At 71.5% G+C, this 40,587-nt stretch carries 40 protein-coding genes and 2 pseudogenes (1 of these 42 running past the window's edge); 31 read left to right on the top strand and 11 right to left on the bottom strand.

Features of this window, described 5'->3' with window-relative positions; all coding sequences use genetic code 11:
• Positions 1–112 precede the first annotated feature (112 nt).
• The 7 genes and pseudogenes from ASG83_RS02690 (at position 113) to ASG83_RS02660 (ending at position 7,916) form a co-directional block, all read left to right on the top strand.
• A complete protein-coding gene (locus tag ASG83_RS02690; RefSeq protein ID WP_200932270.1) occupies positions 113–1,342 on the top strand; it encodes an ROK family transcriptional regulator in 1,230 nt (409 codons plus the stop codon).
• Between the two features lie 34 nt (positions 1,343–1,376).
• Positions 1,377–2,183 carry an ABC transporter permease gene (locus tag ASG83_RS02685; RefSeq protein WP_055856837.1) on the top strand — a complete coding sequence of 269 codons (807 nt, stop codon included), beginning with the start codon at positions 1,377–1,379 and terminating at the stop codon, positions 2,181–2,183.
• Positions 2,180–3,037, top strand: a complete 858-nt coding sequence (locus ASG83_RS02680; protein ID WP_055856835.1) for an ABC transporter ATP-binding protein — start codon at positions 2,180–2,182, stop codon at positions 3,035–3,037. The genes ASG83_RS02685 and ASG83_RS02680 overlap by 4 nt, the downstream gene beginning before the upstream one ends.
• A pseudogene (locus tag ASG83_RS13055) lies at positions 3,034–3,580 on the top strand (ABC transporter substrate-binding protein); the annotation flags it as partial. The gene ASG83_RS02680 and the pseudogene ASG83_RS13055, both read left to right, overlap by 4 nt.
• 437 nt (positions 3,581–4,017) lie before the next feature.
• Complete coding sequence (locus ASG83_RS02670; protein WP_055856832.1) at positions 4,018–5,523, top strand: sulfatase-like hydrolase/transferase; 1,506 nt, start codon at positions 4,018–4,020, stop codon at positions 5,521–5,523.
• On the top strand, positions 5,520–6,959 hold the full coding sequence (locus tag ASG83_RS02665; protein WP_235459998.1) for a sulfatase: 1,440 nt from the start codon (positions 5,520–5,522) through the stop codon (positions 6,957–6,959). The genes ASG83_RS02670 and ASG83_RS02665 overlap by 4 nt, the downstream gene beginning before the upstream one ends.
• A gap of 30 nt (positions 6,960–6,989) precedes the next feature.
• Positions 6,990–7,916 (top strand): formylglycine-generating enzyme family protein, encoded by a 927-nt coding sequence (locus ASG83_RS02660; protein ID WP_369813371.1) that lies wholly within the window; start codon positions 6,990–6,992, stop codon positions 7,914–7,916.
• Here the strand turns inward: ASG83_RS02660 and ASG83_RS02655 are convergent.
• Positions 7,865–8,314, bottom strand: a complete 450-nt coding sequence (locus ASG83_RS02655) for a hypothetical protein (protein WP_055856829.1) — start codon at positions 8,312–8,314, stop codon at positions 7,865–7,867. The two genes, ASG83_RS02660 and ASG83_RS02655, sit on opposite strands and share 52 nt — an antisense overlap.
• On the bottom strand, positions 8,311–8,829 hold the full coding sequence (locus ASG83_RS02650; RefSeq protein ID WP_055856826.1) for a hypothetical protein: 519 nt from the start codon (positions 8,827–8,829) through the stop codon (positions 8,311–8,313). The genes ASG83_RS02655 and ASG83_RS02650 overlap by 4 nt, the downstream gene beginning before the upstream one ends.
• A gap of 85 nt (positions 8,830–8,914) precedes the next feature.
• Here ASG83_RS02650 and ASG83_RS02645 point away from each other — a divergent pair, with 85 nt between their 5' ends.
• Entirely contained in the window at positions 8,915–9,139 is a 225-nt protein-coding gene (locus ASG83_RS02645; protein WP_055856822.1) for an SCO4848 family membrane protein, read from the top strand.
• A 56-nt stretch (positions 9,140–9,195) separates the two neighbouring features.
• Here ASG83_RS02645 and ASG83_RS02640 read toward each other — a convergent pair whose 3' ends face one another.
• Both ASG83_RS02640 and ASG83_RS02635 read right to left on the bottom strand, forming a co-directional pair.
• Positions 9,196–9,864 (bottom strand): peroxiredoxin-like family protein, encoded by a 669-nt coding sequence (locus ASG83_RS02640; protein WP_055856821.1) that lies wholly within the window; start codon positions 9,862–9,864, stop codon positions 9,196–9,198.
• Between the two features lie 205 nt (positions 9,865–10,069).
• Entirely contained in the window at positions 10,070–10,624 is a 555-nt protein-coding gene (locus tag ASG83_RS02635; protein ID WP_055856819.1) for a dihydrofolate reductase family protein, read from the bottom strand.
• Between the two features lie 51 nt (positions 10,625–10,675).
• On the opposite strand from ASG83_RS02635, the gene ASG83_RS02630 reads away from it, so the two are divergent.
• The 4 genes from ASG83_RS02630 to ASG83_RS02615 all read left to right on the top strand — a co-directional run bounded on the left by ASG83_RS02630 (position 10,676) and on the right by ASG83_RS02615 (position 16,061).
• Positions 10,676–13,048, top strand: coding sequence for an excinuclease ABC subunit UvrA (locus ASG83_RS02630; protein ID WP_055856817.1), 2,373 nt, complete (start codon positions 10,676–10,678; stop codon positions 13,046–13,048).
• A 156-nt stretch (positions 13,049–13,204) separates the two neighbouring features.
• Positions 13,205–14,377, top strand: coding sequence for a Re/Si-specific NAD(P)(+) transhydrogenase subunit alpha (locus ASG83_RS02625; RefSeq protein WP_055859107.1), 1,173 nt, complete (start codon positions 13,205–13,207; stop codon positions 14,375–14,377).
• A complete protein-coding gene (locus ASG83_RS02620) occupies positions 14,377–14,691 on the top strand; it encodes an NAD(P) transhydrogenase subunit alpha (RefSeq protein ID WP_055856814.1) in 315 nt (104 codons plus the stop codon). Before ASG83_RS02625 ends, ASG83_RS02620 begins: the two co-directional genes overlap by 1 nt.
• Positions 14,688–16,061: an NAD(P)(+) transhydrogenase (Re/Si-specific) subunit beta gene (locus ASG83_RS02615; RefSeq protein WP_055856811.1), complete on the top strand. Its 1,374-nt coding sequence runs from the start codon at positions 14,688–14,690 to the stop codon at positions 16,059–16,061. The genes ASG83_RS02620 and ASG83_RS02615 overlap by 4 nt, the downstream gene beginning before the upstream one ends.
• An 85-nt stretch (positions 16,062–16,146) precedes the next feature.
• Here the strand turns inward: ASG83_RS02615 and ASG83_RS02610 are convergent, their stop codons facing one another.
• Positions 16,147–16,887 (bottom strand): LuxR C-terminal-related transcriptional regulator, encoded by a 741-nt coding sequence (locus ASG83_RS02610; RefSeq protein WP_055856808.1) that lies wholly within the window; start codon positions 16,885–16,887, stop codon positions 16,147–16,149.
• 250 nt (positions 16,888–17,137) lie between these two features.
• Here ASG83_RS02610 and ASG83_RS02605 point away from each other — a divergent pair, with 250 nt between their 5' ends.
• Both ASG83_RS02605 and sufU read left to right on the top strand, forming a co-directional pair.
• Positions 17,138–18,460, top strand: coding sequence for a SufS family cysteine desulfurase (locus tag ASG83_RS02605; RefSeq protein ID WP_055856805.1), 1,323 nt, complete (start codon positions 17,138–17,140; stop codon positions 18,458–18,460).
• Positions 18,457–18,927, top strand: a complete 471-nt coding sequence (sufU, locus tag ASG83_RS02600; protein WP_055856802.1) for a Fe-S cluster assembly sulfur transfer protein SufU — start codon at positions 18,457–18,459, stop codon at positions 18,925–18,927. The genes ASG83_RS02605 and sufU overlap by 4 nt, the downstream gene beginning before the upstream one ends.
• Before the next feature lie 7 nt (positions 18,928–18,934).
• Here sufU and ASG83_RS02595 read toward each other — a convergent pair whose 3' ends face one another.
• The gene (locus ASG83_RS02595; RefSeq protein ID WP_055856799.1) at positions 18,935–19,378 is read right to left on the bottom strand and encodes a nitroreductase family deazaflavin-dependent oxidoreductase; all 444 of its coding nucleotides are present in this window, start codon (positions 19,376–19,378) and stop codon (positions 18,935–18,937) included.
• Between the two features lie 135 nt (positions 19,379–19,513).
• On the opposite strand from ASG83_RS02595, the gene ASG83_RS02590 reads away from it, so the two are divergent.
• Together ASG83_RS02590 and ASG83_RS02585 are read left to right on the top strand one after the other, a co-directional pair.
• Entirely contained in the window at positions 19,514–19,852 is a 339-nt protein-coding gene (locus tag ASG83_RS02590; protein ID WP_055856797.1) for a hypothetical protein, read from the top strand.
• Between the two features lie 62 nt (positions 19,853–19,914).
• Positions 19,915–20,742: an alpha/beta fold hydrolase gene (locus ASG83_RS02585; protein ID WP_055856794.1), complete on the top strand. Its 828-nt coding sequence runs from the start codon at positions 19,915–19,917 to the stop codon at positions 20,740–20,742.
• Here the strand turns inward: ASG83_RS02585 and ASG83_RS13050 are convergent.
• Both ASG83_RS13050 and ASG83_RS13045 read right to left on the bottom strand, forming a co-directional pair.
• Positions 20,739–21,221 carry a PTS sugar transporter subunit IIA gene (locus tag ASG83_RS13050; RefSeq protein WP_235460078.1) on the bottom strand — a complete coding sequence of 161 codons (483 nt, stop codon included), beginning with the start codon at positions 21,219–21,221 and terminating at the stop codon, positions 20,739–20,741. The genes ASG83_RS02585 and ASG83_RS13050 overlap by 4 nt on opposite strands.
• Positions 21,222–21,442: 221 nt before the next feature.
• Positions 21,443–22,571: PRD domain-containing protein (locus ASG83_RS13045; RefSeq protein ID WP_235460075.1), on the bottom strand; the 1,129-nt coding region annotated here is incomplete at its 3' end.
• Positions 22,572–22,753: 182 nt separating this feature from the next.
• Between ASG83_RS13045 and ASG83_RS02575 the strand changes: the two genes are divergently transcribed.
• From ASG83_RS02575 to ASG83_RS02545, 7 genes are all read left to right on the top strand, one after another.
• Entirely contained in the window at positions 22,754–23,104 is a 351-nt protein-coding gene (locus ASG83_RS02575) for a hypothetical protein (RefSeq protein ID WP_055856789.1), read from the top strand.
• On the top strand, positions 23,097–23,360 hold the full coding sequence (locus tag ASG83_RS02570; protein WP_055856786.1) for an HPr family phosphocarrier protein: 264 nt from the start codon (positions 23,097–23,099) through the stop codon (positions 23,358–23,360). Before ASG83_RS02575 ends, ASG83_RS02570 begins: the two co-directional genes overlap by 8 nt.
• 26 nt (positions 23,361–23,386) lie before the next feature.
• Positions 23,387–25,051, top strand: a complete 1,665-nt coding sequence (ptsP, locus tag ASG83_RS02565; RefSeq protein WP_156711008.1) for a phosphoenolpyruvate--protein phosphotransferase — start codon at positions 23,387–23,389, stop codon at positions 25,049–25,051.
• A gap of 90 nt (positions 25,052–25,141) precedes the next feature.
• Positions 25,142–26,614, top strand: a complete 1,473-nt coding sequence (locus ASG83_RS02560; RefSeq protein WP_055856780.1) for a PTS mannitol transporter subunit IICB — start codon at positions 25,142–25,144, stop codon at positions 26,612–26,614.
• Positions 26,615–26,718: 104 nt separating this feature from the next.
• On the top strand, positions 26,719–27,168 hold the full coding sequence (locus tag ASG83_RS02555) for a PTS sugar transporter subunit IIA (RefSeq protein ID WP_055856777.1): 450 nt from the start codon (positions 26,719–26,721) through the stop codon (positions 27,166–27,168).
• A gap of 7 nt (positions 27,169–27,175) precedes the next feature.
• Positions 27,176–28,339 (top strand): mannitol-1-phosphate 5-dehydrogenase, encoded by a 1,164-nt coding sequence (locus ASG83_RS02550; protein ID WP_055856774.1) that lies wholly within the window; start codon positions 27,176–27,178, stop codon positions 28,337–28,339.
• Between the two features lie 252 nt (positions 28,340–28,591).
• Positions 28,592–29,980, top strand: a complete 1,389-nt coding sequence (locus tag ASG83_RS02545) for an HNH endonuclease signature motif containing protein (RefSeq protein WP_055856771.1) — start codon at positions 28,592–28,594, stop codon at positions 29,978–29,980.
• Here ASG83_RS02545 and ASG83_RS02540 read toward each other — a convergent pair.
• On the bottom strand, positions 29,944–31,083 hold the full coding sequence (locus tag ASG83_RS02540; RefSeq protein ID WP_162253778.1) for a DUF4349 domain-containing protein: 1,140 nt from the start codon (positions 31,081–31,083) through the stop codon (positions 29,944–29,946). The two genes, ASG83_RS02545 and ASG83_RS02540, sit on opposite strands and share 37 nt — an antisense overlap.
• A gap of 325 nt (positions 31,084–31,408) precedes the next feature.
• Here ASG83_RS02540 and ASG83_RS02535 point away from each other — a divergent pair, with 325 nt between their 5' ends.
• From ASG83_RS02535 to ASG83_RS02525, 3 genes are read left to right on the top strand one after another with little or no spacing between them, the layout of a single operon-like run.
• Complete coding sequence (locus ASG83_RS02535) at positions 31,409–32,395, top strand: aldo/keto reductase (RefSeq protein WP_055856766.1); 987 nt, start codon at positions 31,409–31,411, stop codon at positions 32,393–32,395.
• The gene (locus tag ASG83_RS02530; RefSeq protein WP_055856763.1) at positions 32,392–33,747 is read left to right on the top strand and encodes an MFS transporter; all 1,356 of its coding nucleotides are present in this window, start codon (positions 32,392–32,394) and stop codon (positions 33,745–33,747) included. Before ASG83_RS02535 ends, ASG83_RS02530 begins: the two co-directional genes overlap by 4 nt.
• A gap of 32 nt (positions 33,748–33,779) precedes the next feature.
• Complete coding sequence (locus ASG83_RS02525; RefSeq protein ID WP_055856760.1) at positions 33,780–34,583, top strand: siderophore-interacting protein; 804 nt, start codon at positions 33,780–33,782, stop codon at positions 34,581–34,583.
• 35 nt (positions 34,584–34,618) lie between these two features.
• On the opposite strand, the gene ASG83_RS02520 is transcribed toward ASG83_RS02525, so the two are convergent.
• Complete coding sequence (locus ASG83_RS02520) at positions 34,619–35,476, bottom strand: aldo/keto reductase (RefSeq protein WP_055856757.1); 858 nt, start codon at positions 35,474–35,476, stop codon at positions 34,619–34,621.
• A 107-nt stretch (positions 35,477–35,583) separates the two neighbouring features.
• Here ASG83_RS02520 and ASG83_RS02515 point away from each other — a divergent pair, with 107 nt between their 5' ends.
• Positions 35,584–36,168, top strand: a complete 585-nt coding sequence (locus ASG83_RS02515; protein ID WP_055856754.1) for an NADPH-dependent FMN reductase — start codon at positions 35,584–35,586, stop codon at positions 36,166–36,168.
• Positions 36,169–36,194: 26 nt separating this feature from the next.
• On the opposite strand, the gene ASG83_RS02510 is transcribed toward ASG83_RS02515, so the two are convergent.
• On the bottom strand, positions 36,195–37,403 hold the full coding sequence (locus tag ASG83_RS02510) for an MFS transporter (RefSeq protein ID WP_055856750.1): 1,209 nt from the start codon (positions 37,401–37,403) through the stop codon (positions 36,195–36,197).
• A 338-nt stretch (positions 37,404–37,741) separates the two neighbouring features.
• On the opposite strand from ASG83_RS02510, the pseudogene ASG83_RS13040 reads away from it, so the two are divergent.
• The 4 genes and pseudogenes from ASG83_RS13040 to ASG83_RS02495 all read left to right on the top strand — a co-directional run.
• Positions 37,742–38,639, top strand: a pseudogene (locus tag ASG83_RS13040) (ribonucleotide reductase N-terminal alpha domain-containing protein); the annotation flags it as partial.
• A 1-nt stretch (position 38,640) separates the two neighbouring features.
• Positions 38,641–40,153 (top strand): ribonucleoside-diphosphate reductase subunit alpha (locus tag ASG83_RS13035; RefSeq protein WP_235459996.1); only part of this gene is annotated, 1,513 nt, incomplete at its 5' end.
• Positions 40,153–40,245, top strand: coding sequence for a hypothetical protein (locus ASG83_RS02500; protein ID WP_055856743.1), 93 nt, complete (start codon positions 40,153–40,155; stop codon positions 40,243–40,245). The genes ASG83_RS13035 and ASG83_RS02500, both read left to right, overlap by 1 nt.
• 75 nt (positions 40,246–40,320) lie before the next feature.
• A protein-coding gene (locus ASG83_RS02495; protein WP_055856740.1) for a ribonucleotide-diphosphate reductase subunit beta crosses the window boundary here: on the top strand, positions 40,321–40,587 show its start. It continues 717 nt past the right edge of the window; the window shows 267 of its 984 coding nt (coding positions 1–267); the start codon lies at positions 40,321–40,323; the stop codon falls past the right edge of the window.

Raw genomic sequence — 40,587 nt, 5'->3', positions numbered from 1 at the left:
GCGCCCGCCGAGGGCGTCGAGACCGCGAGGATATGTCCGCGGTGCGAGGGAATGAGAACTTCTTTCTGTCGGAACATTGACGGAAAAAAATCGCCTCCGTAGCGTCGCTCTCGTGTTCGAGCCCATCGGAGTGCACGCCCTCGTCCGGCGATCCCACGTCGACCGCGTCATGCGGGCGCTCCAGCGCGACGGCGCCCTCAGTCGCGGCGAGATCGCGGCTCGCACGGGCATCTCACGGACGACCGTCTCCGATATCGTGGGCGGCCTCCTCGCGAGCCGTTCGATCGTGGTCGTCGCGACCGACGCGAGCGGGCGCACGGGAAGCGGTCGTCCCGCGGAGCTTCTCGCCCTCGACCCAGCGGCTGGGCAGTTCCTCGGCATCGACTTCGGGCACCGCCGCGTGCACGTGTCGATCGCCGACGCCTCGCACGACGTCATCGCCTCCGGCTCCGTCGCCTACGCGGAGGATGCGCGCTGGCCCGAGCGCCTGGCCGCCCTCTACGCGCTCGTCGAGGACCTGCAGACCTCGACTGGCATCCACCTCGAGTCCCTCCAGGGCATCGGCGTCGGCGTTCCCGGCCCATTCGTGACTGCCGAGTGGGCGCCCGGCGAGGGCTGGGGACGACTCTCGGAGAGCCGGTCGATCGAGGCGGAGCTGAGCGAGCGATTCGGCGCACGGGTGCTGCTGGACAACAACACCCAGTTCGCCGCGCTCACCGAGGCGCAGCACGCCACGGGCGACGAGCCGGGCGACGTCGTCTACATCCGGCTCGGCGACGGCGTCGGCGGCGGACTCGTCGTCGGTGGCCGACTCGTGTCCGGCTCGATCGGTCTGGCCGCCGAGTTCGGGCACATCCGCGCCACCGAGGGCGGGCGGCTGTGCCGATGCGGGAAGACCGGGTGCCTCGAGACGATCGCGTCCATGCCCGCCGTGCTCGCGGGTTGCGCGGCGCGCGGGCTGGAGCTCGGTTCGATCGAGGAATTCCGTGCCGCGGTCGCGGTCGCGCACCCCATCGTCGACGAGGTCGTGCGCGAAGCGGGCGTCGCGGTCGGCCGCGTGCTCGCCGCGGCCACGCTCATGCTCAACCCCGCGATCGTCGTGGTCGGTGGAGACGTGCCGCACCACGCGCCCGCGATCATGCGGGCGATCGGCGACACGATGACGTACGAGCTGTCGTCCACCGCCCCCGCTGCTCCGCAACTGCGCCAGGCGGCCTACTCGGGCGACGAGGGATCTCGCGGTGCGATCGCCGCGCTCTTCCACGCCTCGCCGCTTCTCATCGACTACCCCGAGCGGGAGACCGCCCCGCGCGCCGCGGACAGCAGAAGGAGCTTCGCATGATCCCCGCGACCACCCCCGACCGAGGAGGAACGATATGGCCGTCCTGACCGCTCCTGCCGCGACGCTCACGGCACCGCCGCGCCCCCGCCGGAGATCCACGCGCAGGTTCCTGCTGGTGCTCAACGCGATATCGGTCGCCGCGGGCATCGCCATTTGGTGGGTGCTCGCCCTCAACGGCTTCCAGTTCCCGACGCCGGACGAGGTCGTCATGAAGGCGATCGCGCTGTGGAACGCGGGGATCCTCCAGGAGGACATCCTCGCAAGCCTCGGCCGCGTCCTCAGCGGGTTCCTCCTCGGCTCCGCGCTCGCGATCCCGGTCGGCTTCCTCATGGGCTGGTACACGGTCGCGCGCGGGCTTTTCGAGCCGTGGATCCAGTTCTTCCGCACCATCCCGCCGCTCGCTCTGCTGCCGCTCGTGCTCGTCCTGCTCGGCATCGGAGAGGTCCCGAAGGTGTTCGTGATCTTCCTCGCGGCGTTCCTCGCGTGCGTCATCTCGACCTATCAGGGCGTGGTCACGGTCGACAAGACGCTCATCAACGCGGCCCGCGTCCTCGGCGCGAAGGACGGCACGATCTTCGTCCGCGTCGTGGTCCCCGCCTCGACCCCGTTCATCCTCGTCGGCATGCGGGTGGGGCTCGGATCCTCCTGGGCGACCCTCGTGGCCGCCGAGCTTCTCGCAGCTCAGGCGGGCCTGGGCTATCGGATGCAGAACGCGCAGCTCTACTACGACCTCGCGACAATCTTCGTCGGCATCGTCCTCATCGGGATCCTCGGCCTCGTGATGGACCGCCTCCTCCTGCTCGCCGAGACCAAGCTCACCGGATGGCAGGAGCGTCGATGACCGCCACGATCCCCACCCCCGCGCCGCGCGTCGACGGCAGCGCCGCGAAGATCTCCGTCCGCGAGGTCTCCAAGGTGTTCCCCCTCAAGGACGAGCAGTTCGTCGCCCTCGATCGCGTCTCGCTCGAGATCGAGGACAACGAGTTCGTCACCGTCGTCGGCCCGTCGGGCTGCGGCAAAAGCACGCTCATGAACATCCTCGCGGGCCTCGAGACCCCTTCGGGCGGCTCCGCGCTGGTCGACGGCGCCGAGGTCCAGGGTCCCGGCCCCGAGCGCGGCGTGATCTTCCAGCAGTACGCGCTCTTCCCCTGGCTGACCGTCCGTCAGAACGTCGAGTTCGGTCTCTCGGTCGGCAAGGTGGCCGCCCGCGAGCGCCGCGAGCGCGCCGACCACTTCATCCGCATGGTCGGTCTCGAGCAGTTCGCGGATGCGCTGCCGAAGATGCTCTCCGGCGGCATGAAGCAGCGCTGCGCCATTGCCCGCGCCTACGCCGTGAATCCGTCGATCCTTCTCATGGACGAGCCGTTCGGGGCGCTGGATGCTCTCACGCGCGTCACTCTCCAGGAGCAGCTGCTCGACACCTGGAGCAAGGAGAAGCGCACCGTCATGTTCATCACGCACGACGTCGACGAGGCCGTCTTCCTCGCCAACCGCGTCGTCGTCATGGCAGCCGGGCCCGGTCGGATCTACGACATCGTCGAGGTCGACCTGCCCTACCCCCGAACCGAGGACGTGCGTCTGAGCCCCGAGTTCGCGCAGCTGCGAAATCGGGTCTGGACCTCCGTCTATCACCAGACCGCCGGCACCCACGCCGCGACCGCGTCGTCGTCGACGACCACCCCCACCGAGAAATGAGGATCACAATGGTGTTGTCATCACGGATCTGGAGCGCTGCGGCCCTCGGGCTCGCCACCGCTCTCGTCGCTACGGGCTGCGCGAGCAGCCCGGCCGCCGAGCCCGCCGCTCCCCAGGCGGGAGAGAGCGCAGAGGCACTCGAGCCCATCGACGTCAACTTCGGCTACATCCCCGACTTCAACGGCACGAGTCTGCTGGCGATCGCCGAGGACCAGGGCATCTGGGAGAAGTACGCGCTCAACGTCGAGACGCTCAGCTTCACGAACGGCCCCCTCCAGATCCAGGCGCTCGGCACGGGCGACCTCGACTTCGGCTACATCGGCCCCGGCGCCATGTGGCTCCCCGCCTCGGGGCAGGCCAAGGTGGTCGCGATCAACACTCTCGGCAAGGCCGATCGCGTCGTGGCCCAGCCCGGCATCGACTCCATCGAGGACCTCCGCGGACAGACGGTCGCGGTTCCCGAGGGCACCTCGGGAGACATGATCCTCACCCTCGCGCTCGCCGAGGCGGGCATGACGAAGGACGACATCGAGCTCGTTCCGANCCCCGGCCTCGCCACCGTCAAGGAGAACGTGCCCGACCTCGTCGAGCTCGCCCAGAACACCGACTTCGTCGACCAGATCGCCTTCCCGACCGCCTTCGTCGCCGGCAACGACGTCGTGGCGAACGAGGGCGAGAAGGTGCAGCGCGTGCTCGCCGCGCTGCGGGAGGCGATCGACTACCGCGCCTCGAACCCGGAGGATGCGATCGCGCTGACTGCCGCCTTCCTGGCCATCAGCGAGGAGCAGGTTGCGGCAGACGCGGGCAACGTGCAGATCATGTCGCTCGCCGAGCTCGACGAGCTGACCGAGGACGGCACCGTCAACACGTGGCTGTCGGGAATGGTCGACTACTTCGTCGGAGCCGGCAAGCTCACCGAGCCCGCCGACCCGGCCGATTTCTACACCGGCGACCTCTTCCTGGGAGCGGGCGAGTAGACGATGGCGGGGAACATCCTCTTCCTGATGACCGATCAGCACCGGGTCGACACTCTCGGCGCATACGGGGCGACGGCAGGGCGCACGCCCGCGCTCGACGCTCTCGCGGCCGGGGGAACCCGGTTCGATCGGTGGTACACGCCGACCGCGATCTGCACGCCCGCGAGGGTGAGTCTGCTCACCGGTCAGGCGCCGTTCCGCCACCGGGTGCTCGCCAATCACGAGCGCAACGTCGGCTATCTGGAGGATGTTCCCCGCTCCGCCTTCACCTTCTCGCAGGCGCTGACCGAGGCCGGCTACAACTGCGGCCTCATCGGCAAGTGGCACGCGGGGCATCTGCGCCCCGCCGCCGATTTCGGGTTCGACGGGCCCGACCTGCCGGGCTGGCACAACCCGATCGACCACGAGGAGTACGTGGCGTACCTCGCCGCGAACGACCTCCCGCCGTACGCCATCAGCGATCGCATCCGGGGCGTCCTGCCCAACGGAGGGCCGGGCAATCTTCTCGCCGCTCGCCTTCATCAGCCGGTCGAGGCCACGTTCGAGTACTTCCTGGCCGAGCGCACCATCGGACTGCTCGAGCAGTACGCCGACGAGTACCGCAGCGGTGCGCGCCCGTTCTTCCTGGCACTGAACTTCTACGGTCCGCACCTGCCCTACATCCTGCCGAACGAGTACTTCGACCTGGTGGACCCGTCCGAGGTGGAGCTGCCGGCCTCGATCGCCGAGACCTTCGAAGGCAAGCCTCCGGTGCAGGCCAACTACAGCGCCCACTGGACCTTCGACACGATGCCGCTCGAGATCTCGCGCAAGCTCATCGCGATCTACCACGGCTATGTCGCGCTCATCGACGACCAGATCGCCCGGGTCATGACCGCGCTCGATCGTCTCGGTCTGACCGACTCGACCACCGTTTTCTTCACCAGCGACCACGGCGAGTTCACGGGGTCGCATCGTCTGCACGACAAGGGTCCGGCGATGTACGAGGACATCTACCGCACCGCCGGCATCATCAGGATGCCCGGGGGCGCGCCCGGGCAGGTGCGGGATGAATTCGTCAGCCTCGTCGACTGCACGGCCACGATCCTGGAGATCGCCGGGCTCGACGCGGGGTTCGCCACCGATTCGCGCAGCCTCGTGCCTCTCGTCGCGGGCGAGGAGGTCGAGTGGGACGAGGACATCGTGTGCGAGTTCCACGGCCACCACTTCCCCTACCCGCAGCGGATGCTGCGCACCGACCGCTACAAGCTCGTGGTCAACCCCGACTCGGTCAACGAGCTCTACGACCTCGAGGCCGACCCCGATGAGATGACCAACCGATACCTCGACCCCGCCCTCGTCGAGGTGCGCGCCCGGCTGATGCGGCGGCTGTACCGCTGCCTCGTCGAGCGCGGCGACAACTTCTTCCACTGGATGACCTCGATGTACGAGGTCGGCGAGGTCGACCACGACCCGACCATGAGCGGGCTCGACGAGTCCACTTACGCCCCGGCGGCGCCGGCATCGTGAGCACCCGCCCCAACATGGTGCTGGTCATGTCGGACGACCACGCCGCCCACGCGATCGGCGCCTACGGCTCGGTCGTGAACACCACCCCGCGCATCGACGAGATCGCCGAGCTCGGGTGGCGGTTCGAGAACTGCTTCGCCGCGAACGCGCTGTGCTCGCCCAGCCGGGCGAGCATCCTCACCGGCACCCACAGCCACGTGAACGGCGTGACGACGCTCGCGACCCCGATCGACTCCGGTCAGCCGACTTTCATCACGCAGCTGCGCGAAGCCGGCTACCGCACGGCGATCATCGGCAAGTGGCACATGGGCGACGGGGAGGGCCACGATCCGCAGGGGTTCGACCACTGGGAGGTGCTCATCGATCAGGGCGAGTACCACGACCCGCGCCTGCTGTCGCCGAGCGGCCTGCGCACGGTACCCGGGTACGCGACCGACATCATCACGGAGCTCGCGATCGACTGGGTCGAGTCGCTCGAGGGAGATGCGCCGTGGTGCGTGCTGGTCTATCACAAGGCTCCGCACCGACCGTGGGAGCCCGACGAAAAGCACCGCGGCCGCTTCGCCGATCTGCCGGTGCCCGCCACGTTCGACGACGACTACCGCTCCCGATCGGCGAGCGTCCGTCGGGCGGCGATGCGCATCGCCGAGCAGCTGACGATCGAGGACGTCAAGCGGACCCCGCCGGAGGGCCTCGACTACGAGGAGCGCGCGATCTGGCTGTACCAGCGGTACATGGAGGACTACCTCGCGTGCGTCGCCTCCGTCGACGACAGCGTCGGTCGGCTGATCGACTGGCTGCGCGGGCGCGGCGAGTTCGACGACACTCTCCTGATGTACACGAGCGACCAGGGCTTCTTCCTCGGCGAGCACGGCTGGTTCGACAAGCGCCTGATGTTCGAGGAGTCGCTGCGGATGCCTCTCGTGCTCAGCTGGCCCGCGGCCATCCCGGCGGGTCGCGTGCACGACGGCATCGTCACGAACGTCGACTTCGCCCAGACCCTCCTCGACGCGGCCCGCGTGGCCCACCACCCGCGCATGCAGGGCCGCAGCTTCTGGGGCGACCTCACCGGCGTCGACCCCGAACCACCGGCCGAGGGCATGTACTACCGCTACTGGGAGCACGACGACCCGCACCATCGAGCGCCCGCCCACTACGGCTATCGCACTGACCGCTACAAGCTCATCTACTACTACAACGACGGTCTCGGGCTGCCAGGCGCAGGCCCCCGCGTCTACGACCCCGAATGGGAGCTCTACGACCTCGAACGCGACCCGGACGAGCTGCGGAACGTCGCCCACGAGCCCGAGTACGCAGACGTGCGCGACGAGCTCGACGCGGCGATGTGGCGGCTTCAGGCCTCGCTCGGCGACGTGCCGCACTCGTCGCAGCCGATGCCCCGGCTGATCGCCGAGCATCCCGCCGCCTCCCTGTAGTTTCGGAGAGCATCGAAAGGAGACGCGGCCGTGGCCACTGACCTCGGAATCGACCTCGACCTCGTCGCTCTCGATGGCGGCGTCGTCGCGATGGGCTCGACGGACTTCTACCCGGAGGAGGGCCCCGTGGTGAGGCGGCAGGTCGGCCCCTTCGCTCTCGCCCGCACTCCCGTCACCACCGCTCATTTCGCCGCGTTCGTGGCCGCGACCGGCTACGTCACCACCGCCGAGCGGCCCCTCGACCCCGCCGACTTCCCGGGCGCCGTCGATCTCGACACGACGCCCGGCTCGCTCGTGTTCACGCCGACCGACGGCCCCGTCGATCTGCGCGACTGGCGCCAGTGGTGGCGCTGGGTGCCGGGAGCGAGCTGGCGCGCGCCCCGGGGGCCGGAGGCGCCGGCGGCGGCGCTCGACGGGCATCCCGTCGTTCAGGTCTCGTTCGAGGACGCGCTCGCATTCTGCGATTGGGCCGGCGTGCGCCTGCCCACCGAGGAGGAGTGGGAGTTCGCCGCGCGCGGCGGCCTCGACGGCGCGACCTACGCGTGGGGCGAGGAGCCGCAGCACGTCGGCGCGCTCAAGGCCAACACGTGGCAGGGCGACTTCCCGTGGCGCAACACCGGCGCGAACGGCTGGGTCGGCACGTCGCCGGTCGGCAGCTTCCCGCCCAACGGATTCGGCCTGCTCGACATGACCGGCAACGTCTGGGAGTGGACGTCGACCCGCTGGACGGACCGTCACGAGGCGGTGCCGCCCGCGTCGTCATCGAGCTGCGGATGCTCGCCCGCGGCCGCGCCGGGCACCGACGATCGCGTCGCCAAGGGCGGCTCCCACCTGTGCGCCCCCGAGTACTGCCTGCGCTACCGACCGGCGGCGCGGACCCGGCAGACCACCGACTCGGCGACCACTCACATGGGGTTCCGGGTGGCCCGCAGCCAGCGCGTGAGCGCTGCGACGTAGGCGCCGACCGCGACGAGCGCGATCGCGAGCCCCGCGGTGTCGCCGCCCGGCAGGTAGTGCACCGAGATGTGCCCGAGGAAGACGTCCATCCAGAGCGCGTGCGGGGCCCCGGCGCGGAAGATGAGGTCGGGAGCCATCGCGAACAGGTGCAGGGCGAGGACGAGCAGGAGCGGGTACCGCCCGGGCGAGCCGCGCACGAGCAGGACGGCGAGCAGGACGAGGGCCGCGGTCGCGACGGCGACGAGGAAGTGCGCCGCCCAGTGGAACCGCGCGTCGTGCGCGCCGTACGTCTGGAACAGCGCGATCTCGGCGAGCACGAGCACGGCGAGCTGGATCGAGAGCGAGAGGGGATGCCACGAGCGCGCGGTCGTCGTCGACCCCGGGTCGCGCGCGCTCACGAGACCGCTCCCGTGATGACGTCGACCTCGAAGGCGTTGAGCAGGTACTTCGGGTCGAGCGTCGCGTAGCGCACCTGGCGATCGGGGTCGACGACGGCGTATCCGACGGGCGGTCCGCCGTCGACGGGCACGGGCATCCCGACCGCCGCCGCGAGGGCGCTCGCCCCGTCGACGCTGGCGGGCACGAGCACGAGATCGACGCCGTCGTCCGAAACGTCCTGCCGCCACTCCTCCCACTCCGCTCCGGTGGGCGCGTCGCGCTCGAACAGCAGGACGACCGTGCGCTCGCCGAACGGCACCCCGGCGACCTCGCGCGCGAGGACGGGGCCATCGCGGAGGATGCCGTCGCGCTGGTACGCGGGTCGCGGGTCGTCGAGCGGACCGGGCGGCCGGACGAGCCCGATGACGACACCGATGAGCACGATGGCGAGCACCGCCGTCGCGGCGGCGGGGACCCACCAGCGCACGACGCGGCTGAGGTGCGCGCGGTCAGGAAGATCTGCGTCCCGGGTCACGTCCCCACGGTAGCCCGATCGTCCCGAACGAGGCCTGTCGTCGGATCGACGCGGGACGAGGGTCGCGCAGGCTAGCCTCGAGGCGATGGATGCCCCCTCGATCGCCGCCGTGGTCGTGCTGCTGCTCGGCGCTCTGTTCAACGCCGTGGCCTGGCCCCGGTTCTACCCGCGGATCGCCTCCGATCCGCGATCGAGGAACGCCGCGGGGCGCCGCACGGCGTTCTTCCGCGTGCACGTCGTGCTCATCGCGCTCGCGCTCGTGATCGCCGTGCTCTCCGTCATCGCGGCCGTCCTGCTGCTCGCCGGCTGAAGCGACGGTCGCGCCCAGGACCCGATCGTCTCGGAGTCCCGGGCGTCGAGCTCTCGTCAGAGCGCGTCGACGGCGGCGAGGATGTCCGGAGTCTCGGTGCGCTGCGTGTAGTCGGCCTTGATGTCGACGAACGCGATGCGCCGATCGGCGTCCACCACGATCACGGAGGGGTACGGGATAGCCGGCGAGTCGTCGGCGTTGCTGTCCTTCACGGCGAACCCCAGGGCGGTGTGCGCGCGCTGAGCCTCTTCGCTCGGCGCCGTGACGATGCCGAGGGCGCCTGCGAGGGCGTTGCCGGGGTCGGAGACGACCGCGAACCCGAGCTCTCCGTTCTCGACGGCCGATCCGGTGCCCTCCGGCCTCTGGGGACTGATCGCGATGAGTCGCGCGCCGCGCTCCTCGAGCGCCGGGGCGAGCGTCTGCTGGTAGTGCCTGAGCGTGATGTTGCAGAAGGGGCACCAGGCCCCGCGGTAGAAGACGAGAACCGCGACTCCGTCGCCGAGCAGGTCGTCGAGGTCGTGAGCAGTGCCATCGGCGTCGAGCACCGAGACTCGAGGCAGCGGGGCGCCGACGACAGCGGCCTCCGCCGGTGCCCCCGCGGCACGGAGGTCGGCCTGCTCGCCCTCGAAGACCGCGGAGAGTTCCGGTCCGATGGCGCCGCTGAAGCCCGGCAGGAACGCGGCGATCTCGTCGGCGATGGTGGAGGTCGTGGTGTCGGTGGTCATGCTCGCTCCTGTCGATAGCGGTTGCGCCCCGGGCGTCGATCGGAGAGGCGGGTGGACGAGACGCTACGTGCGCTTCGGAGCGGGATCCAGGCGGGGCGTTACGCGCCGTCATCCGGCGTCACAGATCGTCATGCTGCAGGCGCTCGCGTCGCGAGGGCGGGCCTCATCATCGAGCGGCTTCGCGCCGCGCCGCTCTCGCAGCCGGTCAGGCGCGCTCGTACGTCACCTGCACCATGCCGTTCTCGAAGCGGCGTTCGCGCACGAGCCGCAGGTCGAGGCGGACGTCATCGGGGAGGGCGCGGATGCCGCCGCCGACGACCGCGGGGCAGATGAGCAGCTGCACGACGTCGACGAGACCGAGCCTGAAGGCCAGGGCCGCGAGAGTCGGACCCTCGATCGTCACGTCCCCGGCCGCGGAGTCGAGCGCGCGGGCGATCGACTCCGCGGTGAGCTCGCGCTCGAGCCGGGTCCGGGTGGTGACGACGCCGTCGAGGGTGCGCGAGAAGACGACCTTCTCCGCGCGCTGCCAGATTTCGGCGAACCGGACCATCTCGGGGGTGTCCGCCCATGCCGGCTCGGTCTCCCAGCCCGACATCGTCTCGTACATGCGGCGTCCGTAGAGGAAGGTGCTGACCGAGCCCATGTCGTCGTTGATCGCGGTGACGACCTCCTCGCTCGGGAAGGCCCACTCGAACCCTCCGTCGGCATCGGAGTTGTAGCCGTCGAGCGAGCAGGCGACCGAGTACACGAGGCGCGACATGGGCACACGGTACCCCTGCCCCGTGCCGGCGTGCAGGACTACGCTCGCGCCATGACCGCAGCGCAGCATCCCGCCGACAGTCACGATCTGATCCGGGTGCAGGGCGCGCGCGAGAACAATCTGCGCGACGTGAGCGTCGACCTCCCGAAGCGGCGCCTCACGGTGTTCACGGGCGTCTCGGGCTCCGGCAAGTCGAGTCTCGTCTTCGCGACGATCGCGGCCGAGTCGCAGCGGATGATCAACGAGACCTACAGCGCGTTCGTGCAGAACTTCATGCCGAGCCTCGCCCGCCCCGATGTCGACGTGCTCGAGGGGCTCACGACCGCGATCATCGTCGACCAGGAGCGCATGGGCGCGAACTCCCGCTCGACGGTCGGCACCGCGACCGACGCGAACGCGATGCTGCGCGTGCTCTTCAGCCGCCTGGGCGAGCCGTACATCGGCCCGCCCAATGCCTTCTCGTTCAATGTGCCGACGACGCGCGTGAGCGGCGAGCGCGAGAGCTCGACGGGCGAGCGCACGGTCATCGAGAACGAGGTGTACCTGGGCGGCATGTGCCCGCGCTGCGAGGGCATGGGCAGCGTGACCGACATCGACATCAGCCAGCTCGTCGACGACAGCCGCTCGATCGCCGACGGCGCGATCACCGTGCCGGGCTACACCGCCGACGGGTGGATGGTGCGCATCTTCACCGAGTCCGGCTTCGTCGACGGCGGCATCCCGGTGCGCGACTTCAGCCCCGAGATGCTCGCCGACTTCCTCTACAGGGAGCCGACGAAGGTCCGGGTCTCCAACATCAACATGACCTACGAGGGCCTCGTGCCGCGCATCCAGAAATCGATGCTCAGCAAGGACGTCGACGCGATGCAACCGCACATCCGCGCCTTCGTCGAGCGCGCGGTCACCTTCACGACGTGCCCCGAGTGCGACGGCACCCGCCTGAGCGAGGCCGCGCGATCGTCGCGCATCGCGGGCGTCAGCATCGCTGAGGCGTGCGCGATGCAGATCAGCGACCTCGCCGCGTGGGTCGCCGCGATCGACGATCCCGGCGTGGCGCCGCTCGTGACGACCCTCCGCCGCACGCTCGACTCGTTCACCGAGATCGGGCTCGGCTACCTGAGCCTCGACCGGCCTGCCGGCACCCTGTCGGGCGGCGAGGCGCAGCGCACGAAGATGATCCGGCACCTCGGCTCGTCGCTCACCGACGTCACCTACGTCTTCGACGAGCCGACCGTCGGGCTGCACCCGCACGACATCCAGCGCATGAACGGGCTCCTGCAGCGGTTGCGCGACAAGGGCAACACCGTGCTCGTCGTCGAGCACAAGCCCGAGGCGATCGCGATCGCCGACCACGTCGTCGACCTCGGCCCGGGCGCCGGCACCGCGGGCGGCGAGATCGTGTTCGAGGGCACGGTCGACGAGCTGCGGAGGAGCGGCACGCTCACCGGCCGGCACCTCGACGACCGCGCGGCCCTCAAGGCCGGCGTGCGCACGCCGACGGGGGCGATCGCCGTGCGCGGAGCATCCGATCACAATCTGCAGTCGGTCGACGTCGACGTGCCGCTCGGCGTGCTCGTCGTCGTCACGGGCGTCGCGGGCTCGGGCAAGAGCTCGCTCATCCACGGCTCGGTCGTGCGCGACGGCGGTGGCCCGCGGGAGGGCGTCGTCGCGGTCGACCAGGGCGCGATCCGCGGCTCGCGGCGCAGCAACCCGGCGACCTACACGGGCATGCTCGAGCCGATCCGCAAGGCCTTCGCGAAGGCGAACGGCGTGAAGCCCGCGCTCTTCAGCGCGAACTCCGAGGGCGCGTGCCCGACCTGCAAGGGAGCGGGCGTGATCGACACCGATCTCGGGATGCTCGCCACGGTGTCGTCCCCGTGCGAGGACTGCGGCGGCCGGCGCTTCCAGTCGTCCGTGCTCGAGTACCGCCTGAACGGCGCCACCATCACCGACGTCCTGGCGATGCCCGTCAGCGAGGCCGTCGACTTCTTCGTGACGGGGGAGTCGCGCGTGCCCGCGGCGCTCGCCGTCCTGCAGCGACTCGTCGACGTCGGACTCGGCTACCTCACGATCGGCCAGCCGCTCTCGACGCTCTCGGGCGGCGAGCGGCAGCGGCTCAAGCTCGCGATGGCCATGGCCGACACCGGCCGCGTGCTCGTGCTCGACGAGCCCACGAGCGGCCTGCATCTCGCCGACGTCGAGCAGCTGCTCGGCATGCTCGACCGGCTCGTCGACGCGGGCACGTCGGTCATCGTGATCGAGCACCACCAGGCGGTCATGGCGCATGCCGACTGGATCATCGATCTCGGCCCCGGCGCGGGTCACGACGGCGGTCGGGTCGTGTTCGAGGGCACGCCGGCGGACCTCGTCGCCTCCCGCGCGACGCTCACGGGCGAGCACCTCGCCGAGTACGTCGCCCGCTGACGACGCGCACCGGAGACCGCGCGGCGTTCTCATTTCCGAAAGATCCGCCGTTCCTTCACGCTGTTCAGCCAGAATGAACGCCCAGAAGTGCGCTCGGCGTGGATACAGTTCGTCAACACCACCGTGCTTTACGAGCACATCGACCGAGGGAGCTGCATGGACATCGCCGTCCGCCGCGAACCGATCGAGGGGGAGCGCCGCGTCGCGGCCACACCCGCCTCGACGGCGCAGTATCTGAAGAACGGGCTCACCGTCACGATCGAGCGAGGGGCCGGCGAGGCCTCAGGCTACGCCGACGCCGACTACGAGGCCGCGGGCGCGACGCTCGTCGACGCGGTCGACCTGGGCCGCGTCGAGGTCCTCGCCCACGTGCGCCCGCTCGACGCCGCGACGATCGGAGCGCTGCCGAGCGGCGCGGTCACGGTCGGATTCGGATCGCCCGCCTCCGAGCTCGAGGGTGTCGCCGCGCTCGCCGCGCAGGGCGTCACCGCCTTCTCGCTCGAGCTCATCCCGCGCATCTCGCGCGCCCAGTCGATGGACGCCCTCACCTCTCAGTCGCTCATCGCGGGCTACCGCTGCGTGCTCGAGGCCGGCATGCGCTTCCCGCGCTTCTTCCCGCTCTACATGACCGCCGCCGGCACGATCCCGCCCGCGCGCGTGCTCGTGCTCGGTGCCGGCGTCGCGGGCCTGCAGGCCATCGCGACCGCGAAGCGCCTCGGCGCCAAGGTCTCGGCGTACGACGTGCGCTCGGCCTCCGCCGATGAGGTCCGCTCGATGGGCGGCACGTTCATCCACCTCGACCTCGACGCCGCGGCCGACGCCGCGGGCGGCTACGCCAAGGAGCTCGCCGCCGACCGCGCCGACCGCCAGCGCGAGCTGCTCGCCCCGCACGTCGCCGACGCCGACGTCATCATCACGACCGCGGCCATCCCCGGCCGGCCGGCGCCGCGCCTCATCACGGCGTCGATGCTGCAGGGCATGAAGCCCGGCTCGGTCATCGTCGACCTCGCCGCCGAGACCGGCGGCAACGTCGAGGGCGCCGTCGCGGGCGAGGATGTCCGCGTCGAGGTCCCCGGCGGGTTCGTCACGATCGTGGGCATGAAGGACGCCCCCTCGACCATGGCCTTCGACGCGAGCCGCCTGCTCGCCCAGAACATCGCCAACCTCATCGGCCTCATGACCGTCGAGGGCGCCATCGCGCCCGACTTCGACGACGAGGTCGTCGCGGGCGCCTGCCTCGCCCACGCGGGCGAGGTCCGCCACGAGCCCACGGCCGCCGCGATCGCGGCCGCCGCCACCTCCTCGACCGGAACGACGGGAGCGCACTGATGGACCCCATCACCCTGCTGACCTTCTTCGTGCTCTCGGTCTTCGTCGGCTTCGAAGTCGTCTCGAAGGTCTCGAGCACCCTGCACACGCCCCTCATGTCGGGCGCCAACGCCATTCACGGCATCATCCTCGTCGGGGCGATCATCGTCGCCGGCCAGGCCGAGAACGTCGGCCTGCTGATCGTCGCGCTCATCGCCGTCCTGCTCGCGACGGTCAACCTCGTCGGCGGCTTCGTCGTCACCGACCGCATGCTCGAGATGTTCGGCGGGCGCAAGCAGCCTGCCAAGGCGACCACCGAGGAGGGCGCGCGATGAGCATCCTCTCGATCGAAGCCACGGCGCTGCTCTACCTGATCGCCGCGGTCTGCTTCATCCTCGCCCTCAAGGGCCTCAGCTCGCCGAAGTCGGCGCGCCGCGGCAACCTCATCGGCGCCGCCGGTGCGGTCATCGCGCTCGTCACGGTGTTCCTGTCGACCGAGCTGGACAACGTCGCGCTCATCATCGCGACGATCCTCGTCGGCTCGGCGATCGCCGCCCCGATCTCGCGCCGCGTCGCCATGACGCAGATGCCGCAGCTCGTCGCGCTGTTCAACGGCGTCGGCGGCGGTGCGGCGGCGCTCGTCGCGCTGCTCGAGCTCACGCACGTCGAGGGCATCGGCGCGGTCATCGCGGTCGCCTTCACCGTGCTCGTCGGCGCGGTGTCGTTCTCAGGCTCGGTCATCACGTTCGCGAAGCTCCAGGAGCTCATGCCGACGCGGCCGATCGTCTTCCCCGGCGGCCCGGTCGTCATGGCGATCGTCGCGATCGCCTCGCTCGCCGCGGCCGTCTGGCTCGTCGTGACGAGCGACCCGACGGCGGCGTACGTGCTGCTCGCGCTCGGCCTCGCGCTCGGTGTGCTGTTCGTGCTGCCGGTCGGCGGCGCCGACGTGCCGATCGTCATCTCGCTGCTCAACGCCTTCACGGGCCTGACGGTCGCAGCGTCGGGCCTCGTGCTCGGCAACACGCTCCTGCTCGTCGCCGGCACGCTCGTCGGCGCCTCGGGCACGATCCTGACCCGTGCCATGGCCTCGGCGATGGGGCGCAGCGTCGCGGGCATCCTGTTCGGGGCCTTCAAAGGCGGTTCGACGGCGGGCTCCACGGTCGCCTCCGACCGCCCGGTGCGCTCCTCCAGCGCGGAGGACGTCGCGATCCTGCTGGGCTACGCGCAGCGCGTCATCGTCGTGCCCGGCTACGGCCTCGCGGTCGCCCAGGCGCAGCACACGATGGCCGAGCTCGCGACGACGCTCGAGGCGAAGGGCATCGAGGTCGTCTTCGGCATCCACCCCGTCGCGGGCCGCATGCCCGGGCACATGAACGTGCTGCTCGCCGAGGCGAACGTGCCGTACGAGGTGCTGCAGGAGATGGACGAGGTCAACCCGCAGTTCAAGACGGCCGACGTCGCCCTCGTGGTCGGCGCCAACGACGTCGTGAATCCCGCGGCGAAGTCCAGCCCCGGGTCGCCGATCTACGGGATGCCCATCCTCGACGTCGCCTCGGCCCGCCAGGTCGTCTTCCTCAAGCGCTCCATGCGCCCCGGATTCGCCGGCATCGAGAACGACCTCCTGTTCGAGCCGCAGACGACCCTGCTGTTCGGCGACGCGAAGGAATCGCTCACGAAGGTGCTCGGAGCGGTGAAGGCGCTGTAGCGCCGCATCGCACGTTCACCCGCAGACGGACGACGCGCGGGGCTTCCGGTGGTAGGAGCCCCGCGCGTCGTCGCATCCGAGCGAGTCAGAGCGACGGCTGCTCGCGCGGGGCGAGGATGCCCGCGCGCTCGGCGGCCGCCACGGCCTCGCGCCGCGACTCGACCCCGAGCGCGTCGAAGATGCGCATGATGTCATGACCGATCGTCGACGTGCCGAAGTTCATCGCGCGGGCGATCTGGCCGTTCGTGCGGCCCTGCTGCATGTGCCCGAGGATCTCGCGCTGCCGGGCGCTCAGTGGAGCGCTCCGGCGTTGGCGGTCGCGCGGCGCGACGGGGGCGGGGTCATCGCTCGAAATCGTCGCCGACACCAGATCGGCCACGGCGCTCCAGAACACGCGGTTCTCCTCATGGCGGGGCGCGGCATCCATGAGGATCGCCATGCCGCCGATCGTGGCCCCACGGAACAGCAGCGGAGTGAGGAGCATGTGCCTGCCCCGAAGCTCGAGAGGACCGATCGCGGGGTATCTGTCGACCAGGTCATCGAGAGTCCCCTCGATGGCGACGCCGCGACGCACCGCATCGGGTAGCGGGTAATCGTCGTCCAGCAGATAGCGGGGGCCGTCGCGCAGCGCGCCAGCAGGAAACCCGTACATCGTGCGCATGTCCAGATAGCCCTGACCGTCGACGATCCCGACCCCTGCAGCCCGAGCCTCGAAGGGTCGCAGCACTTGGAGGACGAGCGAGCACGCGAACGACGCGCGGTCGGGTCGGTTCGCGCAGATGCGCGCCAGCTCGGCGAGGCAGTCGAGGAGGTCGCTCTCCCTCATCGGGTCGGGAGGTGCAAGGTCGCGGGGAGGGGGGCGGGGCCGACGCAGGCGGCTCTCGTCATGGATCGTCTCTCAAGGTGTTCGGGGCGGTGCTGTCCGCCGGTGCATCCTTGTCATCCGAGCATATGGAATGTTCCGTCGGTAGGGATTGACGAAATCGCTCGGATAGGGCATGCAGCGAACACGCTACCGACCTCGGCGGAGTCGCCCCGCGCAGCGGCTCCCCGGCGGCACGGCCTACCCTGGAGGGGTGCTCGCCGCCCCGCTGACCTCCGCCGAGATCGAGGGGATCCGCGCGCGGTTCCCGATCCTCCGTCGCGAGGTCAACGGGCATCCCCTCGTCTACCTCGACTCGGCGGCCACCGCGCAGAAGCCCGACTCGGTGATCGACGCCGAGAGCGACTTCCTGCGCACCTCGAACGCGGCCGTCAATCGCGGAGCGCACTCCCTCGCCGGCGAGGCCACCGAGGCGTACGAGGATGCCCGGGGCGCGATCGCGCGCTTCCTCGGCGTCGACGACGACGAGATCGTGTTCACGAGCCACGCCACCGAGGCGCTCAACCTCGTCGCGTACTCGCTCGGCACGGCGAGCATCGGCGCGTCGAGCCCGGGCCGCGGCGCCGGATCTCACCCCGGTGCGGCACCCTTCGCCCTGCGCGAGGGCGACGAGATCGTCGTCACCGAGCTCGAGCACCACGCGAACCTCATCCCGTGGCAGGAGCTCGCGGCGCGCACCGGCGCGACGCTGCGGTACATCCCCGCGCTCGACCACGGCGGGCTCGACCCCGAGGCCGCCGCGCGCATCATCGGCGAGCGCACGCGCGTGCTCGCCGTCACCCACGTCTCGAACGTCACGGGAGGCGTCACCCCGCTCGACCGGCTGGTGCCGCTCGCCCGCGCGGTCGGCGCGCTCGTCGTGCTCGACGCGTGCCAGTCGGCGCCGCACCTGCCCTTGCGCCCGCGCGAGCTCGACGTCGACATCGCCGTCTTCAGCGGCCACAAGCTCTACGGGCCGACCGGCATCGGCGTGCTCTACGGCCGCGCCGAGCTGCTGGACGCGCTGCCCCCGTTCCTCTACGGCGGGTCGATGATCACGACCGTCACGATGGAGCGCGCCGAGTACCTGCCCGCGCCCCACCGCTTCGAGCCGGGGACGCCCCGGCTCTCGCAGGCCGTCGGGCTCGCCGCGGCGATCCGCTTCGTCGAGGAGGTCGGGATGGAGCGCATCGCGGCGACCGAGCACGTGCTCGCCGCGCGTCTGCTCGACGGCCTCGCCCGCGTGCCCGGCGTGCGCATCCTCGGCGCCGACAACCCCGCGCCGCGCGTCGCCCTCGCCTCGATCGTCGTCGACGGCGTGCACGCGCACGATGCGGGCCAGGTGCTCGACGACCGCGGCATCGCGGCCCGCGTCGGCCACCACTGCGCGCAGCCGCTGCACCGGCGCTTCGGCGTGAGCGCGAGCCTGCGGCTGAGCGCGGGCATCCACACGACGGAGGACGAGCTCGATCGCGCGATCGACGCAGTGGCGGGCATCCGCCCGTTCTTCGGTCTCGGCGAGGGGGCGGGAGCATGAGCGGTCTCGAGCAGCTGTACCAGCAGATCATCATGGATCACGCGAAGCACCCGCACGGCACCGACCTCGCCGCGGGCGAGAAGACGAGCCACCAGCGGAACCCCGTCTGCGGCGACGAGGTGACGCTCGCCCTACGGTGGGATGCCGCGGGCGATCGCATCGCGGACGTCGCGTGGGAGGGGAGCGGGTGCTCGATCTCGCAGGCGAGCGCCTCGCTCCTGGCGACCCTCGCGGAGGAGAGCGCCGCCGAGGGCGCGGCGTGGACGCCGGAGGAGCTCACGGCGCTCATCGCGGAGTTCCGCGAGGCGCTCCGCTCGCGCGGGGCGATCGCCCTCGACGAGGAGCGCTTCGGCGACGCGGCGGCGCTCAGCGGCGTCTCGAAGTACGTCGCGCGCGTGAAGTGCGCGATGCTCGCGTGGGTCGCGGCGGAGGACCTGCTCGTGCGGCGCGCGGGCGAGGGCCGCTAGGCGCGGCTCAGCCCTCGACGGCCTCGAGCACCCAGATCGGGATGCGCCGCTCCGTCTTCTTCTGGTACTCGGCGTAGTCGGGCCAGACGGCGCAGGCGCGCTCCCACCACAGCGCCCGCTCGGGGCCCTCGGCGAGCTCGCGGGCCCGGTAGTCGCGCTTCTCGGCCATGTCCTGCAGCTCGCACAGCGGGTGCGCGACGAGGTTGCCGTGCCAGGCGGGATGCTCGGGGGCTCCGCCCTTCGACGCGACGACGAGGTAGTCGCCCTTGTGCTCGACGCGCATGAGCGCGGTCTTGCGCAGCTTGCCGGTCGACGCGCCGAGCGTGGTCAGGACGATGATGGGCCGGCCGCGGAGGTCGTTGCCCTCCAGGCCGTTCGTGCGCTCGTAGAGCTCCGCCTGCTCGCGGGCCCACTCGGACGTGCTGGGTGCGTACTCTCCGGTCAGCGGCATGACTCGAGGCTAACGCCGACGGACGCCTCTTGGCGTGTCGCGTGCGCGAGGCGTACTGTCGGCACTCGAACGTATGTTCGAGTGATCCCATCAGTCGCGCGGGCCGGAGCGCACGAGCCGATGAAGGAGGCAGCCGTGCCGGCTCCTGCTCCCACCCCGTCACCCGCCGTGCTCCCCGCCGAGCGCGCCGCCGCTCTCGAGCCCGCCGTCGTCTGGAGCGACGCCGATGGCCGCCCGATCCGCCTGATCTGGCAGGGCTCCCGGTGGCGCGTCACCGATCGCCCCACGGTCATCACCGAGCCGGTCGCGTGGTGGCGCCGCCTCGATCCGGATGCCCTCGCTCTCGATCGGGCGCCGCGCGAGTGCACCGGCTGGCGCCTGCAGGCCACGGCCGACGACGGGCGCAGCTGCATCCTCGACCTCCGCGACGGCGGAGACCCCTCGCGCTGGCTCGTCGTGAAGGTCTACGAGTGAGACGGCGCCCGTAGCGGCCCGACCGTCGGGCCCCGGCCATCCCGGTCCGACATAATCGGGCCATGGCACCCCGGCCGTGGCGCGGCGCTCCGCTTCTCGCGGTCACGAACGACTCCGGGAGCGGCCCGGTCGTCGTCATGATCCACGGCATCGCGTCCTCCTCGGTCACCTTCCATCACCTCGTGCCGCTCCTGGAGCCGCACTTCCGCGTCATCACCCTCGACATCCTCGGCTTCGGCGCCTCGCCCGCGCCGGAGGGAGCGACGTACACGCTCGAGGAGCACGAGCGCTCGCTGCACGCGACGCTCCGATCGCTCGGGCTCCGGCGCGACGTCATCCTCGTCGGGCACTCGCTCGGCGGGCTCATCGCCGCGCGCTACGCCGCGACGCACCGCAGGGTGCTCTCGCGCCTCGTGCTCGTGGGGTCGCCGATCTACCTGCCTCCGGCGCTCATCGGCGACCCGGTCGATCGGGCGAGCATGGGCGCCTACTTCTCCGTCTACGAGTTCCTGCGCTCCAACCCGCGCTTCACGACGCGCACGGCGGCGGCGCTCGCCGCGATCGCGCCCATCAAGAACGTCCTCGAGCTCACCGAGACGAACTGGACGCCGTTCATGCTCTCGCTGCAGAACGCGATCGAGTCGCAGACGACCCTCGCCGATCTCGCGCGCGTGAGCGTCCCGATCGACCTCGTCTACGGCGCGCTCGATCCGTTCCTCGCGCCGAGCGGCATCGGGATCGTCGAGCAGCTGCGCCACGTGACCGCCCACCGCGTCTCGGGCGTCGCGCACATCCTCCGCCCCCGACTCGCGCAGGCGGTCGCGCGCGTGCTCGACTCGTCGCGGCCGGTGAGCCCGGCGGCGACTCGGACGCCCGTCGATCCGGGCTAGCGGCGTTCGATGAGCTGCGCGAGCTCGCCGATGAAGCTCGCGAAGTCGCCGCCCGCGCGCACGAGCTCGCCGACCTCGCGGCGCGAGGCGAACACGTCGACGAACTGATCGAACAGGGGCTGGAAGCGCGCCCTGCCCTCGGGGCTGAACGCGATGAGAGCCACGACCGAGACCCGGGCATCCCCCCACGCGACGGGGGTGGGGCACAGCGCGAGGGCGATCGCGGTGCGCGCGGCCGAGAGCCCCATGGCGTGGGGCATCGCGAGGGTCTCGCTGAACGCGGTCGACGACATCCGCTCGCGCTCGAGGGCGCCCTCGACGTAGCGATCGTCGACGATGCCCGCGGCGACGAGCGATGCCCCGAGCCCGCGGATGATCGACTCGGGGTCGTCGCCCGGGGGCTCGGCGAAGAAGAGCTCGGCGTCGAAGTACTCGAGCAGCTCGTCGGTGATGCGCTGGCGGCGGCGCTGCCGGCGCACGCGCCAGATCGCCTGGCGGATCGCGTCGATGTCGTCGTCGGTGAGGAAGGGCTGCACGACGACGACGCCCTCGCGCAGCGCGGGGGAGGGGATGGTCGAGATCACGAGGTCGCTCGTGAGCTCGCGCGGGTCGACGTCGGTGCGCGTGACGACGAACTCGATCGACAGGTCGGCGCCCAGCTCGCGCTCGATGCGGCTGCGCAGGATCGCGTGCAGGTCGNGCGAGCCGAGGTGCAGGGCGATGTACGAGATCTCGTCGTCGTCGACGGTGATACCGCGCTCGCGCTGCACGATCGAGGCGATGAAGACGGCGATGTCGAAGATGAGCGGGTACGAGCTCTTGATCGAGCGCGCGAGCGGATTCCGCGAGCGGGCGTCCTCGCGAGCGCGCGTCACGAGGTTCCCGAGGTGCAGCGCGAGGCGGGCGATGAAGGCGTCGTCGCGGAAGTCGACGAGGTACTCCTCGGCCACGAGGTCGACGATGCGGCGCACGGTGCCGAGGTCGGCCTCGTCGACGTGCGGCGCGCCCTCCGACCCGGCGCCGGGCGCGATGACGCGCGTCGTGAGCAGTCGTGCGAGGTACTCGACGTCGGCCTCGGTGACCGCGACGTCGAAGTGGTCGGGGATGAGCCGGTGCAGGGTCGCGTTGATGGGGGCGGCGCGGGTCGCGGCCGTCGGGGCCGTCGCGGTCGGCGGCAGGTGACGCTCGCGCCGCGCGCGCTCGACCGCGATCGCGACGTGCAGGATGACGGCGTCGATGCCGTACTCGTTGATGAAGAAGCCGTCCGCGTCGAGCGCCTGGATCAGCTCGGTCTTGAACGCCCCGAGCCCGCCCACGCCGAACTCGCTCTCGATCGCGTCGAGCTCGAGCACGCCCTGCGCGCTCTCGCTCTGCAGGAGGCGGCTGAGCAGGCGGCGGCTCGCGGCCTCCGACCCGGCGAGCGCGATCGTGCTGCCGCGTCGGGTGAGGGATGCCCCGCTCTCCTCCGCGAGCGCCCTCACCTTGCGCAGGTCGGCCTCGAGGGTCGAGTCGCTCACGTAGAGGCTCTCGGCGAGCTCGTAGGCGTCGAGTCCCTCGTCGGCGTCCGTCAGGCGGCGGACGAGGTGGTGCACGCGCGCCTGCGGGGTCTCGGCGGCGCTGCCCCGACCGCGGCCCGCGGCGAGGAACTCGGCGTAGGCCTCGCGGTTCAGTCGATAGCCGGCGGTCGACGCGGTCACGATGACGAGCGGGTGCGCGGCGGTCTTCGCGGCGGCGACGTAGCTGCGCACCGACCGCGTCGTCACGCCGAGCCGCTCGGCGAGCTCGGTGGCGGTCACCCAGTCGTCGGCGTGCAGCAGGAGCTCGAGCATCCGCTCGTACTTGTCGGCCATGTCCGGCTCACTGTAGACCAGCCCGTCGCGCGGGCCGACGGTCGCAGCGGCGCGGATGCCCGGCGCGCCTTCCGCAGGGGTGGGAAGGAAGTCTGCTGGAGCCGCGGGCGGCCCGCGGGCGAGCATGAGTACGTTCCGCACACGATCGCGAGGAGGCGCTCATGACCCGCACGGTCGCCGTCGTCTGCGGTTCGGGCGTCTCGAGCACCTTCCTCGCCCGCGGGCTCCGCGGCGCGATCGCCGAGCGCTCGCTCGACTGGCGCGTCGAGCCGCTCTCGGTCGACGAGCTCGCCGACCGCGCGGACGACCTCGATCTCGTGATCGTCGGGCAGCACCTCGCCGCCGGCGTCGACGCGGTCACCTCGGCGCTCGACGGTCGCGCACCGTCCGTCGTTCTCGACGCCGCGGGCACCGGGCCCGACGCCGTCGCGTCGGCCCTCGCGCACCTGACCGCCGCCCCCTCCGCAGCCTCGTCCACCACCGCCCCCTCCGAAGGAGAGCACCATGGCTGACCGCACCCTCGTCGTCGCATCCGCCCACGGGCTCCACGCCCGCCCCGCCGCGCTGTTCGTGAGGTCGGTCACCGAGTCGGGCTGCGCGGTGCAGCTGCGGAAGGGCGAGCGCAGCGTCAACGCCGCGAGCATCCTCGGCGTCGTCTCGCTCGGCATCGAGCACGGCGATGAGGTGACTCTGACCGTCACGGGCGACGACGACGAGCGCGTGCTCGCCGAGCTCACCTCCTTCCTCGAGCAGGACCACGACGCGTGAGCGGCACCTCGACCCGCCCGGCCCTCATGCGCGGCATCGGAATCGGTCGCGGCACCGCCGTCGGCCCCGTGCTGCGCATGCCCGACCCCGTGCCCGACCCGAGCGACCGGCCGAGCACCCTCGCGCCGGCGGAGGAGCAGGCGCGCGCGGCCCAGGCGCTCGCGGCGACGGCTTCCCACCTGCGCGAGCGCGGTCAGGCCGCGGGCGGCACCGCCGCCGAGGTGCTCGACGCCCTCGCCATGATGGCGGAGGACCCCGCGCTCGCCGCCGACGTGCAGCACCGCACGGAGGACGGCGCGACCGCGGAGTTCGCGATCCACGCCGCGATGACGACCTTCCGCGAGCTCCTCGCGGGGATGGGCGGCTATCTCGGCGAGCGGGCCGGCGACCTCGATGACGTCGCGCGCCGCGCGATCGCCCGCCTGCAGGGGCTGCCGGCACCGGGCATCCCCGAATCGGCGACTCCGTTCGTGCTCGTCGCGCGCGACCTCGCCCCCGCCGACACGGCGACCCTCGACCTCGACCGCGTGCTCGCGCTCATCACGACCGACGGCGGCCCGACCTCGCACACGGCGATCCTCGCCCGCGAGAAGGGCATCACGGCGATCGTCGGCGCCTCCGACGCGGCCGGGCTCGTCGACGGCGACCTCGTGCTCGTCGACGCCGAGAACGGCACGGTGGAGCTCGACCCCGCGCAGGAGCGCATCGACCTCGCCCGCCAGCGCACCGCCACGCTGCAGGCGATCCGCGCCGCGAGCAGCGGCCCCGGGCGCCTCGCCGACGGCCGGGCCGTGCCGCTGCTCGCCAACATCGGCTCGCCCGAGTCGGCGCGCGAGGCGGCCGCCCGCGGCGCCGAGGGCGTCGGGCTCTTCCGCACCGAGGTGCTCTTCCTGGGCGCCGAGACGGCGCCGAGCGTCGACGAGCAGGCGGCGACCTACCGGGATGTCTTCGCGCAGTTCCCGGGGCAGAAGGTCGTCGTGCGCGTGCTCGACGCCGGCGCCGACAAGCCGCTCGCCTTCCTCACCGACCAGGGGGAGGAGAACCCCGCGCTCGGCCGCCGCGGGCTGCGCGCGCTCGCCGCGCACGAGGAGGTGCTGCGCGATCAGCTCACGGCTCTCGCGACGGCCGCCGCCTCGAGCGAGGCGCATGTCCAGGTCATGGCGCCGATGGTGTCGACCGCGGCCGAGGCGAAGTACTTCCGCGACCTGGCCCATGAGCTCGGCATCGCCGTCGCGGGCGTCATGGTCGAGGTGCCGTCGTGCGCGATCATGGCCGACCACGTCGCGGCGAACGCCGACTTCCTGTCGATCGGCACGAACGACCTGACGCAGTACGTCTTCGCCGCCGACCGCCTGCTCGGCACGGTGTCGGCTTTCCAGGACCCGTGGCACCCGGCGGTCCTCCGGCTCATCGAGCAGGTCGGCCGCGCGGGCGCCGAGCACGACGTGCCCGTCGGCATCTGCGGCGAGGCCGCCGCCGACCCGCGGCTCGCCCTCGTGCTCGTCGGACTCGGTGCGACGAGCCTGTCGATGTCGTCGACGTCGATCGCCGACGTGCGGGCCGAGCTCGCGCTGCGCACGTTCGACGAGGCGACCGAGCTCGCCGCCCTCGCTCTCGGCGCCGACAGCGCCGAGTCGGCCCGCGCCGCGGTCGCCGACCGCATCGCGTCCTGGCCCCCGCCCGCCATCTGACCCGCACCCCGGCACCCACCGCACCACCCGGCAATCGCACACCTGCACTCCGAAAACACCCCGAACCCCAGAAAACAAGGAGCGACACCCATGACGACGACGTCAGCCCCTCCCGCCAGCTCCGCACGCGTGCGCGTGCAGCGCTTCGGCACCTTCCTGAGCGGCATGATCATGCCCAACATCGCGGCCTTCATCGCGTGGGGCTTCATCACGGCCTTCTTCATCCCGACCGGCTGGACTCCCAACGCCGACCTCGAGAAGCTCGTCGGCCCGATGATCGTCTACCTGCTCCCGCTGCTCATCGCGAACACCGGCGGCCGCATGGTCTACGGCACGCGCGGCGGCGTCGTGGCCTCGATCGCGACGATGGGCGTCATCGTCGGCACGAGCGTGCCGATGTTCCTCGGCGCGATGATCGTCGGCCCGCTCGCGGCGTGGCTCATGAAGAAGGTCGACGCGCTGTGGGCCGGCAAGATCCGCGCCGGCTTCGAGATGCTCGTCGACAACTTCTCCGCCGGAATCCTCGGCTTCGGCCTCGCGATCCTCGCGTTCTTCGGCCTCTCGCCCGTGTTCACGGTCGTGAGCGACGCCCTCGGCGCCGGCGCGAAGTTCCTCACCGAGACGGGCCTGCTGCCGCTCGCGAGCCTCGTGATCGAGCCGGGCAAGGTGCTCTTCCTCAACAACGCCATCAACCAGGGCGTGCTGACCCCGCTCGGCATCGAGCAGGCCGCTGAGCAGGGCAAGTCGATCCTGTTCCTCCTGGAGGCCAACCCCGGCCCGGGCCTCGGCCTGCTGCTCGCGTTCGCCGTCTTCGGCGTGGGCATCGCGCGCGCCACCGCGCCCGGCGCGATCATCATCCAGTTCCTCGGCGGCATCCACGAGATCTACTTCCCGTACGTGCTCATGAAGCCGATCCTCATCGTCGCCATGATCGGCGGCGGCATGACCGGCATCGCGACGAACCTGATCTTCCAGTCGGGTCTGCGCGCTCCCGCCTCGCCCGGCTCGATCTTCGCGGTGCTCCTGCAGACGGCGAACGACAGCTACCTCGGGGTCATCCTCTCGGTCGTGCTCTCCGCGACGGTCTCCTTCCTCATCGCCGGCGTCATCCTCCGCGCGAGCCGCAAGAAGGACATGGCCTCGCTCGAGGCGGGTGCCGACGGGTTCACCGGCGCCGTCTCGCAGAACGCGGCCAACAAGGGCGGCGACTCGAAGGTCGCGGGCCTCCTGGGCCAGGAGGCGGCGACGGCGACGGCCACGCGCATCCAGAACATCGTGTTCGCGTGCGACGCCGGAATGGGGTCGAGCGCGATGGGTGCGACCGTCCTGCGCAAGAAGCTCAAGGACGCGGGCATCGAGGGGGTCACGGTCACCAACCAGGCGATCACCAACCTCACCGACGAGGCCGACCTCGTGATCACGCACCAGGACCTCACGGCCAGGGCCCACGAGCAGGCTCCGCACGCGCAGCACGTCTCGGTCGAGAACTTCATGGCGAGCCCGCAGTACGACGTCGTGGTCGGACTCCTGACGTCGCAGCAGTCGCCGCGGCAGCAGGGCTAGTCTCTGCCGCAACCCGGGGGCGGTCGTCCAGGCGGCCGCCCCCGGGCCCCCGCACTCCGGCGCCCGTCCCCGCGCGCCGACTCCCAGGAAGGACTGGCGACCCCATGACCGCCACCGTGCTCACCACCGACCGCATCGTCCTCGACGGCACCGCGCGCACGCGCGACGAGGCCATCGCCGAGGGCGCCCGCCTGCTCGAGGCCGCCGGGGCCGTCACGAGCGAGTACCACGCCGCGATGCTCGCGCGCGAGGAGCTCACCTCCACCTTCATGGGCAACCACCTCGCCATCCCGCACGGCACGAACGACGCGAAGGACGCGATCAAGGCGTCGGCGATGACGATCGTCCGCTACGCCGAGCCCATCGACTGGGACGGCGACCCCGTGCGCGTCGTCGCTGCGATCGCCGGCAAGAACGGCGAGCACATGAGCGTGCTCTCGGCCCTCGCCCTCGTCTTCAGCGACGAGGAGGCCGTCGAGCGGCTGCTCGTCGCGCCCGACGCCGAGACCGTCCTCGCGATGCTCGGCGACGTCAACGACGCCGTCGCGGAGTGACGGCGCGATGACCGCCGTCCACTTCGGCGCCGGCAACATCGGCCGCGGGTTCATCGGCCTGCTCCTCCACGACGCCGGCCACGAGCTCGTCTTCGTCGACGTCAACGCACCGCTCATCGCCGCGATCGCGGCCGCCGATTCGTACCGGGTGATCGAGATCGGAGGCGAGGAGCGCATCCGCACCGTCACCGGCTTCACCGGCATCGACTCGTCCGCCGACCCGGACGGCGCGGCGGCGGCCGTCGCCTCGGCCGACGTCGTGACGACGGCCGTGGGCCCGAGCATCCTGCGCTTCATCGCGCCCGTCATCGCCGCCGGGCTGCGCGCCCGCCCCGCAGGCCGCGCCCCTCTGCCGATCATGGCGTGCGAGAACGCGCTCGGAGCCACCGACCTGCTGCGCGCCCACCTCGCCGAGCTGCTCGTCGACGACCCGTCCGTGCTCGACCGCGCGGTCTTCGCGAACACGGCCGTCGATCGCATCGTCCCGATCCAGGAGCCCGAGGCGGGTCGTGAGCTGGATGTCCGCGTCGAGCCGTTCTGCGAGTGGGCGATCGAGGCGGGCCCGTTCGCCGACTCGCCCCCCGTCATCCCGGGCGCCCACCTCGTCGACGACCTCGCCCCCTACATCGAGCGGAAGCTCTTCACCGTCAACACCGGGCACGCGGCGACCGCGTACCTGGGGCGGCTCGCCGGCGCCACCACGGTCGACGAGGCCATCGGGATGCCGGCGGTGCGCTCCGGTGTCGAGGCGGCGCTGCGCGAGACGTCGCGGCTGCTCGTCGCGCGACACGGCTTCCCGGTCGAGGTGCAGGACGCGTACCGCGAGACCGCCCTGTCGCGCTTCGCGAACCCGGCACTGCACGACGGCGTCGAGCGCGTCGGGCGGCAACCGCTGCGCAAGCTCTCGCGGCACGAGCGGCTGATCGAGCCGGCCGCGGCGCTCGCCGAGCAGGGGGTCGAGCCGGTCGGACTGCTCGCGGTGATCGCGGCCGCGCTGCGGTTCCGCGTCCCCGACGACCCCGAGAGCGTCGAGCTGCAGGAGCGGCTGGGGTCGGAGAGCCCGTCGGCCGAGCTCGTGGAGTCGGTCACGGGGGTCGAGCCGGGGCATCCGCTGTTCGCGGCGCTGGAGGCGGCTGTTGCGGGGGCGCGGGTGGACGGCGTCGGGGCGTAGGTCGCGCTGTCGGGGGCGTCCTGGCCGCCTTCGTCCTGGCCGCCTTCGTCCTGCCGCCCTCGCCCTGCCGCCCTCGTCCTGGCCGTCCTCGCTGCCGTCGCCGCCCTCGCGTCGCACGTGCTCCTTAGTCGCACAGCGGCCCCCGGTTCGCCGCTCGTCCACATTTGCCCAGGTCAGGGGGCGTTCCCCATCGATTCGGCGATGAAGCTCGGCGACGTTCGAATGTCGGCGGTGGGGTGTTGAGTGGGATGCATGACGAGCCCGATCGAACCGCCCGCACCGGGGGAGAGTCCTTGCAACTCCGACCTGCGTCGCGCGTTCGACGAACTCATCGCCGCTGCAGAATTCGACGAGCTCACGGCGGAGATCAGCGTTACTCTCGCATCGTCGCGAACGGATGCCCTGCTCGAGGCGCTCGTCGAGTGCGAGGTGCGCGCGTCCCGCATCGCCGCGCGCCGGCTCGAGCTCGTGCACGAGCTGCGGGTCGAGCAGGAGCGCGTCGAGAAGGAGCGGGCTGAACGGGAGCACGGGGCCCCGGTGTCGACCGGCGCGAACTGGGATCCCGGCGTCATCGCTCGACGGAGCGCGTCGGCGGAGCTCGCGTGCGCACTGCGCATCACCTCCCGCACGGCGGACTCGCTTCTTGCTCGGGCGGCGACGCTCATCACGACGCTGCCGGTCACGATGGAGGCGCTGCGGGACGGGCGGGTCGCGTTCGCGCATGCCGCCGTCATCGCGGATGCCGCTGACGCTCTTCCTGTTGATTCGCGCGCCGAGTTCGAGTTGGCGATCCTGCCGAGCGCGGAAGCGCAGAACCCTTCCCGGCTGACGTCACGTGCGCGCATCCTCCGCGAGCGGATGCACCCCGAGTCCATCGCCGCGCGCAAGGCGGAGGCGATGGCGGCGCGAGATGTCTTCGTGGACCCTGTAGCCGACGGCATGGCGTGGCTGAGCGCGCTCCTGCCCGCCGAGAAGGCCTACGGCGCTTATCGGCGGCTCACGCGAATCGCCGAGTCGCTCGAGGACGAGCACGACCTCGGCGTCGGCGCGCCGGCCCGTTCCGGCATCGAGCGCCGGACGCTCGGCAACCGTCGCGCCGACGTGCTCGCCGACCTGCTCATCGCCGGAGAGATCGACGCGGGCGGTCTCGGCGTCGGCGTGCGGGCCGAGGTGCACGTGACGGTACTGGTTCTGACGCTGCTCGGGCAGAGCGGCGGTGCGCCCGCGACCCTCGAGGGCTACGGCCCGATCGACGATGACACCGCTCGCCGGCTCTCTGCGACGGCCCCGAGCTTCACGCGACTGCTGACCCACCCCGAGACCGGGGTCGTCCTCTCGGTCGGGCGCGATCGGTACCGCGTCCCTGCCGACCTCCAGACGTGGCGGCGAGTACGTGACGGCACCTGCCGCTTCCCCGGGTGCGCCCGCAGCGCCGCCCGCTGCGACCTCGATCACACGCGCGATTGGCGCCACGGCGGCGCGACGAGCCACGACAACCTCGCTCACCTCTGCCGGCATCACCATCGGCTGAAGCATCAGACCGGACGGACCGTGGCGCAGGAACCCGGAGGAGTGCTGCGGTGGCGTGCGCCGTCGGGCCGCACCTACGCGTCGGAGCCGGCGCTCGCGCTCACCGGATGAGCGTCGCTCGTCGCCTTCGACCGCCGCGTCCGTGCGCGCCGCAGGATCGCCCACGCGACGAGCGCGAGCACCCCGAGCGCGATGAGCCACGGCAGGAGCACGCCCGCGACGACGAGGGCGCCGCCGAGGAAGGCGAGCAGGGCATCCCACCCGGTGGCCAGCCCCGACCAGAACGAGTCGGGCTCGTCGACGGGCGCGACGTCCTCCGACCCGAGCGTGAGCGTGATCGTCGAGAGCGACACCTGGTCCTCGTAATAGCGTTCCTGCGCCTGCAGGCTCTCGAGCTCCGCCTGCCGGTCGCTGATCGCCGACTCGAGGGCGATGAGATCGTCCAGGTCCGCGGCCGCATCCTGCAGGGCCAGCAGGCGCGCGACCGACGACTCGAGCGCCGAGATGCGCGCCGTCAGGTCGCGCCGCTCGAACGTCACGTCGTCGCTCGAGAGTACGAGCTCCTCGCGCTCGCCGAGCGCCTCCAGTTCGTCGAGGGTCTCCATCAGCCGCGTGCTCGGGATGCGCAGCTCCAGAACCGCGCCGCCGCCGTTCCCGAACGAGTAGTAGCCGCTGTGCCCGCCGTACTCGTCGACCGAGTAGTCGGGCGCGAACTCAGTGCCGCCGCCCGACGAGGTGCCGTCGCCGCTCCCAGCGTCGCGCGGGGCGGACTCCCGCCGCCCATCCACCCGGCCGCCCGCGCGCTCGACGATTCGCGCCGCCTCGTCCGCCGCCTCGAGCGGATCCTCGACCGTCACGTAGAGCGACCCCGTGATGACGAGCTCGCGGTCCTCCGCGGGAGCCTCCCCGCCGCCTGAGCCGCCGCCGTCGGCGCCGCCACCCGCCCCGCCGCCCAGGTCGCCGCCGTCCTGGACCGGGGCCTCGCCCACGACACCGGGCTCGCCGCCCGAGCCGCCCGACTCGTCGCGCGCACCGATCGCCCCGCAGCCCGCGAGGAGCGGCCCGACGACCACGGCGAGAGCCGCGAGCGACAGCGCCGCGCGGCCGCGTCGTCGGAGGCGCGACCGGTGGTCGCCCGTCGGCCCGGATCGAGCCGCGGCCCCCTTTTCGCGCATCGTCCCGACAGGGTCTCCCACCGCATCCTGGGTGCTCATGCGGCTGACGGTAGACCCGCCCCGCTCGCCCGCACCAGGGTCCGAAGAGCGGTGCAACGCGATCGTGACCTGGGCGTGATCCGAGAGTGATCTGAGCGTCGGCCTCGAACGGCTCGAGGGCCCTCGACGCCCCGCTACGGTCGACTCAGCGCGGTGGGGATGCGCACCGGATCGGCCTGATGGACGGCGGTCCGAGCATCCGTCGCCGCTCTGACAGCCTGCGCGCTCAGGGGTGGACGCGAGGGACGAGGGGGCCGAGAGATCGGCCCCCTCGCTGCGTCTGCGGCTGTCCCCGGCTGTCCCCCGCCCTGCGTAGGCTGGCCTCATGCGCACTTCGATCCTCGGCCGCACCGGTGCGACCGTCTCCTCCATCGGCCTCGGAACCTGGCAGCTCGGCGCCGACTGGGGCGACGTCAGCGAGTCGGATGCCCGGGCCGTCCTCGACGCCGCCGTCGAATCCGGCGTCACCGTCTTCGACACCGCCGACGTGTACGGCGACGGGCGCAGCGAGCAGCTCATCGGCCGCTACCTGCACGATCGCCCCGAGCTCGACGTCTTCGTCGCGACCAAGATGGGCCGCCGTCTGCCGCAGGAGCCCGAGAACTACTCCGCCGAGAACTTCGACGCCTGGACGCGCCGCAGCCTCGACAACCTCGGCGTCGACACCCTCGACCTCGTCCAGCTGCACTGCCCGCCGACCGCCGTGTACGGCATCGACCGCGTCTTCGACGACCTCGACGCCCTCGTCGAGCAGGGGCGGATGCGCCACTACGGCGTGAGCGTCGAGCGCGTCGACGAGGCCCTCGCCGCGATCGCGCGCCCGAACGTCGCGAGCGTGCAGATCATCGTCAACGCCTTCCGGCTCAAGCCGCTCGACGAAGTCCTGCCCGCCGCGCAGGCCGCCGGCGTCGGCATCATCGCGCGCGTCCCGCTCGCCTCGGGCCTGCTGAGCGGCCGGTACACGCGCGACACGACCTTCGCCGCCGACGACCACCGCACCTACAACCGCCAGGGCGAGGCCTTCGACGTCGGCGAGACCTTCTCGGGCGTCGACTACGCGACGGGCGTCGAGGCCGCGCAGCGGTTCTCCGCGCTCGCCGCCGAGCACGACCTCGCGCCCGCGACGGCCGCGCTCGCCTGGCTCGCGCAGCTGCCGGGCGTCTCGACCGTCATCCCCGGAGCCCGCAGCCCCGAGCAGGCGCGCGCGAACGCCGCCGCCGGCGAGGTCGCCGACCTGCCGCCGAGCTTCCACGAGAGCGTCGTCGCGCTCTACGACGAGTACTTCCGCGCGACCATCCACGAGCGCTGGTGACGGCGGCGGCCGGGCGGGCCGCGGGCGAGGAGAGCGGCGGAGGGCGACCGGCACGGTCGGGCCTCGGCCGCACCTTCGGCACGGTCTTCACCGCGAACCTCGCGTCGAGCCTCGGCGACGGCATCGCCCGCACCGTCTCGCCGCTCCTGGCGGCGCGGCTCACCGACGACGCACTGCTGATCGCCGGGATCGCGGCGGTCGCGATGCTCCCGTGGCTGTTCTTCGCGCTGCCGGCGGGCATCCTCGTCGATCGGATGGATCGTCGACGCGCCCTCGCCCTCGCGGCCGGAGTGCGCACGGCCCTCGCGGTCGGGCTCGTGGTGCTCGTCGCGACGGACGCGCTCACGATCTGGTGGCTGTACCTCGTGATCTTCGTCTACGGCGCGTGCGAGACCCTCTACGACGGGGCGATCCGCGCTGTCGTGCCGAGCATCGTGCCGAAGGCGAAGCTGCCGCGTGCGAACGCCCGCATCGAGGGCGCCGAGCTCGTCGTGCAGAACTTCGCAGCGGCCCCGCTCACCTCGGTGCTCTTCGCCGTCGCCGTGCTCATCCCCGTCGGCGGGCTCGTCGCGGCGTTCGGGCTCGCCGCCCTCCTCGCCGCCTTCCTGCCCGCGGTCGCGTCGGGCAGGCAGTTCCACGCGCCCGCCGGCCAGGCGGCCGTCCCGTTCCGCCGGCAGCTGGCCGACGGCTGGCGGTTCATCATCGGCAACCGGATGCTCCGCACCCTGTGGTTCTTCTCCATCGGCACGGCCATCCTGTTCTCGGCGGCCTCGGCCACGCTCGTGCTGTTCGTCCTCGACACGCTCGCCGTGCCGGAGGCGGCGTTCGGCGGGTTCCTTCTCGCGGGCGCGATCGGCGGTCTGCTCGGCTCGGTCGTCGCCTCGCGCCTGCAGGCGCGCTTCGGCCTGGGCCGCGTCATGGCGGCCATGAACCTGCTGTGCGGCGTCACGACGCTCCTCATCGGCGTGTGGCCGCAGCCGATCTGGGTGGTCGTGATGTTCGCGATCGGCTCGGGCGCGGTCACGATCTGGAACATCCTGATGATGTCGTTCCGGCAGGCGATCATCCCCGGTCGCCTCCTCGGCCGCGTGCACGGAACCTGGCGCACCCTCCTGTGGGGCTCGATGCCGCTCGGCTCGCTGCTCGGCGGCGGGCTCGCACTGCTCGGCCTGGCCGTGCCGTGGATCGTCGGCGGCGCCGCCCTCACCGTCCTCGCCCTCGTCTTCTACCGCTTCCTCACGACGCTGCCCGACCCCGAGACGATCGACAACGGCGACGAGCCGCCCGCCGAGACCGGGGCGATCGGCACGCTCCCGCCGGGCGAGCCGCCGGGCGTGCCCGCGGTCGACTGACCCGCGGCGCGACCGTCTGCGAGCATGAGCCCATGCCGTTCACGCTGACCCGCCACCCGTTCCCGCCGCGCCGGCGGCAGGTGCGCCTCGCTGCGCGCACCGACCTCGTGCCGCGGGCCGCCGACGGCGCCGGGTTCATCCGCATCCGCCTGCAGAGCGGGGTGCCGCTCGACGGTTTCACGTCTCCGGGAGCGGGCGACCATCTGCGGGTGTTCGTGCCCGAGGCCCCCGAGTGGGCGAGCGTCGCGGTCGACGATGCCGGGCATCCGACCGCGCCGTCGCGCACCGAGACGATCGTCGCGTTCGACGCCGAGGCCGGCTGGGTCGACCTCGACATCCTCGTGCACGCCGCCGACGAGACGGGCGACGCGGGGCTCATCGGCCCGTGGGCCGCCCGCGCACCGCTCGGCTCGCCCGCGATGCTCGCCGACCCGAAGGGCTCGGTCGTCCTCGGCGGCGCCCCGGTCGCGTTCGTCCTCGCGGGCGACGACTCCGCGATCCCCGCCCTCCGCCGCTATCTCGGGATGTTCGGCGCCGGCACCCCCGGCCTCGTGCTGCTCGAGACCGCGTTCGACCCCGCGGCCCTCGGAGTCGCGGTCGGCCCGGGCGTCGAGCTGCGCGTGCTTGCCCCCGACCCCGCGCGCCCGAGCGCTGCACTCGCGGCTGAGCTCGCCGCGCTCGCGGGGGAGCCGCCGCCCGCAGCCTCCCCCGACGTCTTCATCTTCGCGTGCGGCGAGCAGTCGCTGCTGGCCCCGGCGCGGGCGCTCCTCGCGGCCTGGGGCATCGATGTCGAGCACGCGGTCGCGAAGGGCTACTGGAAGCGGCGCGCGGACTGAGGCGCGCGGCGCCGCGGCCGGCAGGCGGGTCCTGCTCAGTCCAGGTCGTCCGGGTGCCGCCCCGTGCGCGCGCCGGTCTCGAGCGTCGCGATCTCGGCCATCTCCTCGACCGTCAGCTCCCATCCGAACAGGGCGGAGTTCTCCTCCACGCGTCGCAGCGACGTCGACTTCGGGATCACTACGAGCCCCTGCTGAACGTGCCAGCGCAGCGCGACCTGCGCGGCTGAGCGGCCGTGCCGCTCGCCGATGGCCGACAGCACCGCGAGATCGCGCGAGCCCTCGGCGAGCATCTGACCGCGCGCGAGGGGGCTCCAGCTCTCCGTCACGATGCCGAACGCCGCGTTCGCCTGCCGCACCGCCGTCTGCGGAAGATGCGGGTGCAGCTCGACCTGGTTGACCACCGGCACGACCCCGGTCTCGTCGACGAGGCGCTGCACGTGGTGCGGCTCGAAGTTGCTCACCCCGATGGAGCGCACGCGGCCCTCGTCGCGCAGCGCGATCATGGCGCGCCACGCGTCGACGTAGCGGTCCTGCGTCGGCGCGGGCCAGTGGATGAGGTAGAGGTCGAGAGTCTCGAGCCCCAGCAGCGCCATGCTCGCGTCGAACGCGCGGCGCGTCTCGTCGAGCCCGTGCGCGTCGTTCCAGACCTTCGTCGTGACGAACACCTCCTCGCGCGGAAGTCCGCTGGCACGGATGCCCTCGCCGACGCCGCGCTCGTTCAGGTACAGCGCCGCGGTGTCGACGTGCCGGTACCCCCGGCGCAGCGCGCCGGCGACGAGGTCGGCCGTCTGCGGCTCGGGCACCTTGTAGACGCCGAGCCCGAGCTGCGGGATGGCGGCGCCGTCGTGGAGGCGGATGGTCGGGCCGATCGCGGGGAGGATGCTGTCGGTCATCGCTCCAGTATCGTCGCCGACCCTGGATCTCCGCGTCGGCAGTGCGCGCGGTGGGAGTCGGCTGGACGCGCGGAATGGACGCGCGGTCCATGCGGTTGCATGGAGACATGACCCGCATCATGATCATCGTCGGCAGTGTCCGCCCCGGCCGAGTCGGCCTCTCCGTCGCGGAGTGGGTCCGCGATCGCGTCCAGGAGACCGTCCAACGCGACGGGCACGGGGGAGGGGACGCGGCATCCATCGACCTGGTCGATCTCGCCGAGCTGAACCTGCCGTTCCTCGACGAGCCGCACCATCCGGTGAAGAAGCAGTACACGAAGCCGCATACCGTCGCGTGGAGCGAGCGGGTCTCGGCCGCCGACGCGATCGTGCTCGTGTCCCCGGAGTACAACCACTCGTACAGCCCGGCGCTGAAGAACGCGATCGACTTCCTCTTCACCGAGTGGGCGCACAAGCCCGTCGCGGTCGTCAGCTACGGCGGCGCCTCGGCCGGCACGCGCGGCGTCGCGGCTCTCGATCCGGTGCTCTCGACGGTGGGGCTCGTGAAGATCGCCGCGAACCCGGAGATCAACTTCATCGGCTCGAAGATGGTCGACGGCGTCTTCCAGGGCGACGACAAGCTCGCCGGCACGGTCGCCGCGATGACGACGCAGCTGATCGAGACCGCCGAGGCGCTGACGCCGCTGCGTTGAGCCGCCTGCTCAGCCGCCCTGCCTGCTCAGCTGACGGGAAGGCGCACGGGCTCGGTGTCGGGCAGCGGGCTCGCGTCGCGCCCCCGCAGGTCGGGGTGGGCGCGCCGGAAGACGATCGCGATGAGCATGCCCGCGAACGCGAACGCGGCGCCCGCGGCGAATCCGCCGCTCGCGCCGAACCCGTCGATGAGGAAGCCCGCGGCGGCCGAGCCGAGCGCGGCGCCGATGAGCTGGCCGGTGCCGACCCACCCGTAGGCCTCGGCGGTGTCGCTGAACCGCACGCTCGCCGAGACGATCGCGAACATGACCGCGAGCGCGGGGGCGATGCCGGCGCCGGCGATGAGCAGCGTGATCGCGAGCCCCCAGAAGTCGAGGAAGAACATCGCCGCGGCGCCGCCGACGAACACGAGGGCCATGCGCCGCGCGAGCGCCCATGGGCCGATGGGCACCTGGCCGAAGCCGAGGCCGCCGGCGAGCGAGCCGATCGCCCAGATGGCGAGGATGACGCCCGCCTCGACACCCTCCTTGCCGAAGTTCGCGACGACCGCGGCCTCGATCGCGGCGCACGAGGCGACGAGAAGGAAGCCGACGACCGTGGCGAGCAGCACGGGCGGGCGCGCGAGGACCGCGCCGAACGAGCGCTTCGACCGGGGGATCCGCACGCGGCCGAGCTCGGGGGAGGCGAGGAACCAGACGCCGCCTCCGAGGAGGAACGCGCCCGCGAGGGCGATCGCGGCGACGGTCGAGACCTGGGTCGCGACGAAGGTCGTCATGACGGGGCCGGCGATCCAGATGATCTCCTGGGCGGAGGCGTCGATCGCGAAGAGCGGGGTGAGCTGGCGCGAGTTCACCATCTTCGGGTAGATCGTGCGCACGGCCGGCTGGATCGGCGGGTAGGCGAGGCCGCCCACGAGCCCGACGAGCATGTAGCCCCAGAGCTCCATCGGCACGAAGGCGACCGCGGCCATGCTGGACGCGCACACCGCGATGGTCAGGGCGATCACGGGGCGCATGCCCCACACGCCCATCCAGCGGCTCGTCAGCGGGCCGGCGACGGCCTGCCCGACGCTCGTCGCGGCGAGCACGAGCCCCGCGGCGCCGTACGAGCCGAAGATGCCCTCGACGTGGATCAGGTACGCGAGCGAGAGCATCCCGCTGGGGAACCGCGCGGTGAGCTGCGCCGCGATGATGCGGGCGACCCCCCGGGTTCTCAACAGGTCGCCGTATCCGCTCACGAGAGCCCAGCCTAGGGGAGCCCGACGACACTGTCGGAGGGCCGGGGGAGGCGCGAGGATCCGCCGGTCTGCGTCCATCCGCCGGGGTGTCGGCGGTTACCCCCAGACTGTGGATAAGGCAGCGGACTTATGCACAGCTGTGGACGACACGCCCACTACATGTGGGGTGTGCGCATTGTCAGTGCCCCGATATATAGTGGCGGAACCGCCGGACCGGAGCATCGCTCGGTGGCCCCCGATCGGGGGTCGGAGCCCTCGCCGACAGGCGAGAACCACGCCGATTCGGGCGAGAGAGAACCGCAGAGCCGCGCCGCTGGCGCGAAGAGGAGAAGAGCCACGTGAGCAGCATCACGGTCGTCAAGCGCGACGGGACCCGCGAGCCCTACGACGCCAACAAGATCAACCTGGCGATCGAGAGCGCCGCCGAGGGCCTCGACCCCAGCATCACGTGGGTCACCCAGATCGCGAGCGAGCTCGAGCTCACGCTCTTCGACGGCATCACGACGCAGCAGCTCGACGAGGCCGTCATCCAGGTCGCCCTGCAGAACATCAAGGACGACCCGGCGTTCGACATCGTCGCCGCGCGACTCCTCCTCAAGACCATCTACAAGCGCGTGCTCGGCGACTACTCCTCCGCCGACGAGCTGCGCCGCCTGCACCGGGAGCACTTCGCCGCCTACGTCCGCCGCGGCGTCGACGAGGTCCTCCTCGACTCGCGCTTCACCGAGCTCTTCGACCTCGAGAAGCTCGCCGCGGCCCTCGAGCCCGCGAACGACGAGCTGCTGAAGTACATCGGCGTCGTCACGCTCAACAACCGCTACGGCATCAAGGCCCGCAACGGCGAGCCGCTCGAGGTCCCGCAGTACTTCTGGATGCGCGTCGCCATGGGCCTGTCGCTCAACGAGGCCGACCCGACGAGCCACGCCATCGCCTTCTACTCGAAGATGTCGACGCTCGAGTACCTCGCCGCCGGCTCGACCCTCGTCAACGCCGGCACGAGCTACCCGCAGCTGTCGAACTGCTTCGTCATGGAGATGCAGGACGACATCGAGCACATCGCCAAGAGCGTGCGCGACGTCATGTGGCTCACGAAGGGCACCGGCGGTATCGGCCTCTCGGTCACGAAGCTCCGCGCCCAGGGCTCGCCCATCCGCTCCAACAACACGACCTCGACCGGGCCGATCCCCTTCATGCACACGATCGACTCGGTGCTGCGCGCGGTCAGCCGCGGCGGCANCCTCCGCCAGAACTCCGGCGACCCTTACCGCCGCACCCGCACGGCCAACACCGCCGTCTGGATCAGCGACGAGTTCATGAAGCGCGTGCAGAACGACGAGGACTGGTACCTCTTCGACCCGCTCGAGGTCAGCGACCTCAACGAGCTCTACGGCAAGGCCTTCTCCGCCCGGTACGCCGAGTACGTGGCGATGGCCGAGCGCGGCGAGCTGAAGATGTTCAAGAAGCTCGGGGCGCGCGAGCAGTTCAAGCAGATCCTCATCTCGCTGCAGTCCACGAGCCACCCGTGGCTCACGTGGAAGGACACGATCAACAACCGGGCGATCAACAACAACACCGGCACGATCCACCTCTCCAACCTCTGCACCGAGATCTGCCTCCCGCAGGACCGCGACAACATCTCCGTCTGCAATCTCGCCTCGATCAACCTCTCGCGTCACGTCGAGAACGGCGTCGTCGACTTCGCGAAGATCGCTGAGAGCGCCCGCCTCGCCGTCCGCCAGCTCGACAACCTCATCGACATCACCGTCTCGAGCGTCGACGAGGCCGACTTCGCCAACCAGCAGAACCGCGCGATCGGCCTCGGCGTCATGGGGTTCACCGACGTCGTCGAGAAGCTCGGATTCTCGTACGACTCGGAGGAGGCCTTCGACCTCATCGACGAGATCATGGAGCACGTCTCGTACGCCGCGATCGACGAGTCGACCGAGCTCGCGAAGGAGCGCGGCTCGTACGCGAACTTCGAGGGCTCGCGCTGGTCGCAGGGCCTCGTGCCCCTCGACACGATCGACCTCACCGAGGCCGACCGCGGACTCGAGGTGCAGGTCAACCGCACGAGCCGTCTCGATTGGGACGCGCTGCGGGCGAAGGTCAGGGGCGGGATGCGCAACGCGACCCTCATGGCCATCGCGCCCACGGCATCCATCGGCCTCGTCGCCGGCACGACGCCGGGCCTCGACCCCCAGTTCTCGCAGATCTTCAGCCGCTCGACGAGCTCGGGCAAGTTCCTCGAGGTGAACCGCAACCTCGTGGCGACGCTGCAGGAGCACGGCCTGTGGGAGCGCGTCCGCGAGGACATCCTCCGCAGCCAGGGCGACATCCAGGGCATCGCGCTCATCCCCGACGAGATCAAGGCGACGTACAAGACGAGCTTCCAGCTCTCGCCGTACGCCTTCCTCGAGGTCGCGGCGCGCGCCCAGAAGTGGATCGACCAGGCCATCAGCCGCAACATGTACCTCGAGACGCGCGACGTCGACGAGATGGTCGACATCTACTCGGCCGCGTGGAAGAAGGGCGTGAAGACGACCTACTACCTGCACATGAAGCCGCGCCACACCGCTGAGCAGTCGACGGTCAAGGTCAACAAGGCCGAGACGATCAACGCCGGCGGCGGCGCGCCCAAGAAGGGCTTCGGCGCGGCCGGCGGCTCCGCTGCGCCGGCGGCCGAGCCCGCCGCGGCGGCCCCCGCGCGCAAGGGCTTCGGCTTCGGCGGCGTCGCGAAGGGCGGCGAGTGATGGACCCCCGCGACTCCACCGTCGACACCGTCGGCGGCTACTACGTCCCGACCGATCCGATGGACGACCTGCACTGCGAGAGCTGCCAGTAGGCGCAGCGCTCGCACGACCGCTCCACCCATCCACCCCACACTTCCCCTCCTCCCGAACAGAAAGAACGACAGATCATGGGAATTCTCGGCACCGGCATCCAAGAGGGCCTGCTGCTCAAGCCCGTCACGTACAAGTGGGCGATGGATCTCTACGACCAGGCCGTCGCCAACACCTGGTTCCCCAACGAGGTGCAGCTCGGCGAGGACATCGCCGACTTCAAGAAGATGACGGACGAGGAGCGCCACGCGATCACGTTCCTCATGAGCTACTTCAACCCGAACGAGCTGCTCGTCAACAAGGCGCTCGCGTTCGGCGTCTACCCCTACGTCAAGGCTCCCGAG

Source organism: Yonghaparkia sp. Soil809 (genome assembly GCF_001429705.1).
GTDB lineage: Bacteria > Actinomycetota > Actinomycetes > Actinomycetales > Microbacteriaceae > Microcella.
Note: the sequence above shows the minus strand (reverse complement) of the source record. Positions and strands in the feature narration are given on the sequence as shown.

Excerpts from the sequence above, each read along its gene's own strand:
- ASG83_RS02545 (WP_055856771.1), top strand. The coding sequence starts at position 28,592 with ATGACGAGCCCGATCGAACCGCCCGCACCGGGGGAGAGTCCTTGCAAC.
- ASG83_RS02555 (WP_055856777.1), top strand. The coding sequence starts at position 26,719 with ATGACCGCCACCGTGCTCACCACCGACCGCATCGTCCTCGACGGCACC.
- ASG83_RS02515 (WP_055856754.1), top strand. The coding sequence starts at position 35,584 with ATGACCCGCATCATGATCATCGTCGGCAGTGTCCGCCCCGGCCGAGTC.
- ASG83_RS02615 (WP_055856811.1), top strand. The coding sequence starts at position 14,688 with ATGAGCATCCTCTCGATCGAAGCCACGGCGCTGCTCTACCTGATCGCC.
- ASG83_RS02520 (WP_055856757.1), bottom strand. The coding sequence starts at position 35,476 with ATGACCGACAGCATCCTCCCCGCGATCGGCCCGACCATCCGCCTCCAC.
- ASG83_RS02535 (WP_055856766.1), top strand. The coding sequence starts at position 31,409 with ATGCGCACTTCGATCCTCGGCCGCACCGGTGCGACCGTCTCCTCCATC.
- ASG83_RS02585 (WP_055856794.1), top strand. The coding sequence starts at position 19,915 with ATGGCACCCCGGCCGTGGCGCGGCGCTCCGCTTCTCGCGGTCACGAAC.
- ASG83_RS02680 (WP_055856835.1), top strand. The coding sequence starts at position 2,180 with ATGACCGCCACGATCCCCACCCCCGCGCCGCGCGTCGACGGCAGCGCC.
- ASG83_RS02640 (WP_055856821.1), bottom strand. The coding sequence starts at position 9,864 with ATGACCACCGACACCACGACCTCCACCATCGCCGACGAGATCGCCGCG.
- ASG83_RS02620 (WP_055856814.1), top strand. The coding sequence starts at position 14,377 with ATGGACCCCATCACCCTGCTGACCTTCTTCGTGCTCTCGGTCTTCGTC.
- sufU (WP_055856802.1), top strand. The coding sequence starts at position 18,457 with ATGAGCGGTCTCGAGCAGCTGTACCAGCAGATCATCATGGATCACGCG.
- ASG83_RS02685 (WP_055856837.1), top strand. The coding sequence starts at position 1,377 with ATGGCCGTCCTGACCGCTCCTGCCGCGACGCTCACGGCACCGCCGCGC.
- ASG83_RS02500 (WP_055856743.1), top strand. The coding sequence starts at position 40,153 with ATGGACCCCCGCGACTCCACCGTCGACACCGTCGGCGGCTACTACGTC.
- ASG83_RS02670 (WP_055856832.1), top strand. The coding sequence starts at position 4,018 with ATGGCGGGGAACATCCTCTTCCTGATGACCGATCAGCACCGGGTCGAC.
- ASG83_RS02540 (WP_162253778.1), bottom strand. The coding sequence starts at position 31,083 with ATGAGCACCCAGGATGCGGTGGGAGACCCTGTCGGGACGATGCGCGAA.
- ASG83_RS02560 (WP_055856780.1), top strand. The coding sequence starts at position 25,142 with ATGACGACGACGTCAGCCCCTCCCGCCAGCTCCGCACGCGTGCGCGTG.
- ASG83_RS02635 (WP_055856819.1), bottom strand. The coding sequence starts at position 10,624 with ATGTCGCGCCTCGTGTACTCGGTCGCCTGCTCGCTCGACGGCTACAAC.
- ASG83_RS02625 (WP_055859107.1), top strand. The coding sequence starts at position 13,205 with ATGGACATCGCCGTCCGCCGCGAACCGATCGAGGGGGAGCGCCGCGTC.
- ASG83_RS02630 (WP_055856817.1), top strand. The coding sequence starts at position 10,676 with ATGACCGCAGCGCAGCATCCCGCCGACAGTCACGATCTGATCCGGGTG.
- ASG83_RS02525 (WP_055856760.1), top strand. The coding sequence starts at position 33,780 with ATGCCGTTCACGCTGACCCGCCACCCGTTCCCGCCGCGCCGGCGGCAG.
- ASG83_RS02595 (WP_055856799.1), bottom strand. The coding sequence starts at position 19,378 with ATGCCGCTGACCGGAGAGTACGCACCCAGCACGTCCGAGTGGGCCCGC.
- ptsP (WP_156711008.1), top strand. The coding sequence starts at position 23,387 with ATGCGCGGCATCGGAATCGGTCGCGGCACCGCCGTCGGCCCCGTGCTG.
- ASG83_RS02645 (WP_055856822.1), top strand. The coding sequence starts at position 8,915 with ATGGATGCCCCCTCGATCGCCGCCGTGGTCGTGCTGCTGCTCGGCGCT.
- ASG83_RS02550 (WP_055856774.1), top strand. The coding sequence starts at position 27,176 with ATGACCGCCGTCCACTTCGGCGCCGGCAACATCGGCCGCGGGTTCATC.
- ASG83_RS02575 (WP_055856789.1), top strand. The coding sequence starts at position 22,754 with ATGACCCGCACGGTCGCCGTCGTCTGCGGTTCGGGCGTCTCGAGCACC.
- ASG83_RS02570 (WP_055856786.1), top strand. The coding sequence starts at position 23,097 with ATGGCTGACCGCACCCTCGTCGTCGCATCCGCCCACGGGCTCCACGCC.
- ASG83_RS02610 (WP_055856808.1), bottom strand. The coding sequence starts at position 16,887 with ATGAGGGAGAGCGACCTCCTCGACTGCCTCGCCGAGCTGGCGCGCATC.